General features: G+C 46.5%; 53 protein-coding genes (2 of these 53 cut by a window edge). 17 read left to right on the top strand and 36 right to left on the bottom strand.

Annotation, left to right across the window (positions count from 1 at the left end):
• Window positions 1-2627: the 3' portion of a GH36-type glycosyl hydrolase domain-containing protein gene (locus ACQQ6X_RS23850; protein WP_305167371.1), read on the top strand. The gene continues 814 nt to the left of window position 1, outside the view; only the last 2627 of its 3441 coding nucleotides appear in the window; the start codon falls outside the window, past its left edge; its stop codon occupies window positions 2625-2627.
• A gap of 166 nt (window positions 2628-2793) precedes the next feature.
• Window positions 2794-3798 carry a LacI family DNA-binding transcriptional regulator gene (locus tag ACQQ6X_RS23845; RefSeq protein WP_305167338.1) on the top strand — a complete coding sequence of 335 codons (1005 nt, stop codon included), beginning with the start codon at window positions 2794-2796 and terminating at the stop codon, window positions 3796-3798.
• 92 nt (window positions 3799-3890) lie between these two features.
• On the opposite strand, the gene ACQQ6X_RS23840 is transcribed toward ACQQ6X_RS23845, so the two are convergent.
• The 6 genes from ACQQ6X_RS23840 to ACQQ6X_RS23815 all read right to left on the bottom strand — a co-directional run bounded on the left by ACQQ6X_RS23840 (window position 3891) and on the right by ACQQ6X_RS23815 (window position 8644).
• Window positions 3891-4568 (bottom strand): hypothetical protein, encoded by a 678-nt coding sequence (locus tag ACQQ6X_RS23840; RefSeq protein ID WP_305167337.1) that lies wholly within the window; start codon window positions 4566-4568, stop codon window positions 3891-3893.
• Window positions 4569-4655: 87 nt separating this feature from the next.
• The gene (locus ACQQ6X_RS23835) at window positions 4656-5873 is read right to left on the bottom strand and encodes a stalk domain-containing protein (RefSeq protein ID WP_305167336.1); all 1218 of its coding nucleotides are present in this window, start codon (window positions 5871-5873) and stop codon (window positions 4656-4658) included.
• 350 nt (window positions 5874-6223) lie between these two features.
• Window positions 6224-6718 carry a CcdC protein domain-containing protein gene (locus ACQQ6X_RS23830; RefSeq protein ID WP_305167335.1) on the bottom strand — a complete coding sequence of 165 codons (495 nt, stop codon included), beginning with the start codon at window positions 6716-6718 and terminating at the stop codon, window positions 6224-6226.
• Between the two features lie 38 nt (window positions 6719-6756).
• A complete protein-coding gene (locus ACQQ6X_RS23825; protein WP_305167334.1) occupies window positions 6757-7524 on the bottom strand; it encodes an ABC transporter permease subunit in 768 nt (255 codons plus the stop codon).
• Window positions 7521-8234: an ABC transporter ATP-binding protein gene (locus tag ACQQ6X_RS23820; RefSeq protein ID WP_305167333.1), complete on the bottom strand. Its 714-nt coding sequence runs from the start codon at window positions 8232-8234 to the stop codon at window positions 7521-7523. Before ACQQ6X_RS23820 ends, ACQQ6X_RS23825 begins: the two co-directional genes overlap by 4 nt.
• Entirely contained in the window at window positions 8231-8644 is a 414-nt protein-coding gene (locus ACQQ6X_RS23815; RefSeq protein WP_305167332.1) for a GntR family transcriptional regulator, read from the bottom strand. The genes ACQQ6X_RS23820 and ACQQ6X_RS23815 overlap by 4 nt, the downstream gene beginning before the upstream one ends.
• Window positions 8645-8855: 211 nt before the next feature.
• Here ACQQ6X_RS23815 and ACQQ6X_RS23810 point away from each other — a divergent pair, with 211 nt between their 5' ends.
• Window positions 8856-9434, top strand: coding sequence for a hypothetical protein (locus ACQQ6X_RS23810; protein ID WP_305167331.1), 579 nt, complete (start codon window positions 8856-8858; stop codon window positions 9432-9434).
• Window positions 9435-9695: 261 nt separating this feature from the next.
• Window positions 9696-10241, top strand: coding sequence for a GNAT family N-acetyltransferase (locus ACQQ6X_RS23805; protein WP_305167330.1), 546 nt, complete (start codon window positions 9696-9698; stop codon window positions 10239-10241).
• Window positions 10242-10290: 49 nt separating this feature from the next.
• Here the strand turns inward: ACQQ6X_RS23805 and ACQQ6X_RS23800 are convergent, their stop codons facing one another.
• Window positions 10291-10623: a hypothetical protein gene (locus tag ACQQ6X_RS23800; RefSeq protein WP_149035092.1), complete on the bottom strand. Its 333-nt coding sequence runs from the start codon at window positions 10621-10623 to the stop codon at window positions 10291-10293.
• Between the two features lie 184 nt (window positions 10624-10807).
• On the opposite strand from ACQQ6X_RS23800, the gene ACQQ6X_RS23795 reads away from it, so the two are divergent.
• Window positions 10808-11632, top strand: coding sequence for an alpha/beta fold hydrolase (locus tag ACQQ6X_RS23795; protein ID WP_305167329.1), 825 nt, complete (start codon window positions 10808-10810; stop codon window positions 11630-11632).
• An 82-nt stretch (window positions 11633-11714) separates the two neighbouring features.
• On the opposite strand, the gene ACQQ6X_RS23790 is transcribed toward ACQQ6X_RS23795, so the two are convergent.
• The 3 genes from ACQQ6X_RS23790 to ACQQ6X_RS23780 form a co-directional block, all read right to left on the bottom strand.
• Window positions 11715-11930 carry a cold-shock protein gene (locus ACQQ6X_RS23790; protein ID WP_063206886.1) on the bottom strand — a complete coding sequence of 72 codons (216 nt, stop codon included), beginning with the start codon at window positions 11928-11930 and terminating at the stop codon, window positions 11715-11717.
• Between the two features lie 131 nt (window positions 11931-12061).
• Complete coding sequence (locus ACQQ6X_RS23785; protein ID WP_007428290.1) at window positions 12062-12262, bottom strand: cold-shock protein; 201 nt, start codon at window positions 12260-12262, stop codon at window positions 12062-12064.
• Between the two features lie 382 nt (window positions 12263-12644).
• Window positions 12645-15080, bottom strand: coding sequence for a LamG-like jellyroll fold domain-containing protein (locus tag ACQQ6X_RS23780; protein WP_305167328.1), 2436 nt, complete (start codon window positions 15078-15080; stop codon window positions 12645-12647).
• A 430-nt stretch (window positions 15081-15510) separates the two neighbouring features.
• Here ACQQ6X_RS23780 and ACQQ6X_RS23775 point away from each other — a divergent pair, with 430 nt between their 5' ends.
• From ACQQ6X_RS23775 to ACQQ6X_RS23755, 5 genes are all read left to right on the top strand, one after another.
• Window positions 15511-15855, top strand: coding sequence for a DUF805 domain-containing protein (locus tag ACQQ6X_RS23775; protein WP_305167327.1), 345 nt, complete (start codon window positions 15511-15513; stop codon window positions 15853-15855).
• 150 nt (window positions 15856-16005) lie between these two features.
• A complete protein-coding gene (locus ACQQ6X_RS23770) occupies window positions 16006-17601 on the top strand; it encodes a spore germination protein (protein WP_305167326.1) in 1596 nt (531 codons plus the stop codon).
• 35 nt (window positions 17602-17636) lie between these two features.
• Window positions 17637-18842 (top strand): Ger(x)C family spore germination protein, encoded by a 1206-nt coding sequence (locus ACQQ6X_RS23765; protein ID WP_305167325.1) that lies wholly within the window; start codon window positions 17637-17639, stop codon window positions 18840-18842.
• A 340-nt stretch (window positions 18843-19182) separates the two neighbouring features.
• Window positions 19183-20304: a GerAB/ArcD/ProY family transporter gene (locus ACQQ6X_RS23760; RefSeq protein WP_305167324.1), complete on the top strand. Its 1122-nt coding sequence runs from the start codon at window positions 19183-19185 to the stop codon at window positions 20302-20304.
• 242 nt (window positions 20305-20546) lie between these two features.
• Window positions 20547-20948, top strand: a complete 402-nt coding sequence (locus ACQQ6X_RS23755; RefSeq protein WP_305167323.1) for a hypothetical protein — start codon at window positions 20547-20549, stop codon at window positions 20946-20948.
• Window positions 20949-21022: 74 nt separating this feature from the next.
• On the opposite strand, the gene pyk is transcribed toward ACQQ6X_RS23755, so the two are convergent.
• A complete protein-coding gene (pyk, locus tag ACQQ6X_RS23750) occupies window positions 21023-22438 on the bottom strand; it encodes a pyruvate kinase (RefSeq protein WP_305167322.1) in 1416 nt (471 codons plus the stop codon).
• Between the two features lie 178 nt (window positions 22439-22616).
• Here pyk and ACQQ6X_RS23745 point away from each other — a divergent pair, with 178 nt between their 5' ends.
• Window positions 22617-23405 (top strand): helix-turn-helix domain-containing protein, encoded by a 789-nt coding sequence (locus tag ACQQ6X_RS23745; RefSeq protein ID WP_305167321.1) that lies wholly within the window; start codon window positions 22617-22619, stop codon window positions 23403-23405.
• A gap of 128 nt (window positions 23406-23533) precedes the next feature.
• On the opposite strand, the gene ACQQ6X_RS23740 is transcribed toward ACQQ6X_RS23745, so the two are convergent.
• The 5 genes from ACQQ6X_RS23740 to ACQQ6X_RS23720 form a co-directional block, all read right to left on the bottom strand.
• Window positions 23534-24952 carry a sucrose-specific PTS transporter subunit IIBC gene (locus tag ACQQ6X_RS23740; RefSeq protein ID WP_082825185.1) on the bottom strand — a complete coding sequence of 473 codons (1419 nt, stop codon included), beginning with the start codon at window positions 24950-24952 and terminating at the stop codon, window positions 23534-23536.
• A gap of 67 nt (window positions 24953-25019) precedes the next feature.
• On the bottom strand, window positions 25020-26495 hold the full coding sequence (locus tag ACQQ6X_RS23735) for a glycoside hydrolase family 32 protein (RefSeq protein ID WP_305167320.1): 1476 nt from the start codon (window positions 26493-26495) through the stop codon (window positions 25020-25022).
• Between the two features lie 179 nt (window positions 26496-26674).
• Window positions 26675-27697: a LacI family DNA-binding transcriptional regulator gene (locus ACQQ6X_RS23730; RefSeq protein WP_305167319.1), complete on the bottom strand. Its 1023-nt coding sequence runs from the start codon at window positions 27695-27697 to the stop codon at window positions 26675-26677.
• 167 nt (window positions 27698-27864) lie between these two features.
• A complete protein-coding gene (locus ACQQ6X_RS23725) occupies window positions 27865-28707 on the bottom strand; it encodes an aldo/keto reductase (RefSeq protein WP_305167318.1) in 843 nt (280 codons plus the stop codon).
• A gap of 32 nt (window positions 28708-28739) precedes the next feature.
• Complete coding sequence (locus ACQQ6X_RS23720; protein WP_305167316.1) at window positions 28740-29936, bottom strand: MFS transporter; 1197 nt, start codon at window positions 29934-29936, stop codon at window positions 28740-28742.
• A 140-nt stretch (window positions 29937-30076) separates the two neighbouring features.
• Here ACQQ6X_RS23720 and ACQQ6X_RS23715 point away from each other — a divergent pair, with 140 nt between their 5' ends.
• Window positions 30077-30442 carry a winged helix-turn-helix transcriptional regulator gene (locus ACQQ6X_RS23715; RefSeq protein ID WP_013308345.1) on the top strand — a complete coding sequence of 122 codons (366 nt, stop codon included), beginning with the start codon at window positions 30077-30079 and terminating at the stop codon, window positions 30440-30442.
• 77 nt (window positions 30443-30519) lie between these two features.
• On the opposite strand, the gene adhP is transcribed toward ACQQ6X_RS23715, so the two are convergent.
• Window positions 30520-31536 (bottom strand): alcohol dehydrogenase AdhP, encoded by a 1017-nt coding sequence (adhP, locus tag ACQQ6X_RS23710; protein WP_016820203.1) that lies wholly within the window; start codon window positions 31534-31536, stop codon window positions 30520-30522.
• A 242-nt stretch (window positions 31537-31778) separates the two neighbouring features.
• Here adhP and ACQQ6X_RS23705 point away from each other — a divergent pair, with 242 nt between their 5' ends.
• Window positions 31779-32612 (top strand): carbonic anhydrase, encoded by an 834-nt coding sequence (locus ACQQ6X_RS23705; protein WP_305167314.1) that lies wholly within the window; start codon window positions 31779-31781, stop codon window positions 32610-32612.
• A 122-nt stretch (window positions 32613-32734) separates the two neighbouring features.
• Here the strand turns inward: ACQQ6X_RS23705 and ACQQ6X_RS23700 are convergent, their stop codons facing one another.
• Window positions 32735-34021 (bottom strand): Gfo/Idh/MocA family protein, encoded by a 1287-nt coding sequence (locus tag ACQQ6X_RS23700; RefSeq protein ID WP_305167313.1) that lies wholly within the window; start codon window positions 34019-34021, stop codon window positions 32735-32737.
• Between the two features lie 137 nt (window positions 34022-34158).
• On the opposite strand from ACQQ6X_RS23700, the gene ACQQ6X_RS23695 reads away from it, so the two are divergent.
• Complete coding sequence (locus tag ACQQ6X_RS23695; RefSeq protein WP_305167312.1) at window positions 34159-34995, top strand: helix-turn-helix transcriptional regulator; 837 nt, start codon at window positions 34159-34161, stop codon at window positions 34993-34995.
• Between the two features lie 11 nt (window positions 34996-35006).
• Here the strand turns inward: ACQQ6X_RS23695 and ACQQ6X_RS23690 are convergent, their stop codons facing one another.
• The 14 genes from ACQQ6X_RS23690 to ACQQ6X_RS23625 form a co-directional block, all read right to left on the bottom strand.
• On the bottom strand, window positions 35007-35837 hold the full coding sequence (locus tag ACQQ6X_RS23690) for a carbohydrate ABC transporter permease (RefSeq protein WP_305167311.1): 831 nt from the start codon (window positions 35835-35837) through the stop codon (window positions 35007-35009).
• Window positions 35827-36699, bottom strand: coding sequence for a carbohydrate ABC transporter permease (locus ACQQ6X_RS23685; protein ID WP_149035074.1), 873 nt, complete (start codon window positions 36697-36699; stop codon window positions 35827-35829). The genes ACQQ6X_RS23690 and ACQQ6X_RS23685 overlap by 11 nt, the downstream gene beginning before the upstream one ends.
• Before the next feature lie 38 nt (window positions 36700-36737).
• Window positions 36738-38036 carry an ABC transporter substrate-binding protein gene (locus tag ACQQ6X_RS23680; RefSeq protein WP_305167310.1) on the bottom strand — a complete coding sequence of 433 codons (1299 nt, stop codon included), beginning with the start codon at window positions 38034-38036 and terminating at the stop codon, window positions 36738-36740.
• A 211-nt stretch (window positions 38037-38247) separates the two neighbouring features.
• Complete coding sequence (locus ACQQ6X_RS23675) at window positions 38248-38805, bottom strand: GNAT family N-acetyltransferase (RefSeq protein ID WP_305167309.1); 558 nt, start codon at window positions 38803-38805, stop codon at window positions 38248-38250.
• Between the two features lie 127 nt (window positions 38806-38932).
• The gene (locus ACQQ6X_RS23670; protein ID WP_305167308.1) at window positions 38933-39967 is read right to left on the bottom strand and encodes an iron ABC transporter permease; all 1035 of its coding nucleotides are present in this window, start codon (window positions 39965-39967) and stop codon (window positions 38933-38935) included.
• Between the two features lie 280 nt (window positions 39968-40247).
• The gene (locus ACQQ6X_RS23665; RefSeq protein WP_305167307.1) at window positions 40248-40697 is read right to left on the bottom strand and encodes a hypothetical protein; all 450 of its coding nucleotides are present in this window, start codon (window positions 40695-40697) and stop codon (window positions 40248-40250) included.
• Between the two features lie 48 nt (window positions 40698-40745).
• Complete coding sequence (locus tag ACQQ6X_RS23660) at window positions 40746-41717, bottom strand: ABC transporter ATP-binding protein (RefSeq protein ID WP_305167306.1); 972 nt, start codon at window positions 41715-41717, stop codon at window positions 40746-40748.
• On the bottom strand, window positions 41704-42741 hold the full coding sequence (locus tag ACQQ6X_RS23655; RefSeq protein ID WP_305167305.1) for an ABC transporter ATP-binding protein: 1038 nt from the start codon (window positions 42739-42741) through the stop codon (window positions 41704-41706). The genes ACQQ6X_RS23660 and ACQQ6X_RS23655 overlap by 14 nt, the downstream gene beginning before the upstream one ends.
• A gap of 58 nt (window positions 42742-42799) precedes the next feature.
• Entirely contained in the window at window positions 42800-43645 is an 846-nt protein-coding gene (locus ACQQ6X_RS23650; protein WP_305167304.1) for an ABC transporter permease, read from the bottom strand.
• A 4-nt stretch (window positions 43646-43649) separates the two neighbouring features.
• Window positions 43650-44600, bottom strand: coding sequence for an ABC transporter permease (locus tag ACQQ6X_RS23645; RefSeq protein WP_305167303.1), 951 nt, complete (start codon window positions 44598-44600; stop codon window positions 43650-43652).
• A gap of 71 nt (window positions 44601-44671) precedes the next feature.
• The gene (locus ACQQ6X_RS23640) at window positions 44672-46291 is read right to left on the bottom strand and encodes an ABC transporter substrate-binding protein (protein ID WP_305167302.1); all 1620 of its coding nucleotides are present in this window, start codon (window positions 46289-46291) and stop codon (window positions 44672-44674) included.
• Window positions 46292-46450: 159 nt separating this feature from the next.
• Entirely contained in the window at window positions 46451-46813 is a 363-nt protein-coding gene (locus ACQQ6X_RS23635; RefSeq protein WP_305167301.1) for a DUF1304 domain-containing protein, read from the bottom strand.
• Between the two features lie 131 nt (window positions 46814-46944).
• Window positions 46945-48456 (bottom strand): methyl-accepting chemotaxis protein, encoded by a 1512-nt coding sequence (locus ACQQ6X_RS23630; protein WP_305167300.1) that lies wholly within the window; start codon window positions 48454-48456, stop codon window positions 46945-46947.
• A gap of 258 nt (window positions 48457-48714) precedes the next feature.
• Complete coding sequence (locus tag ACQQ6X_RS23625) at window positions 48715-49968, bottom strand: cation:dicarboxylate symporter family transporter (RefSeq protein WP_305167299.1); 1254 nt, start codon at window positions 49966-49968, stop codon at window positions 48715-48717.
• A gap of 212 nt (window positions 49969-50180) precedes the next feature.
• Here ACQQ6X_RS23625 and ACQQ6X_RS23620 point away from each other — a divergent pair, with 212 nt between their 5' ends.
• Both ACQQ6X_RS23620 and ACQQ6X_RS23615 read left to right on the top strand, forming a co-directional pair.
• Window positions 50181-51485: a sensor histidine kinase gene (locus tag ACQQ6X_RS23620; protein WP_305167298.1), complete on the top strand. Its 1305-nt coding sequence runs from the start codon at window positions 50181-50183 to the stop codon at window positions 51483-51485.
• A 5-nt stretch (window positions 51486-51490) separates the two neighbouring features.
• Window positions 51491-52420 (top strand): response regulator, encoded by a 930-nt coding sequence (locus ACQQ6X_RS23615; protein WP_063206799.1) that lies wholly within the window; start codon window positions 51491-51493, stop codon window positions 52418-52420.
• A gap of 108 nt (window positions 52421-52528) precedes the next feature.
• Here ACQQ6X_RS23615 and ACQQ6X_RS23610 read toward each other — a convergent pair whose 3' ends face one another.
• Complete coding sequence (locus tag ACQQ6X_RS23610; protein ID WP_305167297.1) at window positions 52529-53011, bottom strand: MarR family transcriptional regulator; 483 nt, start codon at window positions 53009-53011, stop codon at window positions 52529-52531.
• A 103-nt stretch (window positions 53012-53114) separates the two neighbouring features.
• The gene (locus ACQQ6X_RS23605; protein ID WP_305167296.1) at window positions 53115-54614 is read right to left on the bottom strand and encodes a monooxygenase; all 1500 of its coding nucleotides are present in this window, start codon (window positions 54612-54614) and stop codon (window positions 53115-53117) included.
• 307 nt (window positions 54615-54921) lie between these two features.
• Between ACQQ6X_RS23605 and ACQQ6X_RS23600 the strand changes: the two genes are divergently transcribed.
• A complete protein-coding gene (locus tag ACQQ6X_RS23600; protein ID WP_305167295.1) occupies window positions 54922-55419 on the top strand; it encodes a DinB family protein in 498 nt (165 codons plus the stop codon).
• Between the two features lie 113 nt (window positions 55420-55532).
• Here ACQQ6X_RS23600 and ACQQ6X_RS23595 read toward each other — a convergent pair whose 3' ends face one another.
• Together ACQQ6X_RS23595 and ACQQ6X_RS23590 are read right to left on the bottom strand one after the other, a co-directional pair.
• Complete coding sequence (locus ACQQ6X_RS23595) at window positions 55533-56354, bottom strand: endonuclease/exonuclease/phosphatase family protein (protein WP_305167294.1); 822 nt, start codon at window positions 56352-56354, stop codon at window positions 55533-55535.
• Window positions 56355-56359: 5 nt separating this feature from the next.
• A protein-coding gene (locus ACQQ6X_RS23590) for a PTS transporter subunit IIBC (RefSeq protein WP_305167293.1) crosses the window boundary here: on the bottom strand, window positions 56360-57671 show its 3' portion. 353 nt of this gene lie beyond the right edge of the window; only the last 1312 of its 1665 coding nucleotides appear in the window; the start codon falls outside the window, past its right edge — the gene reads right to left on this strand; its stop codon occupies window positions 56360-56362.

The raw sequence follows: 57671 nt of genomic DNA, 5'->3' as shown, positions 1-57671 counted from the left end.
TAGCGGACGCTTCCGCGAACATCATCCCAGCGCACATCGCAAGTGACTTCCAGGCAGAGCGCGTAGCTCCAGCGCAAACCATCGGTGAGCCACTGCGCACACTGGATTTGACCGCTGCCGAAGTGGAGCAGCTTTTCCCAAAACGCCATGAAGAAGAACGGGATGGCGATGAACTCCTTTCCTTTTTTACGGATAGCTATGAGCATATCGTACTCAAATCCAAAGAGCTTCGTGTAGAGCGTCCTCACGGGCATATTTTAATGGGCGGGCATTACTCTGGAGGTAAGGAAGAAACCATTACAACAACCTCCTATATGTACGGGGTATTCAATTCCCAGCTCGTGATCGGCAATACGAATTTCAACAAAATGATCACCAACGTACGTAATGCGCTCAATATTCCCAAGACATCCGGTCAACGTATCTACGTCGGCATTCAAGGAAAATACCACCTACTCACCATGCCTTCCCTGTTTGAGATTGGCTTTAATTATGTGCGCTGGTATTACAAAACGGCTGACGATACATTCATTATTACAAACCATACGAATGCCGATCGCCCGGAAGTGCGGCTTCACATGCGTTCGGCAAGCGGCAAAGCTTACCCATTCCTGATCACTCAGCAAATGTCTATGCATGTGAACGAATATGAGCTTCCATTTCATATGGAACGCGAAGGTGACGACCTGCTCTTTAGAGCTGATTCCGCTTCCCTAAGCGCCGAGGCTTATCCGGATCTTTTGTACCGGATGCATGTAGCAGGCGCTCCATTACAGCAGGTGAGCGACGCTCACGCACTGCTGCAGGCCAAGGCTTCACCTGATGCATCCTTGGTCGTGCTGGAACTGGGTGAGAGCAGCGAATGGACCTGCACGGTACAGGCTTGGCTGCATGGCCGTTCGTCCGGCAAGGACCAAGCGCGCAAGGAGCCTCACGCCTCCTTTGAGGAGGAGCGCGAGCGCTACCGGGAATATTTTGCCGAGCTTATGAATGGCTTCCATCTGACACTTGGTCAAGAGGAAACGAGCGAGCTATTCCGTGTGAACGCCGTGGCCTGGTGGTACACCCACAATATGCTCGTCCACTACTCTGTACCTCACGGTCTGGAGCAATACGGCGGAGCAGCTTGGGGAACACGCGATGTATGTCAGGGACCTGTAGAATATTTTTCGGCGGTGCAAAAGTTTGATGAGGTTCGTTCCATTTTGCTAACTGTATTCAGCCATCAGTATGAAGACAGCGGAAACTGGCCGCAATGGTTTATGTTTGACAACTATACTCACGTGCAGCAAGAAGAAAGCCATGGGGATATTATCGTTTGGCCGCTCAAAGTATTGGGCGATTATTTGACCGCGACCCGTGATTACAGTATTCTGGAAGAAAATGTGCCTTACACCCATCGGCATACTTTCGATTATACCAAGCAGACTGCTACCCTCATGGAACATGCCCTGAAGGAAATCGAATATATTCGGGAGAATTTCCTGCATGACACGTACCTTTCGGCATACGGTGACGGCGATTGGGACGACACCCTCCAGCCAGCCAATGCGCAGCTGAAGCAATACATGGCGAGCAGTTGGACAGTCGCACTCACCTACCAAGTGGTTCGTAACTTTGCTGCTGCGTTGGAGCAAGCTCCAGCCGACGTAGTAAGCGGAGCTGATAAGATCGCACAAGATCTACATCAGATGGCGAACGGCATCCGTAAAGACTTCAATCGCTACATGCTAGAGAGCGGAATTATCCCAGGCTTCGTATATATGGAAGAGCCTGGTCAACCTAAGCTCATGCTCCATCCGTCCGACGCCGAGACGGGAATTCACTACCGCTTGCTACCGATGACACGCAGCATGATTAGCCAGTTGCTCACGCCTGAGCAAGCATTGGCTCATGAGCAGCTCATCCGCGAGCAGTTTCTCTGCCCGGATGGTGTGCGTCTGATGAACCGTCCTGCACAATATGACGGTGGTGTGAGTTCGCACTTCAAGCGCGCAGAACAAGCGGCCAACTTCGGACGTGAAGTCGGATTGCAATATGTACATGCCCATATCCGCTTTGTGGAAGCGATGGCCAAGTTAGGACGCAAGGATGACGCTTGGCACAGCCTGAAGCTCATCAATCCGGTCGGCATTCGTGCGACTGTACCGAATGCCGATTGGCGCCAAAGCAATGCCTATTTCAGCAGCTCGGATGGTAAATTTAAAACCCGCTATGAAGCACAGGAGCGGTTTGGTGAACTACGGGAAGGAGCCGTACCCGTCAAGGGTGGCTGGAGAATTTATTCCAGCGGTCCGGGAATCTACATGAATCAGCTCATTTCTAATGTTCTCGGTATTCGTCAGTCAGGCGAGGACCTGATTCTGGACCCTGTGTTGCCGGACGATCTCGACGGATTGGAATTTAGATTTTCCTTTGCAGGAAAACCCGTCATTTTTGTTTACCGCATGCTGCAAGAGCATACGATCGGTGAACAAGGCCGTACAGTGTTGAACGGAGTCCCTCTGGAAAGCGAGCCAGCTGATGATAATCGCTACCGCTCCGGTGCCTTGCGTATCAAACGTGAGACCTTCGAGCAGGCATTAGCAAACCATGACGGTCTGCACCGTCTGGAGATTATTTTATAAAACTGAATGATATCGTAAGCAAAATCAGGTATAGCAACAAAGGAATGGCGATCTTACGGGATCGCCCTTTGCTGCTTGCATGTAGAACTACGACATTTGGAATAGATATGTGGTTAATAATGCATATACAATAGCACATATAAGACGGACACAAGGAGGTGACGCTGTGGTCAGCATTAAAGATATCGCCAAACAGGCGGGCGTTTCCATATCTACTGTTTCATACGCTTTGAACGGTAGCGATAAGGTAACAGAGGAGACTTGCGCACGTATTTTGGCCATTGCCAAGGAGCTTAATTATGTGCCAAATGCCGCCGCACGCAATCTCAAGAAAAGGCAAACCAAAATTATTGGCGTTTTTCTCACAGATTTCCGCGGAGACGTTTATGGAGACTTACTGTTCGGTATCAAGGAAATTTTAAACCGCAAGGGCTATGACCTCATTGTATGCAGCGGCAAGCAATCACATCGAATGCTGCCAGAACGTATGATTGATGGAGCTATCGTACTGGATCAGACGTTTGATAGTCAGGAGCTGCTGAACTACGCCGAGCGCGGACATAAAATTGTCGTATTGGATCGCGAATTGAATCATCCTAATATTAACCAGGTGCTACTGGATAACAAAGCAGGTGCCGCGCTCGCAGTAGAGCATCTCTTGGAATTGGGACACCGCAAGCTATATGTTGTGACCGGACCGGAAGGCTCTTATGATTCATGGCAGCGGATGCAAGCGGTCAAGCAGACCATTGAGCGCAGCGGTGTCGCCGAGATGGTCGAAATTGGTGGCAATTTTGAAAAATCCGGCGGTGAGCAGGCGGCTGAGATCATTTTACAGCAGCAGGCTGACCCGGATTCGGAGCCTGTAGCCGTATTTTGCCTCAATGATGAAATGGCTGTAGGCTTTTACAATCGAATGGCTCAGTCAGAGCTTACCATTGGCAAGGATGTTCATATCGTCGGCTTTGATAATATTGAGCTGGCGCAATATATTCAGCCACGGCTGACAACGATTGACTATTCCAAGCGCAAATGGGGCGCTGTAGCCGCCGAACAAGTTCTCAAAATCATTGCCGGGGAAGACGTGGAGCATGAACGGTTGTACGTTACGCTTGTTCAAAGAGATTCGGCAGGCGCAGCATCCATCTTCCAAGACCAACAGAATCCCTGATGAACAGCACAAAGGTACCCCACCCACCAACTCATAAAAAAGAACTTCCACTGTCCCAAAAATGGGTTGGAAGTTCTTTTGGCTGTACTTATTTAACCTAACAAAACCTCAATTAAATTCACCAACGACTTTAAAGGATTTGCAATCGTTCGCCCTGTCTCCAGCTCCACCTGTAACGCAGCGTCGACCATAGATAACTGGGCTACAGCCAGCCCTCTGCTTGGATCAGCTTTCCTCAGTTCATGCAATGAACGAACGAGCACTTCCTCATACTCATCTTTGCGTCCCTGCATAATCAGTTCAAAGGCGTTCTCCACCACCTTGACCTCTATCAAAGAAGAGAGGTTCGGCTTGCCTAACAGAGTGGCCGTATGATAAAGACGCTTCATCGTCCCCTCTACGGTAGCTGGATTCGTGAAGACCAAGGTGCGTGGCAGCAAATCATCGCACATCTCATGAAAAAAGGGCTCATCCAGTGCAACTATTGGTATAGACATGGTCCCTTGAACCTTCTCCGCCAAAGCGATATAATTCGTGCACGTTATCAAAATAACGTCTAGATCGCTTTGAGACATCCAGCTCAGTTGCTCCTCTACCTTGCGTCTGGCATCATCTGCAGAAAAATGCGGGTCCGACGAGACCCGGCGCATAAGTCCCGGTTCCACAAAATGTACCAGCTCCACCTCATAAGAAGCAAAAGCTCGTTCCACATAAGCTATATTCGAGTGATGCGCATGCAGGCAGCCCACGCGTTGCTTCAAGTCTTCCACCGTCCAACCCCCTGATGTGTTTGCACCATTTTAACAGGAAGCGGACGGTCTGGACAGTGCCAATCAGATCGCACCATAAGCCTATCTCTAAAATTTACCGTTCGTATTTTTCCACTCTGTTTTAGCTGGAATCTCCTGAACCACATCCCAATGCTCGGCGACTTTGCCGTTCTCCACACGGAACAAATCATAGACAGCGGCTGAGGTTCCCTTAGGAGATTTCAATTCACTAACTACCAGCACGAAGTTGCCTTCTCCAAGAACCATATGCACCTGATCATATCCAAAAGACGCTCCCTGACCCGCTGCGGTTAATGCCTGCTTCAGACTGGATACACCGTCACCAAAAAGAGGATTATGCTGAATATACTGATCCCCATGATAATAGCTTTCCAAAGCTGCACGATTTTTGCCAACCAGCACGTCATCCACAAACTTGCGGATCAGCGTTTTGTTCGTCTCCGTTTGGTTAAGATCTGTGATTTGTGTTGTTCCGTCAATCATGGTGTGTCCGCTTGGATTGTTTGGAGCCGAGTCCTGCATGTTGTCCCAATGCTCAACAATTTTACCATTGCTATCGAAGCGGAAGATATCAAAACCAATGCTCGTTTTCCCTGCAATGGACTTTTTATAATGCACAGCTACATTATTGCCGTCCTGAATAACCCGCTGGATTTCAACCAGCACGTTGGCTCCCTTCGATTGGCTAATCGCTTGCAACAAGGCATCTCTCCCGCTAGCCATGCTCGGATTATGCTGAATGTACTGATCTTTGCTAATCCAAGCCTCGGCTGCTTTTGTATCACCCGTTTCAAAGCTCTTCAGAATCTCTACAACCTTATCCTTATTACTCACCCCGATTTGCAGGGTTTGGCTCGCCGGGTCCCACATCACTTGCTTGCCCCATGCTTCTTTGACAACATCGACTGGCACATAGGTTACCCCTTGCTTGGTCAAGATGGGAGAGGTGGACAGCGGTACCTTAATCCCGTTGATCTGCGCTTCCGGATTGCCTGACACCAGAACAACGGTCGCCTGGTCATATCGAATGGTGGTACTTTGGCGCGCTGTATTGAACGTAACGTGCTTGGCGTCCAGCGGAATTCCTAAACTGGAGGCCAACTGTCTCAAAGGAATTAAAACCTGCTTATTTCTCACGATAGGCGCTATGTTGTAAGCCTCCTTCTTGCCGTCTACCCAAACTTGAATACCCGTAGCAGGTTTTACATCGGCTGCTAAAGCCGGTACAGCAGAAGTCAGAACAAGCAAGCCAGCAAGTGCAGCAGTAACCGTATGTTTTTTCATGAATGTAAACCCCTCTCAACCTGTAAAATAATGTGGAACATAGTCTCTTTTTATGTAACTAATATAGTTGCAGTTAACCGCGGAAGTATGAACTCTTCCCCACCTACCTAACTTTAAACCCCATTTCAATCATTTGAAACCCTAATAAACCCTTCTTTGAATTTTTATACTTATGACCGTTGCCACGCAAGCACAAACCTTCGAATAAAGGATATGGAAAGCCATAACAATGTATGATCATCTTCACCATTTTATTTAAATAGCATGTACTTTTAAAGTTAGTCCTGCAAAAAAGCGGCTCCTATCGCAAGCGAATGAGCGCTTGGGAATAGTAAGCCGCTGTAACCTCATTAATATTGTGATACAGATAACGTCCTCCGAAACTTGATGAAGCTCCCAATCCGCCAGATCGAGATATATACGAGCGCCATCGTAATGGCTAGCATGCTAATTTCGCTTGTACCCAAACTACTGAGATACTGGGTCAAAACGACGCGAATCAAAATAATGGCGATAATAATGTATTTGAAATATTGGTTCGGCTTGGGATAAATAAGACCGTCATCCCGTCTTTCATACGCCGTATGCAGTAGAATAACGTAGCCAAACAGAACCCCTAGCAGCCCGGCGACCAGCAGCTCCCAAAAGGCAGGAAGCGCATGCGTCTGACCAGGAATATGCATCAATTGATATATGGATACCATCATAACCGGAAATGCGATAAACAAAGGGAGCAGAATCCGTATTCCATTTCCTTTTACCGGGCCCCTTCGTCTCTTGGTTCTCAACCAGATCATCAGCCCCACCAGAACCGCCATCAAGGCATATATGAATATCGTCGTCATGGTCAAATTCCTTTCTGTTATATAATCACTTATCTAAACTAAAGCGACAGCTTTTTCTCCAGTAAATAAGCATTCAGTCGAACTAAAACATATGCAACAATCCAACTGATCAACACTGCGACCGGGAAATGCCAAGTAAAGGGAAACCAATGTCCGTTTTGGACACGATCAAACTGCTCATAAATCCGCCAATCGCCTGACCAATAGAAAATACTCCCTCCACCCATCAAAAGAATCCACAGGATCGGGCTAAGCGGCCGCAAAGTGCTGTATTTAGTGCTGGCCGTTAGCAGACCCACCGCAATAACCAACGGAGTAAAGCCGATAATCATCACAAACCAGTTCAAGCCGGCTAGCATAAAAGACGCTGCATCCGCAAACGTATAAGCCTGTATGGTCGATGAGATAAACAGCGCGTATAGAGAACCTACCACAAACAGGATCAATATCACGACAATGGTTTGTAAAATAGCAGCAATCCATTTGGCGCTAATCAACCACATACGCGGATAAGGAAGGGTCAGCCACCAGCCGTAGGTATCATTTTCCCATTCTCTTCTGAGTGTTCCTACACCCATAAAAACGATCATGTACGGCAGGCCCAGGGTGACATACCACAGCCTTGTCAATTCGAGTTGGTTGTGAAGCGCAAAATACAAGGAAATCGTGAACGCCGCAATTAGAAAAAATGAGAAATATACAAGCCTCCACGATCTGGGCAGTCGATTGCTACTTTGCTTTCTCCAGCTTCCTTTATTTCGAAATTCATGGCGTATCAAATCTTTGAACAACCCGGATGAGTTCACGCCTTCCACTCCTTTTTGTACAAATTGCGGAACACCTGATTCAGCGAGCCATGTTCTGCACGCAGATCATCTGAATCACCGGACCATATCACTCGCCCGCGGTCCATCATAACCGTGTAATCAAACAAGCCTTCCACTTCCTGAATATCATGTGTGCTAATGAGTATAGATTGTTGCCGATCCTCCAAATAATCAATAATCCCTGCTATGATCGCTTCTCTAGAGAGAACATCAATGCCTACAAAAGGTTCATCCAGGATCATAAGCGGTACTTCTCGTGCCAGACACAGAATCAACAGCACACGTGCCTCCTGTCCGCGGCTCAATCCGGCCATCTTCAGCCCCAATTCCACGTCCATATGTTCAGCTAGTTTATAGGCATCCTTAATATTGAAGCCAGGCAAAAAGGATTTCCCCCATTCCAGCGTCTGCTGAACTGTATGGTTGGGATACCAGCGCGCCCGGTCAGGAAGATAGGATATGCTCCGGTTGGTTTCCCAGCCAGGCTGCTGGCCCAGTACTTGGAGCTCGCCCCCGTCCAGCTGAATTAACCCCGTAATGGCTCGGAAGAAGCTGGACTTCCCGCAGCCATTGGGCCCTAACACGCCCACAATACGTCCTGCCGGAATGACGACATCCAGTTGGTCCAATGCTTTTTTACTGCCATATTGCTTCGTTAGCTGCTTTGCAGTTACCACAGACTCTGTCATACCTTTTTGCCTCCTTTCTCGTGATCTTCGTCCTGTCGGCTTTCTATATAATGCTGTACATCTTCCCAGGATAATCCCAGGCTGCTCATCTGTCCGAGAAACTGGTCGATATACGTCATAGCCAATTGTTCGCGAAAGCTGGCAATCCGTTCACTGGACGAAGTTACATAAGTGCCCAAGCCGCGTCGCTTCTCAGTGAGTCCGTCCCGTTCCAGTTCCTGATATGCCCGCATCACAGTATTCGGATTCATACGCAATTCCTGCGCCAGATCACGTACAGATGGCATTTTGCTTCCCATTTCGATCTCTCCTTTAGCAATGGAGCTTCTTACTTGATTTAGTATTTGTTCATATAATGGCTGGCTAAAGTCAATTAAAAATCGGAACGAGCCAACCTGTTGTTCTTCCATGGGTGCTTCCCCCTAATCGGCTGTTTCTATCGTGCCTGTAGTGTATTATATCACTTAATACACATAATACAAGTGCAATTCGTTAACATGCTAGTCCTGCCAGCCAAATTTCATTCAGTAAATGCTCAGCTTGCGCTCAGATAGCATTCAAGTTCATCCCTTATGATGTATCACGTACCAAACAAACCAAAATGAAAGGTGGAAAATGAAGATGAAAAGCACCAGGAAAGCAATTTTAGCTGGAACGATGGCGTTGGCATTTTTAGGAGGCGGAGCGCTATACTCCACAGACGCAGCCCATGCTGCTTCAACTACACCTGAGAAGGCTCCCGCAGCAAACAAAGAACAGGCACCTAAGGGTAACCCCGGCGATGCTAATGGTCCACAAATGGCAGGAGGAAATTATGCTGAGAATAAAGCTCTCCTGAAGCTATTGAAATTGTCCTCCAGTCAGTTGAATACACAGTTGAAAGCTGGTAAGTCTCTTGCTACGATCGCCAAAGCACAAGGTGTGAGTGTAAACTCCGTGATTGATGTGATGGTTTCGGATATGAAATCGAAGCTCGCTACGGAAAAACAAAACGGCAAGATTACCGCAAGCGAATATAACCAACGTATTTCCAACCTGGAGCAAATGATTACCGATATGGTGAATGGCGTTAAGCCTTCCAAGCCACCAGTAGACGGAGGGAAAGCAGATCCAGGTAAAGCTCCTGCTAATGCTAAAGCAGATACGGCCAAGGCTCCTGCCAAAACCAATGCCACGAAAACCTCTGCTAAGCAGAAATAGCTACAGCCTCTGTGTCTTCCAAAAGCTGTAGCCTGATAAGTCACACTCATAAGAACCATTTGTTCATCTGTACAGCCACTCCATCATAATAAATCTCCATCCGGCTTCCCTGTACGGATTGAGAAATCAATAAGCTTGTCCTCTGCTGCGATACACAGCAGAGGACAAGCTTATTTTTCATGCTCTTTATACAACATGTGGTAAACTGGCATAGTCAGAGGACCCATTTTTTCATCCTGATTCAGGTAAAAGGAGTATGTAATGAAAATAAATAAACAGGAATTTGATGTACAAGGAGTACGCTATACCATCAGATCGGCTATGGTTCAAGATGCAATGAATATGTCTGAAATCCGCTTACGGATTGATGGAGAGACTGAAAATTTAGACAGAGAGAAGGGGGAAGCATTCATAAGTACAACCGGTTTTGAACAGCTTATTCAAGCCGATACAGAGAATGACAAAAATCTATTTTTAGTTGCGGTCGTTCATGATAAGGTCGTTGCATTCTCAAGATGCGAGGGCCATGTGCTGCGCAGATTTGCTCATAAAGTCGAATTCGGTGTTTGTGTACAAAAGGACTATTGGGGTTATGGGATTGGGACGAACCTTTTAAAAGAATCTATTTCCTGGGCAGACTCCAACGGCATCCGTAAAATGACACTACAAGTTTTAGAAACCAACAATAAAGCTATTGCGCTTTATCAAAAGCATGGATTCGAAATCGAAGGGGTGTTAAAAAACGACAAGATTCTCTCAGATGGCCAATACTATAACACCGTAATCATGGGAAGAATTCATAACTAAAAAAGATCCTGTCCACAGGATCTTTCATCATTTCAGTGCGATATTTACCCTAGTAGCGATAATCATCGTAGGGGTTGCGATTGCGATACTGGTCCCGCGGCTGTTGGGCTGCGGTAATCATCAAAAATATGCCTGAAATCAAGTGCATTAACCAGCCCACAAATGGAATCCACCCAATAACTGAGGTTACAATCCCTAAAATGGATCCATAATACGCCTCTTTATTAGTCACCGATAGCACCAACGTTACAATGTGAAAAATCAACATAAAGAACAATACAGTATACGCAGAATTTACGACGAGCAGCCCGCCCAAAATGGGAATAGCAAAAAATAGCTCCAATCCGCCTGTAATCCATTTTAATGTTTTTGATGGTGTCATTGTTCCACTCTCCCAATGCTGTTTCATTCCATAAGTATATCCTATCCCTATGCAGGAGGAAATACATATTTTACCAGTTATATGCTTCCATAGCGACGATTTCCCCCTCTTTCGAATGAGCTAAGCCCTGGCTACATATATGTGAGAGAGAACGAATTTCGTAATTTTTAAAGGGAGGAGCATTATGGGATATTATATTGAAGTGGAACGTGGCGTTAAGCTGTATGTAGAAGATATAGGAGCAGGCATCCCTGTTCTGATGGTGCATGGTTGGCCGCTGGATCATCGAATGTACGAATACCAGGTTGCCTTGTTGCCCGCTTACGGATACCGCTGCATTCAGGTTGATCTCCGAGGATTCGGGAAATCTGATCGACCCTGGCATGGATACAATTATGATCGACTGGCAGACGATCTCCTGGCAGTTATACAGACTCTTCAATTATGCCATGTACGGCTGATCGGATTTTCCATGGGAGGAGCTATTGTCACGCGCTACATGAGCAGACACCGGGGATGGGGTGTTGATCAGCTGATTTTGATCGGAGCCGCCACGCCTCGATTCACCCCAACCAACAACTTTCCTTACGGTACTCCTGTTGCTGAGGTAGATCAACTCATCAAACAAGCCTATACAGATCGCCCCCAACTGGTAACATCCTTTGGCGAAATGTTGTTTGCCAATCCTGTCAGCCAGAGTTTACGTGACTGGCTGCGTGATCAGGGCTTTGCGTCTTCAGTTCGTAGTATGGCATGTACTTTGTATTCACTGCGCGACTCTGATTTACGATCTGATTTGCCATGTATACACGTGCCTACATGGATTCTACACGGTAAGCTGGATCGGGTCTGTCCTTTCCCCCTAGCGATCCAAACTCAACAAGGAATCGCCGGTTCCAGGCTTATTCCTTTCGAACGAAGTGGTCACGGTGTATTCTATGAGGCGCTACCTGAATTTAATTCCATCTTACTGAGCATATTATCCCCATCCTCTATACAACACAATTGAAAGCCTATTCTTATAAAAACAAAAAAGACGCCTCAGCGCCGTTAGGGCTATGGGGCATCTTTCACTACAAACATGTATCCGCTTAGGATTGTTTGGTATGATTAAAGCTCGTATTATTTAAAACAGCCAGTTTTTTCTCGCCCTTCACCATGGCAGAACCGCAAATGGGGCATGTCGGCTCGACAGAAAAAGCGAAGTTATCCCGCATCCAGCCGTTGCATGTATCACTGGCGCAATTCCAGACAGTTGTCATTTCCTCAGGAATTTCATCCATTGGCTTTTTCCGTGAATTGTACATAAACATCCCTCTTTCTTCATGATTTATAAAGCGATAAGATGTAATCAGTTCAAAAACGGTCTTGTGAACAGATAAAAACAAATGCCCCAAACGCTATGTTCGGGGCATCTGAAGTAGGCTGTAATTTATAATTACAGTTTTACAACGTTCTCAGCTTGTGGTCCACGGTTTCCTTCAACTACGTTGAATTCTACGCGTTGGCCTTCGTCCAAAGATTTGAAACCTTCGCCTTGGATTGCGGAGAAGTGTACGAATACATCGCTTCCACCTTCAACTTCGATGAAACCGAAACCTTTTTCTGCGTTAAACCATTTAACTGTACCTGTTTGCATGGAATTACCTCCAAAATATATTTATATGACCTTTATTTTTTACAAATAAAAATTCACATATTGCACAAGGTTATTTCAACCTAAAACAATAACCCTCTACAATATGTGAATCTCAGGTCACAATTTCAATATACTCATATTACCATAAGTGTATTGAAAACGCAAGCACTGTTGAATTTAATTTATGTAGAGTGCTTAAGTCATCTATTGCTGTTTCAAACTTTTTTCATTAGAGAAGAGCGAGTCATTAACTCCTACTTAAAACATTATATCCGCAATTACTTCTTATTATACCAGTAATCAAAAAATAAATATACACAACTTGCGCAGGAGATGAACTTGTGTTGAAGAGTCCATCCCCTGCCTTTAATGCTCATTTTAATTACAAATCCGCCAGTGCTTTAATTTCCTCAGCTGTCAGCGCTTTGTTATATAACTGTACCTCATCCAGGCTGCCGTTAAAGTAGGCGTCAGCGACAAAGCGACTTTTACCGAGATAAGCCTCGCTCGTCAGCAGCTCATTTGGGTTAAAGGTGATACTGTCATTTACTGCTACTTCTTCACCATTCACATACAGCTTCCCTGTATTCCCCTCTAGTGTAACTGCTACATGCGTCCACTGGTTTAGAGGCAATGATGATTTGGCAAGCAAGCTTTGATCCGTACCTTCATGGATTGTAAACTGGAGCACACCACTTCCTTGGGAAGGGGTGAGGAACATATGGCGAGCCTGACCGTTGCCGAAGTCAAAAATCCGCTGCCAAGCTGCTCCGCCCTTCCAGTTTACCCAAGCAGAAAAGGTAAAGTCCTTTGCATCCGTTACCATATTGGGGAGCTGCACGTAGCCATCCTTGCCGTTTAGGACAAGAGCACCGCCAAGCTTCCCGTCTTTGTCCCATGTGGCACCCCCATAGGCCTTACCATCGAATTGATTGTATGTGCTGTCGACAACCGAAGTTCCTTGATCCTCACTCCACGAATAGCGTGCGAGCTCAGGACCCTGAGCCTGCTCGGGAACAATGGCTGTAAAGCTTTTCTTTGCTGTAGCTTTGTCTTTTTTAATAGTCGCTGTCAATGTAACTGCTGCAGGCTGGGAACCGACTTCTGGACGGTATACTTCACCTGTGACCGAAATAATCTCTGGACGGGAGGATTCCCACGAAATAGTAGTATCTTGCGCAGCCTGAGTAGGCAACGTGAGATTATACAAGACGTTGCTCGTGTCGCCGAGACTCAGGTCCTTCTGCACCGCAGTTACAATCTTGCTGGCCTTCAGGTCAGGCTTTAGCGATCCCCATACCGCAACACCCTTGGAAGACAATGCGGTAAAAGCAAGCGTTTTGGTTCCTGTGTCTGGATCACGGTGCCGGAGGAATACCCCTTTGAACTTCGTTCCATCTGCTGTAATCTCTAGCTGATTGTCTGCCCCTAGCTTCCATGTGCCGTTCACATCGCCAGACAATGTTCCACCGCGATCCAGGCTAACGGTCACGGCTTGCTTAATATTGGCCGATATTTCCTTCCCGTGATTTACATACGAGTATTGACCGATAACATCCTTCTCCGACAGTTTTTTCAGCGAATCCTCATCTCCTGAATAGCGATAAGGAGCAACTACAGGCCAACCGTCAGCGTTCATAAACATTTCATGTACCCGCACTTCAAACTGCTCACCTCTTCCCGGAAAACGGGAGTGGAAAATGACAAAATGCTTTTTCGTCTTAGGATCATAATAAGCCGAGTTGTGTCCGGGCGATACATAGCCTGTACCCACCCCTGTTCCTGGATCACCAATTTCTCTTGGAATCAAGTAATTACCTATTAACTTGACACCATATGGCTCAATGGAAGCGTCATCAAAAAGAGGTTTGTTAGGATCTGCCTTGACCTTGATCATGTCGTTGCCCTCAGCATCGTAGAACGGACCATCCGGTGTTTTGGACCGAGCCACACGCAAGTTGTATCCGCCATCCGCTGACAATCCGCCATAGGACAGGAACAGGTAATAATAGTCGGTTTGTGGACTGTATTGTATGTATGGCCCCTCCATACGAGCATGGTTACCGCCCGTCAGCTTCTTCCCGTAGCTCTGCCCAGGTAGAGGCTTCCCTGTTTTTTCATCCATCTGCATAATAAAAATGCCTCCGGAGTAGGAGCCGTATACCATCCACAGCTTGCCATTCTTATCATAGAAAGTGTCAGGGTCTACTGCATTGGGATGCTTGGTTGCATCATAGATCGTCCCATCTTCACTCGGTTGCCCCCACATGCCCGATTTCAGAAAAATCCCTTTATTCTTATAAGGGCCTTCAATTTTATCAGCAACCGCTAGGCCCATCGCTGAACGCGGGGAGTCGCCTTTACAAGCGTTATAGTACATATAGAACTTGCCATCCGCCAATTGAATGACATCCGCTGCCCACAGCGTGTCTGTCTGCGCCCAATCGAGCGCTTCCTTTAATTCCTCTTTGACGTTGGGAATCAATGCATTACCATTCGCCACGCCTGTCGCAATCGTATCCCAATTCATAAGGTCCTTGGACTTGGCAGCCGCCAGATGTGAGCCAAAAATATAAAACGCGTCCCCCACTTTGAGGATAGATGGATCATGTACAGAAGTCTCCTTGAAGGAAACGGCCTTTTTACTTTGAATTGAAAGGTTCCCCAGATCTTGAGCTTGAAGGGAAGTTTGCCCCACACTCTGAATTTCAGCTGTATCTAAATCGAGTGTTGGCTCGGCGCCTGCCAAAGAGGCAGGCAACAACAGCGCACCTGCAAGAGAAGCAGCCGTTACTTTACGAACAAATAAATGCTTCATAATTCAATCTCCTCTCGTATTAAACATTCCTGATAACATAAAACAACATGAAATAAGGCGGTCAGGATTGTGTTTATATTCACTTCTTCACACTTAAAATTTAATGCTGATCATCCTCCCTTTAAATTAAAGCGCTTTCAATTGATTGAAAAAATAAAACCTTCTTCTGTTAAGAAGGCCGATTTAAACCCGACGGTTCATCGTATCTTTATATTATTCAATGGGAATGGAAAATTCAATACGTAATTTTATATTTTTGTGAATTATTTATTTAATTATTAATCTTAACAAATGTATTGCTTTAATTCCTAGTTTAAAGTTATAATTTTACAAGTTAAATTCTATATGTTACCTGCCGATATATCTAAAAATAACTGTTTTGTGATTAACGGAATACAAATATTTACACTTTAAGAGGAGGTGAAAATATATGCAATGGTATTTAAATGGATTAAAAAACTATGTAGGATTCCAAGGTAGAGCAAGACGTACAGAATACTGGATGTTTGTTCTATTTAGTGTAATTGCCAGTTTTATAATCGGTCTGATTGATGGTCTTTTGGGCTTGACTCCGATCTTGACGTACATTTATTCCTTGGCTGTCCTGCTGCCGTCTCTGGCTGTCATGGCCCGTAGACTGCATGACACAGGTAGAAGCGGATGGTGGATTCTAATCGGTCTTATTCCACTGGTAGGGACCATTATTTTGATTGTATTCTTCTGCCAAGACAGTCAGCCTAGCGACAATAAGTATGGGAAAAATCCTAAATTGTAATGGATGTAGTTGTCTAAAACCTCTTTCACTTTTTGTGAAGGAGGTTTTTTTCATATCCTCTTCGTCTCGAAATTCCAGCGATAAGTTTATCAGGAGACCCCGGCGTCCATACTGGATTAAAAAGTAGCCTCAAAGAGAGGGAGAACGTTCATGCGTTTTCGAAAAAGAACCCCCCTTAACAAATTTAGAAGGACACCCGTCCAGCAAAGCGAAGGGAAGTCCGAACATCATGGAGAACAGCTCGGTACAAATATCGGAGCCAATCTTCAGCAGATTAGACAAGCACTCGGCAACAGCACCGACATCGTTATCAGAGAAATTCGTATTGGCAAGGATGGTGATCAAGTCATCGCCATCATCTATACCGACGGTTTGGTGGACAAAAATATAGTCTCCGACTTCATTATGGAGTCGATGATGCTGGACAGCAGTTCGTCCAGACACGTGGAGGGAAGGATCCAAGCCTCCTCTAGTGTCATGCAAACTCTAAAAGATTACGCCCTGACGATCGGCAGCATCGAGGATATTACCGACTTTGAAGCCTTATATAAAGCGTTGTTGTCCGGGGATGCCATCATTTTGATTGATGGTGAAGCGCAGGGAATATCGGCTAGCGCACGAGGATGGAAGGATCGCGGGGTCACCGAGCCTGCCTCAGAAAATGTCGTTCGTGGACCCCGGGAAGGGTTTTCCGAGACACTGCGTACGAACACAGCCTTGATTCGACGTAAGATTAAAGACCCCAACCTATGGCTGGAGACCAAACAAATCGGTCGTGTAACCCAAACCGATGTTGCTGTCATGTATATAAAGGGGATTGTGAACCCTAAATTGGTCGAGGAAGTACATGAACGATTGAATCGCATTGATGTAGACGGCATTCTCGAAAGCGGGTATATCGAGGAATTAATCCAAGACAAAACGTTCACCCCCTTTCCGACAGTGTACAACTCGGAACGCCCAGACGTCATCGCCGCCGAGCTGTTGGAGGGGAAAATCGCGATTCTGGTGGATGGAACTCCTTTTGTGCTTGTCGTGCCTGCATTATTCGTATCCTTCCTGCATGCGGCGGAGGACTATTATCAGCGTGCAGACATTAGCAGCTTCATCCGGGTTCTTCGTTATGCCGGAGTATTCATCTCCCTGCTTGGTCCGTCCTTATATGTTGCCATCACTACGTTTCATCAGGAAATGCTGCCGACTTCACTACTAATCGGCTTAGCGGCACAGCGGGAAGCTGTCCCCTTCCCCGCCTTTATCGAAGCACTCATGATGGAACTGACCTTTGAAATCTTGCGGGAAGCTGGCGTTCGCATGCCCAAATACATCGGGGCAGCCGTCTCGATCGTAGGCACACTCGTCATTGGACAAGCTGCTGTCGAGGCGGGCATCATCTCTGCGGCAATGGTTATTGTCGTATCGATTACCGCCATTTCCAGCTTTGTTCTGCCTGCCTATAATATGTCCATCGCTTTTCGTATGCTGCGGTTCCCTTTGATGGGACTTGCCGCTTCCTTTGGGCTGTTCGGAATTATCGTCGGAGGCATTGCCCTGATCCTGCATATGTGCAGCCTTCGTTCGTTCGGCGTTCCCTATATGACTCCTTTTGCACCTCTGATCCCGTCAGACACCAAAGATACCATCTTTCGGGTCCCTCACTGGATGATGATTTCACGTCCCCGGTTAGTGGAGCAGAAGAATGTCAATCGACGAAACAGCACCCCGCCCCGTAAATCTCGGGAATAGAAGAAAAGTAAAGCGTCGGAAAGGAGTGGATCATCATGAAACGGAAAGGGGCGTTTCTGTTCTTGATTCTTACACTCGTTTTGCTTTTGACAGGCTGCTGGAATCGCAGGGAGTTGAATGAGCTTGCCATCGCCGTGGGTATGGGAATTGATAAACAAGGGGATCAATTCCGGGTTTCTATCCAAGTGGTTGACCCTGGAAATGCATCCTCCAAAAAGGGAACCAGCGGTGGAGCTCCAGCCACCTTGTATACAGAGGAAGCGGATACCATATTTGAAGCGATTCGAAAAATAACAACCATTAGCCCCCGGAGAATGTATTTTTCGCACCTGCGCATATGTGTGATCGGGGAGTCGTTAGCTGAAGAAGGCATGGCAAAATCTTTAGATTTACTCTCCAGGTACCATCAGTTCCGCACTGATTTTTATATTGTCGTGTCCAAGGGCACTAGTGCAGAGGATACATTGAAAATTATGACACCTTTAAATCCGATTCCTGCCATTGATCTGTTCTCCTCCCTGGAAACCTCACAAAAAAACTGGTCACCCAGTACGACGGTAACCCTGGATGAATTGATTGAAGCTGTCACCAGTGAAGGCAAACAGCCTGTGTTGACTGGACTCCGGATTATTGGCGATAAAGAAATGGGAGAAACCAGCAGCAATGTGAAAAAAATTGCCCCGTTCAGTCGTTTACAGTATTCAGGACTTGCCGTATTTAAAAAAGATCGACTAATCGGATGGTTAGATGAAACTGAAAGTAGGGGGTATAATTTCATCCTTGGCAAAGTGCACAGCTCTGTCGGCTACGTCGCTTGCCCCAGAGGCGGCAAAATCGTCTCAGAAATCATTCGCACCCAAACCACTGTAAAAGGAAGCGCTTATAGGGGAGAGCCTCAGATCCATATTAAAATGCTGGTTGAGGCCAACGTGGGGGAGGTCGAATGTCCTGATCTGGATCTGACCAAGGTAGGAACGATTTATGACATCGAAAAGCAGGAAGAAGAAAAAATAGAAAATATCATGAAGTCAGCCGTGAGAAAAGCTCAAAAATCGTACAAAACGGATATATTCGGATTCGGTGAAGCCATTCACCGCGCTGCCCCAAAGACTTGGAACACACTGAAAAAAAACTGGGATGAGCAACATTTCACAGAATTACCCGTAACGATCAAGGTCGTTTTCAAAATTCGGCGCTTGGGCACCATCGGTAGCTCCTTTATGAATGATATGAAAGAGTAAGTTCCTAGTCAGATGCCCGGGGGCCTGGCTTCTTATCGCTTTTCACCCCACAAAAGAAGGTGTTTTCCAAAATGCTATCTCAAATTGTAAAAATCATCAGCATATTCCTCGTCGCTGCTGTAATTAGCTTGATTGAGGTCCCCGACATGTGGAAGAAGGGATATAAAAAGGAGCTTTGGTTATTTTTTACCCTTCTCTTGTTCGCTGTCGGAATGAGTTGTGTCAAGATATTACACTGGCTTATTCCTACCCCCTTGGATTGGATAGCAGCCATATATAGACCATTCAGCAATTTCCTGATTCATATGGGCTTAATAAAATAAGAGGAGGTGACAAACAAGTGCCCGCACAAATCAAAATATCAGCACGGCAAATCATGATAATGACTGCTTTATTTACGATCGGAAGTGCAATCCTCATCGTCCCTTCAGGCATGGCACTTGTAGCCAAACAAGATGCTTGGATTGCCGCGCTCGTCGGGGTCGGGGCAGGGCTTCTTATCTTGTATTTGTACAGCAAGCTTGCGGCACTTTATCCAGAGATGACCCTGGTTGAGATGATGGAAACCCTACTCGGAAAATGGTTAGGCAAAGCCGCAGGTATTCTGTTTTTCACCACGCTATTCATTAATGCCCCGGTACCGGTGTTATTTTATTTAGGGAATTTTATGACTACTCAAATGATACCAGAAACGCCAATTCTAGCGGTGAATATTCTTTTTGCGCTTATTATAGTATTCGCTACTCGATTGGGTCTCGAAGTCCTGGCTCGTTCAGCCGAACTGATGTTTCCTTTATTCACTCTGCTGTATATTTCTTTTGTGGGTTTAGTAGTATCCAACATTAAGCTGGAAAATGTCCAACCTGTATTGGAGGCAGGAGTAGGACCGATCTGGCCTGCTGCCCTGTCCTTTGTTAGCACAGTATTTATACCTCATATTGTCATGCTCATGATCTTCCCGTCTTCTATAAATCGCTCCAATCAAACCCGTAAAGCTTTTTTTATAGGAAGCCTCCTTGGCGGGTTGATATTGGTCGTAGTGGTTGCATTGGCAATTTTGGTATTTGGTCCTGACTTAACGGCAAGAAATATATATCCTAGCTATGCATTAGCCAAAAAAATTAGCATTGGCAACTTTCTACAGCGTATCGAAGCCATCATGGCTACGATGTGGTTTATTTCACTTTTTTTTAGAATCACACTGTATATGCACACTACAGTGACAGCAATAGCCCAAATCTTTTGTTTGAAAAGCGATCGGCAACTGGTGCTTCCTCTTGGGATGTTATTAGTCATCATGTCCATCATCGTGTATCCTAATGTCCCTTACCAACAAACCTATGATACAAAGACATGGATTCCCTATTCTCTATCCATCGGCTTGTTCTTTCCCTTATTGCTAATCTGTATTCATAAGATACGAACCATTTGGTCAAAGAAAAAAACAGAATCCCAAAGCTAAATCCCATCGTCTTTTTGTCATCTGTGAATTATTTTTGGCGTAACCTGTTTATAATCCTCTCTTTTAGTTTATTTTAAACGAGTATTAAGCTGGCGCTAAGATTGGGCGTGTATGATGTAATTAAGAATCTGGTTACTACATAAGCCGGATGGGCTAAAGGCGTAAACATTACTCCCGTTGGATATCCATATACCGCTCCACCTTGTCAGAATTTTAATGAAACACAAAGGAGACTTACAACTATGAATCGAAAACGAATGTTGGTCATCTGTACACTGTTGCTGGCATTATCTATTGGGCAGTCTTCCACTTGGGGAAGTCGGGCTAATGCTGCTGCACTGGCTCCAGAGAGAGCCCTTCAGGTACAGGACAATGAAGCTTCCAAGGATGATGATGATCTGTTACGAACACTGGGTATATCCTCGGATGAGCAACTATATGACGCGTTATATAACGGTCAAACCTTGGCTGATATTGCACAAGCTCATAATCAGGATGCTCAGGCTATCGTTGATTTGCAGGTAGCTCAGTTAACGGAGCAGTTGGATCAACGACTGGCCAATAACAGCATTACACCTGAGCAATACCAAGCCCATAAGGCAGAATTGACTCAGGTCGTAGCCAAAAGTGTATTCGGACTATAATCCTAAGGCACGACTGAATGTGAAAAAGGCGCTGAATCCATAGAGGATCAGCGCCTTTTCTGTATTGATTTGGCTTACACTTGATATACCCGGATCAGGTTAGTGGTGCCTGCCTCAGCGACAGGAACACCTGCCGACAGGACCACAGTATCGCCTTTATGGATATAGCCTGCATTGAGGGCGTTGCGGATAGAAGATTCAAACATTTCATCCGTTGTTGCTACTTTATCCCCTTTGATCGGAATTACACCGGACAACAGACAAATTTTAGCGAACACCGTATTATTCGGGGTAACCGCAATGATCGGTGCCTTCGGACGATATTTGGACACCATCCGTGCCGTGAATCCACTGGCCGTCGAGGTAATAATCGCTTTGGCATCCAGCTCCAGAGACGAGCTCACCGCACCCTGACTAATAACTTCGGTAATGTTGGTGCTTTGGCGTGCTCTGCGCTTATCGAACTGCTCCTGATAATCCAATTGCGATTCCGCTCTGGCAGCTACTGCAGCCATGGTCCGTACGGATTCAACAGGATATTTGCCTGCAGCAGATTCGCCGGACAGCATCACGACGTCAGCTCCTTGCATAACAGCATTGAACACGTCACTGACTTCGGCTCTCGTCGGACGCGGGTTCACTTGCATGGATTCGAGCATGTGAGTAGCGACGATAACGGGCTTGCCGACCAGATTACATTTGTCGATCATTTCTTTTTGCATCACCGGCACGTCTTGAATCGGCACTTCTACGCCCAGGTCGCCACGGGCTACCATAATACCGTCTGAAGCTTCGATGATGTCATCCAGGTTTTCCATACCTTCAGCATTTTCAATTTTGGAATAAATCTGTACATGCTCAGCCTGGTGTCCCTTCAAAATTTCACGGATTTCGCGGATGTCGTCGCCTTTACGCACAAAAGAAGCCGCAATCAGCTCAATGCGCTGCTCCACCCCAAATTGGATGTGCTTCACATCACGCTCCGTTACGCCTGGAAGAGTCGTATGAATCCCTGGCAGGTTCACACCTTTTCTTGGTTTCAAAATACCGCCACTTACGATATTACAAATCATTTCCGTTCCTTCGACGGAGGTTACAGTCAGGTCAACCAGACCGTCATCAATGAGAATACGATCACCTGGTTTGATGTCCTTCGGCATATCCGGATAATTCACCGAAATACGATGCTCGTCCCCTAAAATCTCTTCCGTGGTCAGAATGAGCTGGCTGCCTGGCTTCAGCAGCACAGATGCCTCTTTCAGCTTGCCAATCCGTATTTCCGGTCCTTTAATATCCATCATGACAGGGATACAGGTATTCATTTCCTTCGCAGCCTGCCTCACATTTTCAATACGTTTAACGTGATCCTCTAGCTCCCCGTGAGCCATGTTTAGGCGGGCTACCGTCATACCAGCCTGGATCATTTCTTTTAACAATTCAACGGAATCGCAGGCAGGTCCCATAGTACAAATAATTTTCGTTTTAAGCATAGTAATGTCATCCTCCTGAATGTCTTTACTGTATGGCTTCTTCTCCACTTTGCTTCTCTATCTACATTAAACTTATATAGTTCTATTCTACCTGTACCCGTTCACCAAGACTATGAACTATAGTATGATGGATGTACTACAGTATGATGAATGTTGAAGACATTGGAGAGTGAGTTTCGTGATTACATTGACGAGTATACGGCAGGACAATGGCGTAGACTGGTATGAAAAGGCTGGTGCAAATACCGACAACGATGACTTGCTGTTCATTTTGGTCACCTTTGGCAAATGTGTATATTGGGTGAACGATAGCAAGATCATTCTGGGCAAGGGTGAAGCCCTGCTTTTACCCCGTCATCTGAATTACTATGGCAAGAGCATTCCTACGCTTTTCCATACCAAGTATGTGATACATTGCCGCAAAACATGTACGAACAGCACACTCCCCATACTGAATACAGACCAGCCGTTATGGATCAAACCAGGATGTTACGATATGCTGCATGAACGGATCAAATCGATGTATTATCAATGGACAGAACACCCAAGCTACTACGCCCTGATGGCTGACTGTCTATTGACCGAAGCCATGATTTATATGAACCAGGAATGGGACAAAGGTACCGCTCCTTGCGATAAAGAACGGCATGTAGAACATATGAAACAGTACATTCAGAATCACTACAGGGAAAAGGTAACCAAAGAAGAGCTTGGCGATGCCATCCGCAAAACCCCCAATTATGCCGCGACACTGCTGCGGGAGGTTACAGGCCAAACGATCAGCGAGCATGTACATACGCAACGTATTAAAACCGCCATCTACATGTTAACGGAGTCTCGGCTAACGGTTCGTGAGATTTCAGAGTACGTGGGATATAGTGATGTGTCTTATTTTCATCGAATCTTCAAACGCTTAACAGGCTGTTCCCCGTCGGAGTTTCTACATGAGCGTTCCTCCATTGTCTGATCTGATAGCCTGAAGCTAAACTCCGTAGTTAGAAAAAATGGTCGCCCCACATGGAGTTCATGTAGAAGCGACCATTATATTTATACTACGCGCATGAATCTGCGTGTATTTGTGCTGACGGGATGATATTAATTGGAGGAACCTGCTGTTTTGACTTTCTCCAGCATTTTATCGTTAAACCCAAACATCCAAGTCAAGACAAAAGATACAGCCATCGCAGCCAAGTTCGCCAAAATATAAAACGGAAGCTGATGGTTCATGTAAAGCAACGTACCTGGAATCACTGTAACTGCCATCCCTGTAGCCGCCAAATGCAAGACTGAAGCAATAAAACCACCAACCGCCCCGCCGATGAGACCCATGACAAAAGGCTTCATATATCTCAGGTTGACCCCGAAGATAGCTGGCTCTGTAATCCCCAGGAAAGCGGAGAACGAAGAAGGAAGGGCCAACGCTTTCAGCTTGCTGTCCTTCGTTTTCAGACCAACTGCCAGACAAGCAGCACCCTGGGCAGCCATAGCGCAGGTAATAATAGCATTGAAGGCATTTACGCCGTTCTTTTCAAGCAGTTGGATCTCCAGAAAGTTAAAAATATGATGCACACCTGTAACGACGATAATCTGATGCAAAAAGCCGATGATAATCCCTGCAATACCGAAAGGCAAATCCAGTACAAATGTTGTTCCATGCAGCACCCATTCTTCAAGTGAATGGAACACTGGACCGATAGCAAACAGTCCTAAGGTGATCATAATCAACAGTGTTAAAAATGGTGTAAGAATCAGGTCCAGCGCTTCAGGCACCCGTTTGCGCAGCGCCCGTTCCAGCTTGGCTCCGATCAAGCCGACGAAGAAGGCTGGCAATACCGAGCCTTGATAACCGACGACAGGAATGAAACCGAACATCGTCAACGGGTGGGCCGAGCCGTCCGCAACACTATATGCGTTGGGTAGGGCCGGGTTTACCAGCATCAGACCGAGAACGATACCTAGTACCGGACTGCCGCCGAATACTCTAAAGGCTGACCATGCAACTAGTGCCGGTAGAAAAGCAAAAGCCGTATCCGTTAAAACTTGTGTATATAATAAAAAGTTAGGTGAAATATCCTGCGGCGTCATGCCGAGCAGAGCAAGAATTTGCGGCTGAGTGAGCAAACCGCGCAGCCCCATGAACAGCCCCGTAGCGACCAGCACAGGAATAATCGGTACAAATACATCGCCAAAGGTACGGATCGAGCGCTGGAAGACGTTGCCCTCCTTTTTCGCCTGACTCTTGACCTCTTCTTTAGAGGTACCTGTCACACCGAGCTTCTCAACCTCTTCAAAAATCCGGTTTACCGTACCTGTACCAAAAATAATCTGATATTGACCTGAATTGAAGAAAGCACCTTTGACCTTGTCGATCTCCTCTACTTTAGACTGATCAATCTTTTCTTTGTCATGCACCATAATCCGCAAGCGTGTCGCACAGTGAGCAAAGGAGGCGATATTTTCTTTTCCACCGATCGCTTCGATCACTTCTTTAGCTATTTCTCTGTTTTCCGCCATGATGTTCATCCTCTCGTTCATTTCCGTTATGTTTGCTGATTAACGATCCACTTGTTGAATTAGCCGCTCATGTAAAATCCCATTTTACCGCTTGGAAGAGAGCCTCTCCCTTGTCGGCAAAAAAGCGTATTTCGTCACTCTCTGGGTGCGGAAATATACGACTGGTGAACACTTCTTCCCCATCATTTACGAAAATCTCCACCGAAGATGTATCTACAAACAAATGAAGTTTGAGATGATCTTTATCCCATGCACACTGCCGTACTTCACCATATTCATTGGCTACAGACTCGCCCGATTGCGAACGGTCCAATACAAGTTTACGGCTGACGGCGTTATACTTTATCACCGTTTTCTGAGTCTCACTCGCACGGAATTCGATACCAAATGCATTCGCATCCAAAAGATCTACTTCACAGATCAGCTCATACGCTGTACCTTTAAATCCTTCATAGGTTTTGCTTTCTGAGGACAACGTATCAGCTACCCGATCCTCTCTATTTCTACGCAATGTGGTTAGTTCCGGAATTGGCCGTTGCAAGAGTTTTCCCTCATGAAGCGTAAGTTCTCTCGGTAACGTCAGACAATGGGCCCATCCATTTGGATCTGTCGGATATTCGATATCCGGCAGCCCCATCCAAGCCACCATAATCCGCCGTCCCTGCGGGTCAATCATCGTCTGCGGTGCATAGAAGTCAAAGCCCCGGTCAAGTTCATGGAATGCGCCGTGCTCCAGTGTTCTTGTCTCTGCATCCAGCAGTTTCCCGATGACGTAGCCTGATTGATAAATATTGTGGTTTTCATCCCCGGAAGGCTCCAAGCCCTGTGGAGAAAAGACCAAGACACCCGCTCCGTTCAGTTCAAAATAATCTGGACATTCCCACATATATCCGAACGATTCCAACCCTGTTCTCAGTTCCCCTTCGAACTGCCAAGTATGAAGATCGGTTGAACGGTAAAGGACAACGCAGCCCGTTGAGTTCGTTCGCTGGGCACCAATCACACAATAGAAACTATCGCCGTCCTTCCATAGCTTGGGATCACGAAAATGGTCTGTATAGCCTTCTGGCACATGGTCTATAACAGGATGCTCCCACTTGGTAATATGACCGCTCTCATCCATGACAGCCATGCATTGATAAGGATGTCTGATCCAGTTTTCGTCTCGTGTATTTCCTGTATACATCATGTATAACTTGCCCTCATGCTCCAGCGCACTGCCGGAATATGCCCCATGCGAGTCGAAATGGTCTCCAGGTGTGATACCAATGCCTGCACTAATCCATGTGGCCAAATCTTTGGATTTCAAATGATACCAATATTTCATCCCGTGATCTGTTCCGAGCGGGAACCACTGATAAAATAAATGGTATTCACCTTGATAATATGAAAATCCATTCGGATCATTAAGCAAACCTGTCGGTGGCTGGATATGAAACGACTGTCGCCACGGACATTGCTCCACCTGTTTCTGCAAGCTCGCTATTTCACCGGGCTCTGCCTGCTCAATTAGTCGATACTTTTGTTCTCTTGTCATTTTCATAGGTGTACCTCATTTTTTAAAAACTTTGATTTAAGGAACCGGTTCCAAGACAAAGAAAATATTGGACCGGAACCGGTTCCCATATGATTAAAAAAAATACTCATCCATGGATTTGCAACCGATTCCAATTGTACAAGAGTGCAATGGAACCGGTTTCGAAGAAATTATAATCCACCTGTTCAGCGTTTGTCAACGCTTTCTCTTTCAATAAGGGAATAATCCATGACCGTCACTGGCTCTACCGTTTTATGTTCTACCAGCCGTACAATATTTTGTGCTGCTACACGTCCAGCCTCCATATACGGATATTGAACAGTTGTTAGCGCAGGGTGAATGACCTCCGTGATATCGTATCCTCCAAAGCCAGTTACCGACAAGTCTGACGGGATGGTAATTCCTTTGGAATAAGCCGCGTTGATTACCCCAAGCGCGATATTATCTGTAGCACACACCATTAACGATGGCTTGAATTGGTCCAAGATGGTGGATGCGGCAATCCGTGCATCGGACATTTTAAACCCGGTTTCATAGTACCGTATATCATACCCGGCGGCTCGCATTTCCTCGTCCGTATAACATGCAGCAGGCAATGCATCGCGTACAGCCTGCCTAAAACCCTCTTTGCGCTGCACACCGACAGCAACATCTCTTTCAGTAACCCCGACATAGGCAATTTCACGGTGGCCCTGCGACAGGACATATGCACCGATATCGTATCCGGCACGATAATCATCATGGATAAGGCTATGGATCTGCTCATGCTGTTGACCTACCAGCAATACCGGAATACTGATGTCTCGAATCGCGGTCAGATGGTCGTCTGTAATTTGAGCAGCCAGCAGGATGATGCCTGAAATTTTTTGCCGTGCGAATTCATAGATCGCTTCGATTTCACGTTTTACATCCTGACTCGTATTCGAGATCAGCATCTGGTAATGCTGGGAACGCAGCTCCTCATCAATCCCCATTAACGTATGGGATGTTGCAAAAGAATCCAGCCGTGGCACAACGGTTCCGATAATGTTGGTTCGTTTTGCCTTTAGACTCTGGGCAAAGGTATTGGGCACATACCCCGTGGCTTTGACCACCTTTTCAATTTTACGCTTCGTATCCAGGCTGACAGACCCGCCGTTCAAAAAACGGGATACCGTGCTCTTGGATACACCAGCCATTTGGGCTATATCTGCAATCGTCTTATTCATGAGGTCCCCCGGAGATTTTCATTTTCACAAGCGTCCAAAACTTCTCATTTCATATTATTCTATAATACCATATGGCGGGATTGGATTGCTGTAGCCCCAGATTCCTCATACACAAAAAGCCGCCCCTTCAGTGAAGAAGGAAACGGCGTTTCATAAAGAACTGGAATTTAAAAATCGAAGTTATCCGGATCTGGACCTACCCGAAGATTGGCATTTAACGCCTGAATTCGATCCATATCCTCACGCGTCAATTCAAAGTCAAAAATATCAGCATTTTCGACGATTCGATGCGCCTTGGTGGACTTGGGAATCGTCACGACTCCCTGCTGTATATCCCAGCGTAAAATCACTTGAGCTACCGTTTTTCCGTGCTTGTGTGCGATCTCTTGCAGTACCGGATGATCCAGCAGCTGGCCTTGCATAAGCGGGGACCAGGCTTCCATCTGGATGTTGTTCTTTTGACAAAATTGTAGCAGCTCGCTTTGGGTTAATTGCGGGTGAAATTCCACCTGATTGACCATTGGCTTGATTTCTGCATCCTTCATGAGGTCTTCCAAATGATGAATTTGGAAGTTGCTGACTCCGATGGCCTTAATCCGTCCTTCTTTGTACAAGGACTCCAAGGCTCTCCAGGCTTCTTTGTACTTCCCTTGAACCGGCCAATGAATCAGGTAAAGATCGAGATAGTCCAGTCCCAGTTTGTTCAGGCTTGCTTCATAAGCCGCTCGGGTCTCTTCATAGCCTAAATCTGCATTCCACACTTTGGACGTGACGAACAGGTCTTCTCTGGACAGATTATTCTCCGACAGGGCCTCCTGAATAGCTTGTCCCACGCTGTTTTCATTTGCATAGATTGCCGCTGTATCTATACTACGGTAGCCATGCTTTACAGCAGCCTTTACAGCATTGACCAGCTCTGAGCCTTCTTCTACTTTAAATACCCCGATGCCAAACCAAGGCATGTGGACTCCGTTGTGCAATGTTGTAGTGCTCTGTAGGTTTTGTGTCATTTTGTATCTTCCTCTCTGTTTTTTTAAAAGTTTTAGCCTACCAAGGCGGTTGTATCCCTTTTTTCAAGCATACGACTCCAGGCTGTCAGTAGAACCGCCACCAAAACCATTACCCCACCGACCCAAGTTGTATGCATAAGACCTAGTGAATCCGTCACAATGCCTCCCACATATGCTCCGATTGCGATCCCTGCGTTGAAGGCCGCAATATTAACAGCCGAGGCGACATCGACCGCTTTGGGTGCAAAACGTTCGGCTAGCATAACTACATATACCTGTAGACCCGGCACATTCATAAACGCAAGCAAGCCCATAAAGAAAATTGTCATTAGCCCTGCCGTTTTGAATGGTACGGTAAACCACAGCAGGAACAGGATCACAGCTTGAACCAGAAACATATAAAATAAAGCTGAAAGCGGCCTGCGATTTGCAGCTTTTCCACCGATAACATTCCCGATAGCAATGGCTATTCCATACAACAGGAGAATGAACGTTACTGTATTTTGCCCAAAACCGGTTATGTCGTGAAGTAATGGAGATAAATAAGTAAACACGACGAACGTGCCTCCGTATCCCAAGGCAGTAATGATAAATGCAAGTAGCAAGCGACCATTCCTAATCAGTTTGACCTGCTCACCCCATGGGGTCTTATTTCCCTTTCGCAGCGTAGAGGGCAGCAGGATCAGGTTAGCGATGAGTGCCACAACACCGACGACCACAATCGCCATAAATGCAACCCGCCAACCCCATTGCTGCCCAACGTAGGTGCCCAACGGCACTCCTGTGACGGTGGCTACGGTCAAGCCGGAGAACATAATCGAAATTGCACTCGCCCGCCGATCATCGGGAACAAGGTCGGCTGCGATGGTGGACCCGATGGACATGAACACTCCATGGGAGAACGCCGAGATGATACGTGCAATCAGCAGCAGGGTAATTCCGCTAGAGACTGCGGCAAGGCTGTTGCCTGCTATAAACACAATCATGATCCACAGCAGCAGCGTTTTACGAGGAACGCTCGATGTTAATGAGGTCAACACAGGCGCCCCGATAGTAACCCCTAATGCATACAGCGTTACAGTTAGTGCGGACATCGTTACGGATATGTGCAAGTCTTCAGCGATCAGGGGAAGCAGTCCTACGCTGATGAACTCAGTTGTCCCAATAGCAAAGGCGCTTACGGCTAAAGCCAGTAAAGGCCAGATACTTCGTTTGGATTCTGGCGACATGTTTTTCACTCCTATCTATAGTAATCTTGGACCAGCAGATGTTATTATGAGGTATTCAATTCATTATGAACAGTACGTACTTTTTAGTGATATAGGTACCAAAAAGTACCCTAGAGGCGACATACACGGAGGGATCGGCAGTGGGAAAGAAAAAATACAATATCTCTGTTGAAGCAACATTAGAGGTGATCGGGGGAAAATGGAAATGTGTGATTCTGTGTCACTTGACCCACGGAAAAATGCGGACAAGTGAATTAAAGCGAATGATGCCTTCTATAACACAAAAAATGCTGACTCAGCAGCTGCGTGAATTAGAAGAGGACGGCATTGTCAATCGGATTAGCTATAACCAGGTTCCACCTAAAGTAGAGTACGAGCTTAGTGAATATGGATGTAGTCTGAAAGGCATTCTGGATTCTCTGTGTGCCTGGGGAGAAAGACATATCATTAAAGAATACGGGGATAAATCGGCGGTTTTGGAGGATAATATTCTGAATAAGCTGTAATGCAAAGAAAGCGTCTGCAGTGGATCAGCAGGCGCTTTCTCTCTTGGACTTCCCAAAGTCACGAATGGGACATCATTTTATTTAGTGAAATCGATGACCATACGTCCTTGGATTTTGCCATGCTCCATCTCTTCGAAGATTTCATTGATGTCTTCAAGTGGACGCTTTTGCACAAGAGGAACAACTTTACCTTCGGCAGCGAACTGGAACGCTTCTTTAAGGTCTTCACGAGTACCAACCAAGGAGCCGATTACTTGAATGCCGTCCAGAACCAGACGCGGAATGTCCAGATCCATCTTATCGGTTGGAAGACCTACAGCTACGACACGTGCGCCAGCTTTCACAACGTCAATGGCTTGATTGAAAGGCGTTTTGGCAACAGCAGTAACTACGGTTGCATCCAGACCAGCACCGTTCGTTAATTCCTTAGCTCGGGCGACTGGATCTTCCTTCATGCTGTTAACAATATAGTCAGCACCAATTTTCTTGGCCAGTTCGAGTTTTTCATCACTGATATCAAAGGCTACAACTTTAGCATTAAATACATTTTTGGCGTATTGTACAGCCAGGTTACCCAAGCCGCCAATACCGAAGATACCGATCCATTGACCTGGTCTGATATCACTTACTTTAACAGCTTTATATGTTGTAACCCCTGCGCAAGTTACGCTGCTTGCAGCGGCAGGATCAAGATTGTCTGGTACTTTGACCGCATAGTCAGCTGTGACAATACATTGTTCTGCCATTGCACCGTCTACCGTATATCCGGCATTTTTAACTTCACGACACAAAGTTTCCCGTCCAGTTAAACAATATTCGCAGTGACCGCAGCTTTCGAACATCCAGGCAATGCTTACGCGATCGCCAATTTTAAGACTGGTTACTCCTTCACCTAATTCAATGACTTTACCAATACCTTCATGTCCCAGTACTCTGCCTGTAACATCACCGAAATCTGCATTTTTCACGTGTAAATCTGTGTGGCAAACCCCACAATATTCAACTTGGACTAACGCTTCTCCATGTTTCAGGGAGCGCAAAGGTTTCTCTTCTACACTAACTTTCTTGTCTTTTGTAACAATGGCTGCTTTCATGTAGATCTCTCCTTTGAGTAGATATGGAATTATTTTGTAATGAACACCCCACTATTATAGTTACTTCCCCCAAAGAGGACAAACAAATATTTCACTTCTCCATTACTTTCTCTACACCCCGGTAATCATAAGCAACCATTTCTAGCTTTTTCCTAAGTCTTTGTACCCTTGCAGGAACTTTGTACAGTAATTTACAATGTAAAAAGTTTCACATACTCTATTTGGAAGAAGGATATAGAAACATGAAAAAACACTGGAGAGGTTGCTTATTCAGCATATTTTCCATCATCTTGGGGTTGTCAGTAACAGGATGTACACCATCCGCTACTTCTAGTGTTCCTAGCGCAACCTCGTCATCCGCTAATAATGCTCATGCAGTTGTCCAGAAAAGCGCGCACTGGTCTTACGAAGGAGATGAAGGACCCGAGCATTGGGGGGAGCTGGAAAAGGATTTTGTCGCTTGTGGTAATGGTCAGGAACAGTCTCCCATCAACATAGAGCATTCCCATCTGAAAGATTCGCATACGCAGCAACCGCTGCAAGTTCATTATTCTACCACCAAATTATCCATATTGAATAATGGACATACCATCCAAGTCAATGCCACTAGTCCCAGCAACGATATTGTCGTAGACGGCACTAAATTCACACTAAAGCAGTTTCATTTTCATCATCCAAGCGAACACCAAATAGATGGCAAAAATGCTGAAATGGAGCTTCATTTTGTTCATCAAAGCGATAGCGGAAGCACAGCTGTCTTAGGCGTCCTTATTCAAAAGGGCAAAGAAAATCAAGCTTTCAGCCGCATTTGGTCCAAACTTCCAAAGGATACCTCTCAAGAAGCAAACTTGGAGGGAGAAATAAATCTTGCCACCCTGCTGCCAAAAGACCTGCACTCCGTTCGCTACAACGGGTCGCTGACTACCCCGCCATGCACAGAGCATGTGAATTGGACGGTGTTAGAGCAGCCTATTGAAATGTCGGCAGACCAAATTAATCAGTTTGCTGCCATTTTTCCCGATAACCATCGTCCTGTACAACAACTGGGAACCCGTGAGCTGAAGGCCGATAAATAATAAAATATAGTATCCTAAGATATAAGGTTCTTACTATCTTTAAATACAAACAAGAAGCCCCCTCGTCCCTCTGGTTAGAGATGGGGCTTCCTGTTATTAAAGCTACTGCCTACCTACAACCGTTATAATCGCACCAGTTGCTCTACCTTCACTGGCTGGCCTGTGCGCATAGAGCGGTTGGCGGCGATGCCTGTTAAAATGGACCATGCGCCGTCAATATGGGAAGCCGCACGATGAAACCGATCCTCTGCCGGCTTATTGAAAATATCCCGCAGCATGACCGGATCTCCTCCGCCATGTCCCCCCACGCCTTCCTCTACTTCAACCTCGTAAGGCGCTGCAAAGTGAGGATAAATCGTGATGGTTTTCTCCTTTAACGCTCCCTCCTCTGCCTTGCTGCCACCGGAGTTAACATAGGATTGCTCGGATACCCGAACTTCCATCCTTCCCTTGGTGCCGTTAAATACGATGATAAAGCCCTCCCAAGGCATATAAGCGTTCAGTGAGTAGTTCATTACCGTTTTATTCTGGTACTTCACCATGACACTCAGTGTATCCTCGATGCTGATATTGTCGCCAAAAACGCTTTGATCGCGTATATACCCATCCTCATGCTCCGCATCCAAATACATGCTTTTTAGATGCTCGTTACGATCCAGGTGTAAGGCAAAAGGGTCATTTTCCGCAGCCTTGCTGCCGTAAGCCCGTTGATAGAACTCCGTCACGCCTCGCTGCTCCGCATTCTCCCGGCCGTAAAATCTTAAATCCCCCATTGCATACACCGTCTCCGGCTTCGAGCCAAGCCAGAAGTTCATCAGATCAAAATGATGCGTCGATTTGTGCACCAGCAGACCGCCGCTATTGCGCTTGTCCCGGTGCCAGCGGCGGAAATAATCCGCGCCATGCTGGGTATTCAGCAGCCATTCAAAATTGACTGACAAGATGTCACCCAGCGTCCCGTTCATGATAACTTCACGAATTTTCGTATTATGCGGGGCGTAACGATAGTTAAAGGTGACGCGCAGCTTCCGTCCCGTGCGATCTATGGCATCCAGAATATCCTGGCATTTGTCCTCGTCGACCGTCATCGGCTTCTCGGAAATGACATCACAGCCCAGTTCCATCGCCCGGATAATATACCGATGATGCACCCGGTCAATGGTAGTGACGATGACGATATCCGGCCTCGTCTCCGCGATCATCCGTTCAAATTCGTGAGCTTTATAAGTCGGAATCGGTTGGTGCTCGTATTTCTCCTGCAACAGCCGATTGGCATAATCCATTCTCGTCTGATTGACGTCACAGAACGCAACCAGCTCCGATGTATCTTTGAAAACGGTAACAACTTCACCGTAAAAAAATTCAGCTCTTCCACCAGTGCCTACAAGTGCATATTTGATTTTAGCCAATTGGTTCACACCCTTTACATGAATTACTTACATTTTATAGTATAAGAAAGAGCGAAATCTTCACCTTTATTGTGAATTCATCCAAAAAGTATGCATATATTATCCTCATGAACGCCTTCATAAAGGAGAACGCTGCTATGATTGCTACACCCTTTTTTGCCATCGAGCAAGCGCTTCGGACGGTGCCGTTTAGCATGTCTGCCGACCATGTCCATCAAGCGCATGAAATCTATTATCTGCTGGCAGGAGAGCGCTACTACTACATTAATCAGCGTGTATACGCGTTACAAAAGGGCGATCTAATCTGGATCAGCAAACATGATTTTCACCGTACGAGTAACAAGGGGAGCGACAGCCATGAGCGAATTTTGATCAACTTTGATGAGGCGTTTGTAGCCTCGTCCACGCCTGTCACTCCATCCGGCGATCAGAGCCACCTGCTTTTGCCTGAAAAAAGCTTTTTGCTTCGCCCCTCCGCGCAGGAACAACGCGAGCTGGAGCATTTGTTCCAGCAAATGCTGGATGAATACCATCAAGAGCATGCCTACCGTCATATGTATCTTCAAAGCCTATTGATCCAGCTGCTGATCCGAATCCGCCGTATACAATCAACGGCTCCTGACGCCATAGCACCGGAACGTAGCGAGCAGCAGCAACGTGTGTACTCGGTGATTGAGTACCTGCATGACCACTATGCCGAGAAGCTGTCGTTGGAGCAACTGGCAGGACATTTTTATATTAGCAGCACGTATCTGTGCCGCATTTTCAAGCAGACCACTGGCTTTACTCTGGTCGAGTATCTTCAGGATGTGCGGGTCCAGCAGGCTCGGACATATTTGAAGGAAACAGACTGGAAAGTGACCACCATTGCTGAAAAAACGGGCTTTGACAGCATCGCTCACTTTGGGCGTGTATTCAAGCATTTCACCGGACATACTCCGTTACAGTACCGAAAGGCACACAAAAAGGAGTAGGGAAAACGCCCCTACCCCTTGATGCCTGTTAAGGTAATGCCTTCAATAATTTGCTTTTGAGCGATGATGTAAACGATGAGCACCGGGACGACAGAGATGGTGGTACCTGCCATCATCAGTGACCAATCGGCGGTATATAGTCCTTTGAAATTGTTGAGCAGAAGCGGAACCGTAAATTTCTCTGGTGTATTGAGATAGATCAGCGGATCAAGAAAGCTGTTCCAGGCACCCAAAAAGGTGAAAATTCCAATCGCCGCCAAAGCTGGACGAATGAGTGGCAGAATGACACTCCAGTAAATGCGAATGTATCCCGCCCCGTCCATGACTGCTGCTTCCTCCAGATCGCGCGGAATACCCATGACGAATTGACGGAGCAAAAATACCGCGAATGCATTAAACAAGGCCCCAGGCACGATTAGCGACCAATGCGTATCCAGCCAACCAATACGATCCATCACCAGGTATAACGGAATCATTGTCACCTGCTTAGGCACCATCATCGTAGCGAGGAACAATATAAACAATATATCCGAACCCGGAAAACGGATTTTAGCAAAAGCATACGCCGCCATAGACGCGCTAATCAACGTTGCTGTCACAATGATAAACGTAATGTAAAAGCTGTTCATGTACGCCTGCACAAAAGGCATCGCCTCCAGCGAAGCTGGATAGTTACTCCATACGAACGGATCGGGAATCCATTGCGGCGGAACGACAAAAATTTGAGAGATATCCTTTAGCGAACTGAGGATGGTCCATAGAAATGGAAAAAACATGATTAAAGAGCCGACAGCGAGCAGCACATGGCGCAGGAACACCCTGCCTCTGCAACTAATCTCCATAGTGCACCCACCTCTTTTGCATTTTGAATTGCAGCAGTGTAAATATGAGAATGATTACGAATAAAATCATCGCCGCTGCCGCACTTTCTCCCATCGTGAAATCAATGAACGCCTGATCGTAAATGTGATACACAAGCGTATAGCTGGCTTTGGCCGGTCCGCCGTTCGTCATGACGAACGCCTGATCGAACACCTGAAAAGAGCTGATGACCATCATGATGGTCACAAAAAAGGTCGTTGGCGACAATAGCGGCAATGTAATATACCTTAACTGTTGGAACTTGCTCGCCCCGTCAATCTCGGCTGCCTCGTAATAGGTTTTGGAGATGCCCTGAAGCCCTGCCAAAAAAATAACCATATTGTACCCCAATCCCAGCCATATGCTAAGTAGAGCAATCGACGGGATCACCCAATGCGTATCGGTCAGCCACATCGGGCCTGCAATCCCAATCGCTCGCAGCAGGTGGTTGAAAATACCGAATTCACCGTTCAGTATCCACATCCAGATGACCCCAACCGATACCGAACTGGTTACAACAGGCATGAAAAAAAATAAACGATAGATTTCCCGGCCCTTCACTTTATTGAGCACGATGGCTACGAGCAGAGCCAGCACAATCCCCACCGGGATGACCAGCACCATATAATACATCGTATTGATGAGTGCCTTCCAAAAATCAGGATCAGATAATTGACCTTTAAAATTGTCCAAGCCGACAAACAAAGGTACGCCAAAACCATCCCAATTGACAAAGCTTAAGTAAAATGCATATAGCAAGGGCAGCAGCGAAAAACATAACAAACCAAGAAACTGGGGGCCAATGAATAGATAGCCCCACAGCGCTTGATGCTTTTTGTGCATCTTGTCACCTTCCTCCCCGGCCACGGTCCATCCCGTGTTTACTTGATCGCCTTGGATATGATCTGATTCAACTTTTCAATGGTTGTCGCAGCATCCTGCTTGCCCAAGAACATCAAGTCAATGGTTTCCGTGATATCCGAGTTCAACCCCGGCACCTGTGCGTCATAAGCCAATGCAGAACCATAAGCGTGACCTTTATCACGTCCCTCGGTCAAATAGCTTGAATGCTCAATTTTTGCCTTTTTCATAATGCTCTCATCTGCGGCGGCAAGTGTACCCATGGCATTTCCACCTTCGACCAGCCGTGCCTCCTGCCCTTTCACAGAGACATAGAAGGCTGCCAGCTTCATCGCTTCTTGCACATGCGGGCTATTTTTGTTGACAGCTACATATGCAACCGGAATGGCAACAGGTTCATTTTTGCCAGTGTTGGAGGGCCAATAGATATAATCAAAGTCGAGGCTTTTGTTTTGGCTAAACAAAGGCTCCAGCCATCTTCCCGCCGCCAGCATGCCGACCTGATTGGACATGAACATCGCATCTGCCCCCTGCCCTTTCGGAAGCGAACCGAGGTATACCGCGTTTCCCTTTTTCACCATATCGTGCATGAAAGCGAAGGCTTCCTTGCCCTTTTCATTGTGGTCCAGCACATATTTGCCTTGTTCATCAAAAATCCGGCCACCATTCGACCACACCCATGAATACCAGTGTGCCCACCAGTTTTCCGCAATATAGCCCTGCTTTCCAGCCGCCTTCAGCTTGGAGGTAACCTCCTCAAAGGCGTCCCAGTTCCACTTGCCCTCGTCATAGTATTCCTGCGGTGTCTTCACGCCTGCTTCCTTAAATACCTTTTTGTTGTAGTACATAACCATCGGGTTGGAGTCAGGAGTAACCCCATAGATTTCCCCATCACGCTTGGCCGGGCCCCATAATCCTTCCGGGAAATCCTCAGCCTTCACGTCACTTGCCTCACTTTTTAGAAATTCGCCCAAAGGCTGCACCTGTTTTGCTCCGATCAAACGTGCCATCGTCGATTCATAGGAATAAAAGACATCCGGCCCGCGGCTTCCCTGTAGCTGTGTCAACAGCTTTTGCTCATATTGGTCTCCCGGTACAGGTACCAGCTTAACCTCGATATTCGGATTTTCCTTTTCAAATGCATCCAGGGCCCGCTGATACACCTTCACCTCCGCCGGATTCCCCCAAGCCTGCATCGTAAGCCGTACTTTTTGCCCATCTGTGTTTTCTATTTTGGGAGAAGTGCTGCATGCCGCTGCAAGTAATAACAGAACGCTGAGGAAAAATCCAACTTTTATCCAGCTCATGTAATTGTCCATCTTAACCGCCTCCTGTAGCTTCGCATGGTTGTATACCCATTTATATTGAAGCGCTTACAAAACTTTCCCTATCATCATATGTAGAAGGGGGAATTGCGATATCCCCATTTTCATTTTTAAATAATTTTTTTTCTTTTGGGTGCAACAAAAAAAGAAGAATGCAGATTACCTGCCTCCTTCTTTTGTATTCCTACAGCTATAATTCCGTTTTCTATGAATTGATTAGCATCTTTTCAAAAGTGTTATAGCCATTCGTTTCGCCCATATAAGTATAGCCGCATTGTTTGTAAAACCCGCTAAGCTTGTCATTGCCCGCAATACAGTCTAGACGGATTCGATCCTTGCCTGCAAAACGGATGCCTTGCTCAATCCACTGCATAAGCTCACGACCCAGTCCCTTCCCACTATTATCTCGATCTACAACCAAACGATGCAGATATACGGAAGTTCCTTCCTCGGAATCTGTCTCCTCTAACCCCCACAGCCTACTATCCCAAGCACTGGGCTGCTGCTGCAAGATCACTGCACCCGCCAAGCGATGATCCTCTGACGCTCGGAAAATAACCACTTCTCCGCGTGCAATAGCGCCGCCCAGATTGTGGTCATCTTCTCCTCTTAGTAATTTGCCCCATTGCGTGGAACCCTTGCTGTGCAGCCATCTAGCCGTCTTTAAAATTAATTCGTGAACTTCAGCCTGATCTTCAGCACTTGCCTGAAAAGCTGTTAATCCTGGTTTGACGGATGATTCGACAATAGTCATTGATGTCATGCTGCACCTCAACCCTCTGATTAATTTATTTACGTATAAAATATAGCATAAAAAAGAGAGTATGATGAGTTGGTAGAGCAGTATGATAACAGCCCAGCCGTGTGGTAAATATTACATCATTTGATATCTAGTACTTCTCAAGCAGAGAGCTCCTTTTCCATTCTCTCCACACCATAAAGATCAAGAAGGGAATGCCGATACAGGCCAGCACCGGGGTTAAGGGAATCCCAACCGGCTCGTTGATTCTAGCGGAAATGACCTTGACCAGCATCAATAGGCCTCCCCCCCAAAGGATGGAGCCCAACATGAGAAGCCGCGAACGGTTTCCTATCATGAAACGCATGAAATTCGGGACAATAAGCCCTATATATCCGATAGTGCCACATGCCCACACTGTAGCAGCGGTCAACACAATTGCAAAGGGAATGTACAGGGGTCTAAGCTGCTTGGGGAATGCGAAGACAGATCCTGCAACGAGAAGTGTAACCAAGGCAAGCCAAAACGTGAACGATCCTTCCCTTATTCCCCAGCCTCCCACAGAAATTGCCCACTCTTGCTGATTTTCTCCAAGTAGCACAATAAACCCAGAGATTGAACGAAGGGCAACATCAATAATGAAACCAATCATAAATAAATGGACCCCCTCAGACCGTCCACGAATGAAATGCATTTTATTCAATGTAAATACAATGAATCCCCCAAACACCGCCCCTGCAATACAAAGGGCCATACTACCAAAGGAATCTATATTCATTCCAAGTAAAAGGACAATACATAGCCCCACCATTGCCCCAGGCATAAGTCCGGTTAAGGTGGGTGATGCAAACCGATTAGCTGTTCGTAATTGTAAGAGAGTTCCTGAAAAGGCCAAACATCCTCCAAGCAATAACATATCCAAGGCAAACGGCAGACGAGTTTGGTATACAACTTCCTTCAATATAGGATCAGGATTGGAGGAAAACAACACTTCCCATAATTCTGCATAGCTGATAGGGAATATACCTGTGGTTAGCGACAGGGAGAAACTAAAGATCAATAAAACCAAGCCTGCAACCAAGGTCAAAATAATTCTTTGTGGGCGCGGTGGAGCTGCGTTCGGTTCAGCGACGATCGTCCCACCTCCACCTTCACATTCACTCCTATGTATTTCTTGTTCACTCATCCGATTTAAAATATCTCCTTTCCTCATTTCCCATAAAATATAAATGCCATTATACTCTTATCGGTCATATATGGTGAAAAATGTAACCTTTCTAATAATCATTTCAACCAATGATATCCGTGTGGGAAAGGATAGAATGGTTGTGAACGGGGTGCCAAGTCGTAAACCGTATCCTCTCAAGTATGAAAATGTTGAAAAAGAATCGCATGAAAAAACGAGCTGGCCTCTTCGGTCAGCTCGTTTCAATTCCTGATAAAGTGTATGACTCCATCTGCACGATTTAATTCGTCTGTGCAACAGGTACAATTAGGTACAATCCTGCGGCATCGCCACTCGCGGGCCGTACCTCCTGAATGACCCAGCCTAACGACAGCACCTGCTGTAGTCGGTCATACTCAGCGTGCGTCAGTTCGGATATGACAGCTTCGCTTCCTTCCTCCAGAGACAGCTCAGGCTCACGTCCGAGCGCCACGGCAATCCACGTACGAATGCCCCGGATCGTATTGTATTTGATCTGATACCCGTCTGTTACGGCGCTGACAAACACCTCTGGCTCTTTGGACGCCAGTCCGGTGGCCAGTTCGGTATAATCAAACTGTCCATCTGTTGGCAGCTCATTTTGCTGCACCTGACGGATGAGTTCCTCATGGGACCAGCCTAATGAACGCAAAGATTCCAGCATGAGCGCGTCCCACTGGGAAATGCGTACTCTTTTCGTCGATTCAGTCATCGTTTTTTACCTCCTCTAGGTTATGTACACCGTACAATCGATTTTAACCTAACGGCCAACCGGGTACGCCACATAATGACCGGGGCTAATTTCCTTCAGCTCGGCGGCAGCGTTGCTGTCCTTGTCCCATACCCGCGAACCGTCGGGTTGCGCCCAGCTATTCTGTCGCTCTCCGGCGGCTCGCGGATCAGGCACAGGGATGGAGGAGAGCAACGCCTGCGTGTAAGGGTGAGCGGGCTGCTCATACAGTTCATCTGCGTCGGCCACTTCCACCAACTGTCCGTGATACATCACGCCGATTCGGTCCGAAATATGCCGCACCATCGATAAGTCGTGAGCGATGAACAGGTACGTCAGCCCGAATTCCTGCTGGAGATCTTCCAGCGTGTTAATGACTTGCGCCTGGATGGACACATCCAGCGCCGAGATCGGTTCGTCACAGACGATGAACTCGGGATTCACAGATAAGGCACGAGCGATGGAAATCCGCTGACGTTGTCCGCCGCTAAATTCGTGCGAATAGCGGTACAGGTGCTCCCGCTTCAGCCCTACCTTCTCCAGTAAAGCCACTACAGCATCCTTGCGCTCACTGCCCTGATGCAGCCTGTGAATATCCATCGGCTCACCAATCAGATCAAGCACGTTCATCCCCGGATTAAGCGAGGAATACGGGTCCTGAAAAATGCTCTGAATACGCCGACGCAGCGGCTTGAGCTGTTTGTCGTTCAGCTTGGAAATATCCTGACCGTCAAAGCGTACCGTACCTTCCGTATAATCGTATAACCGTGTCAGACAGCGTCCAATCGTTGATTTGCCACTACCGGACTCGCCGACCAGTCCGAACGTCTCGCCGCGCTTGATTTGGAAGCTTACGCCGTCAACCGCCTTGAGCACCTCGGAGCTACGCCCTAACAAATCTTTTGCGGTCACAAAATGCTTCTTAAGCTGGTGAACCTCCACCAAGGGCTGACCCTCACCCGCCACATGGTTGGCCTCTCTCAACGCTTCATTCACCTTCATTCCCTCCTTCCGCGTGACCCGCTTCGGGCGTCTCGCAGACTCCGGCAGGCACAGCGTCCGGCTCGTTTAGCCAGCAGGCTGCTCGCTGGTCAGGACGCAGCTCTACCATCGGCGGCCGCTCCTCACAGCGAGCAAACGCATGCGGGCACCGTTCCATGAACGGACAGCCTGACGGCGGGTTCAGCAGATCCGGGGGCGTGCCCTCAATCGGCACCAGCCGCTCACGGAAGCCGTTCGTACGCTGGGGTACAGAGCGCAGCAGCCCCTGCGTATACGGGTGGCCCGGATGATAGAAGATATCGTCCACGCGCCCCTCTTCCATCACCATGCCGCCATACATCACGATGACACGGCTGCATACCTGGGCCACAACGCCCAGATCATGAGTGATCAGGGCAATTGCCATATCGGATTGCTGCTTAAGCGTCTTGAGCAGCTCCAGAATTTGCGCCTGAATCGTCACGTCCAGCGCTGTAGTCGGCTCATCTGCAATCAGCAGCTCCGGGCTGCACGAGAGCGCCATCGCGATCATCACCCGCTGGCGCATCCCTCCGCTGAATTGATGCGGGTATTGATTCATCCGGCGCTCCGGCTCGGTAATGCCTACTTGCCGTAACAATTCTACCGCTGCTTGCGTAGCCGCTTCCTTGCTCAGTCCTCGGTGCCTGCGAATCACCTCGATCAGGTGATAGCCTACTTTTTTGACCGGATTCAGTGAAGTCATCGGGTCCTGAAACACCATTGTAATTTGGTTACCGCGTATTTTACGCCATTGCTTTTCCGTCAGCGCAGTCAGACTTTCACCACGGTAACGGATATCGCCGTTCAGCCGCTTGCCGGGCGGGGCAATCATCGACATGATCGCTTTCGCTGTAACGCTTTTGCCACTCCCGGATTCTCCTACAATTCCTACCGTTTCCCCGGCATCAATATGAAAGCTAACCCCTCGAACAGCCTGATTCTCCCCCTCACGGGTGAAGAATGAAACCTCCAGCTGTTCGACGGATAGCAGATGTTCTGTCATTGTGTTTTCGCCCCTTTCTGTCGCCTTGGAGCCATTGGTAATGGATCTGTGCGGTGAATCATCGTTTTACTAATTTGGGTTCAAAGCCTACACGCAGTACATCCCCCAGTACATTAAAGCTCAACACGGTCAGCAAAATAAGCAGTCCCGGAAACAATGCCATATACGGCGCTTGTGCAATATAACCTTGGGCATTATTCAGCATACTGCCCCACGTAGCGTTCGGCAGCTGGACACCAAAGCCGAGAAAGCTTAGTGACGATTCCATCATAATGGCTGAAGCGATATTGTTCGTCGCCCCTACGATAATCACCGGAATCAGGTTGGGTACGATGTGCTTTAAAATAATGCCCAACGTACTTTGTCCCGAAGCTTTGGCGTACAGCACATACTCCCGTTCGCGCAGCGTCATCGTCTCTGCCCGAACCACCCGGGCAATATTCATCCACATAAGCAGGGCAATAATGACAATGATATTGCCAACACCCGGCTTCAAAAATACACTAAGCAGCAATATAACCAGAAAAGACGGAATCGACATGATCAGCTCCAAAATCCGCATAAGCAGGTTGTCAATCCACCCGCCAAAATAGCCGCTCACAATGCCTACCACTACACCAATACTGGTCGCAATCATCATGGACGCAAAGCCCACCAGCAATGATACACGGCCGCCATACAGTGCTCTTGTGAAATAATCCCGACCGTAATCATCTGTTCCGAACCAGTGTGCGCCTCCTGGTGGCTGGAGGCGCTCCAGTACGTTCAGCTTATTCGGGTCCTGTGGCGATAAAAATGCGAAAATCGCTCCCAGCGAGAATACGATCAATAGTATGAGGGCGACGGCGCCCATTTTGCTCGTCATCAGCTCGATCCCGATGTTGCGCCATTTGCTCCGATTCATGTTTTCACCTCGTTGATTTAATTCTCGGGTCCGCCATGCTGTACAAGATATCTGCAAGCAGATTACCCAGGATCAGCAGCAGAGCGGAAAATAAAGTAATCCCCATAATGACGGGATAATCCATTCCTTTTACAGCCGTCATGCCCAGCGAGCCAATGCCCGGCCAGGAAAATACCGTCTCCGTCACAATGGCCCCCGCCACTAAGTCGGCCACCGACATACCAAGCAGCGTAATGATGGGCAGCAGCACATGCTTGAGCACATGTCGAAACAAAACCAATCGTTGTCCAGACCCAAACGCGTACTGGATCTGCACATACTCTTCCTTAAGCTGCGTAATCGTGCTGGAACGGATGTACCTCACATAGACAGACAGAAAGCCAAAGGCCAGCACAAAACATGGCAAAATGCCATGCTTGATCACATCCAGCACTGAGTCCGTTCCGATCGTACGCATTCCTGTACTTGGAAGCCAATGCAAATAAATCGCAAACAGATAAATAAGCAAAATACCGAGCCAGAACAGTGGAACAGAAATGCCGATGTACGAAATTAGATTAATGAGCTTGTCGATCCAGCGATTCCGATTGGCTGCAGCCATCAAACCAAGTGGAATTGCAATCAATACAGCGAGTATGATGGAGGCACCCATTAACCCCGCTGTCGCCGGGAGACGGTCGAGAATCTGATCCAGTACAGGCTGATGATTAATTAGCGAGTAACCGAGATCACCTGTCAGGCTTTTTTTAAGCCATAATATGTACTGTACATAAGCAGGCTGGTCCAGCCCCAAGCTATGTCTCATGCGTTCAATATCTTCCAGATGCATATTCGGTGTAACAAAAGAGAGAACCGGATCACCTGGAGCCAGCTTGATCAAGCCGAAGCAGACGATGGACACAAAAAATAGCATCGGTATAACTTGCAGCAGCCTTCTGGCGATGAGTTGTCTCATACGTTTTCCTTCCCCTTTGTTTTCGAAAAAAATAAGCTGGTTACCCCAGCTTATTTTTTGAAAACCCTGTCTTATTTGTGATAAATTTTGGACAAATCCTCGAAAATCACGACTGGCTTCAACACAGCCTGATCTATACCGCCATACTGTTTGTCGAAGGCCACAATCGTTTTAGTGTATGCAATCGGGTAGATGACTGCATCATCAGCCAAAATTTCTTGTACTTTTTTATAAATTTCTCCACGCTTTGTCGTATCCGACTCACCCGCACCCTCTTCTAGCAACTTATCCACTTCTTTGTTTGAATAATGCGAATAGTTAGAGGATGATCCAGTGCTATACAAAATACGATACGCGTCAGGGTCATACCCCATGATATAGCCGCTGATCGCCAGGTCGAAGTCCTTGGCATTCGTATCGATAAATTTTTGCGACCACGCCGAGGAATCCATGCTGTTCACATCCAGCTGAACGCCAATATCCTTGAACTTCTGCTGGATATACAACGCTTGTGCTTCCTGTACCTTGTTGCCGCCCGGAATGATAATGCGCAGCTTCAGCCCTTCAGCGCCAGCTGATTTCAGCAGCTCCTTCGCCTTGTTCACATCATTATTGAAGAATGCAACATCATTCGTGTGATACAGCACATCCTGTGTCAAAGCAGATTTTGCAGTATCTGCATAATCCTTGGAGCCATACGATACCTGGATCAATTCATCCTGATTCAGTGCATAAGAGAGCGCCTGACGTACTTCTTTTTTGTTCAATTGCTTTGTATCACTGTTCTCATTAAACATCAGGTAAGCCAAACGACCTTCGCTGTACGGAAAAATGTCAAACTTATCCGTCGCTTTGATGGTGTCCACATTTTGCGGGTCGAGATAGTTTACATTGATTTCACCATTTTGCAGGGCCAAATTGGCAGCATTCGAATCTTTAACAATTCGATATGTTACAGAATCCAGATGCGGCTTGCCGCCAAAATAGTTATCGAACCGTTCAAGTGTAACGTACTCGCCGGTTTTGTACTCCTTAAATTTGAAAGGACCTGATCCAACCGGAGTGTTGTTTTTTGTACTTTTCTCAATATCCGCTTCGTTCTCAAAAATGTGCTTTGGAATCGGGGATACCTGTACCAGTGCCGCCTCAAAAGCCGGGGCTGGCTGAGGTAGCTTGAAGTCCACCGTCGTATCATCAACCTTGCTCACCTGTACCGGCTTGCCGTTGACCATAAAATTACTTCTCAAGAAGCTGTGCTGCTTCTCATCCAAAATTTTGTTTATGGTGAAAACGACATCGTCAGCTGTCAGCTTCTCGCCATCATGCCAAGTCAGATCCTTTTTCAGTTTAAGTGTATAAGTCAGCTTGTCTGCCGAAGGAGTCAGGCTATCTGCCAAATAAAATGTCTTCTTGCCGTTGTTGACCTGAAACAAAGGTGCGAATATCGCCTGATCTATCGTCAAACTTACCCGGTCACCCGCATAGTTTGGATTCAGCACCACAGGATCGGCTTGCACGCCGATAATGAGGCTACCACCATCTTTGGGCTGTCCGTTACCCGCTGTCGTAGCATCTGTGCCGGACGCACCACCATTCGTCGCAGACGAAGATCCCGAATTTCCGCCGGAGCATGCACTTACTACCAACATGAATACGATGAATACGAATATACCTGTCAAATTACGACGCATCGCTCTAGCCTCCAAATTCTTTAAGTATGTATTGAAAAACATTATAAATCGGAATAGTCGGATTTACAATCGTTTAAAAACTGTTTATTCCCCTTGTCATTAGCATTGCAGACATTATGTGATCGAATTAGCAAAAAAGACACTCGTTAAGAGTGTCCTTTAGAAGATCAGCAAACTGATTAATGCCAGAATGGCAGGCAGGCCTTGCTTTAATAAAATAGACTTATTGGCAGTTAAAGCACCATACACCGCAGCCACTACCACGCAAATGACAAAGAATAATTGAATTTGCCGTCCGATCACAGGATCGGGATAGAACAAGCCCCACACCAATCCAGCAGCCAGAAATCCGTTATACAGCCCCTGATTGGCTGCCAGAGATTGGGTCACTCCTGCCAGTTCCTTGGAGGTACCGAACGTACGCATCGCTCGCGGGGTCGTCCATAAAAACATTTCTAATATTAAAATGTACATGTGCTCCACAGCTACAATTCCCACCAATATTGAACTAAGTAGGCTCAAATCATTCCCTCTTTTCTACGTAAAGTTACTATGAGGTCATTTTCAGATTAATTCTCAAAAAGTATAGTTCATCTGCCAAAAACAGTAAAGAGACCGAGCCTATGGCTCGGCCTAGTTATTAGCACGAGGTCTTACATCGTTCTCGCAAAATCCAGCAAAGCTTTGGACATACTGTTGATCTCGTCCGTAGAAGCATTCACTTGCTGCGTTAGTGCAGCCTGTGTTTGTGTCAGCGTGGACATATTCCCAATGTTGTGCAGAATGCGCTCGATAAGTGTTTTCATTTCATCCAGACTAGTCTCGATATTCCCGGTCGCATCAGCACTGTGGATAGCAAGCTTTCTCACTTCATCTGCAACGACTGCAAAGCCACGCCCCTGCTCGCCTGCACGCGATGCCTCAATGGCAGCATTCAGACCCAGCAGATTCGTTTGATTCGCAATCTCTTTAATGAAGTTCGAAATGTTTTGCGTCTCTTCTGCGCTGACTTTGGCTTGATTGGCTGCCTCAGTCGATTGCTCTTGAGCCGTAGCCAGCTCCTGTGCCTGGTTACTAACCGAGTTAACGCCGTTCACCATTTCTGTAATGGAATCAGAAAGATGCTGAATTTTGAGCGTAAGCTCATCCGCAACAGCCTGCTTTTCCTTTTCTACAGTGATATCACGGATTGTCCCGGCAATACGAATAGGTACTCCCTTACTATCGCGTATGCTTCTTCCACTGTTTTGATACCAGCGGTATTCTCCATTTTTACTTTGTAAGCGGCATACCATATCATACGGCGTACGATCTGAATAGTCATTTAAATGATCGACTACAGCCTTAACTGCATGTTCGGCATCGTCAGGATGTATACGTGAACTCCAGCTGCTTAATACACTCGGAAAGTCCTTCTCGTCTGTAAAGCCCAAGGTATTGCGGAATTGCTGGGACCACCAAAATACATTATCCGGGTGTTCAATGTCTCCATCCACCAGAATGACGTCATAGGGTGCCTCCACCAAAACACGATTGATGAGATCAAATCTTGTAGCTAGAGCCTGAAGCTCCTCGGACTTAATCTTCTGATCATGCACATCCAGCAGAGCGCCTGCAATCCGGAGCGGCACTCCCTGCTCGTTGCGGATCGTTGTTCCGGTAGCCCGGAACCAGCGGTATTCTCCATGCTTCAGCTTCAAACGATACTGTACGTCATATGGTGTCTTTCCCGTAAAATCCAGCAAATGATCCGACAATTCTGTCAAAGACCTGTCATAATCTTCGGGGTGCAGTCGAGATGACCAGCTGTCCAACACATTAGGGAAGTCCTTTTCGTTCTGGTAGCCCAGCATAGCACGAAATTCTTCTGACCATGTGAATGTATTATTGGGATTGACGGGATCACCTGCAACGACCTCCATGTCCCATAAACCAATCTCTATAGCCTTGGTCACAAGTTTCAGGCGGATGTCGACATGCTCAGCATCATTTTTCATGGACTCGATCGCCTGGTTGACATTGTTTGCGATTTCCTGAATCTCAGGAGATGTTGAGGAAACCTGTATTGCAGCAGCATAATCCTTTTGCTGTATTCTTTTTGAGAGTTTGCGGCTTTCTTCTACTAAAGGAGCAAGTGATTGAGACTCATTTTTCTTGAGAAACATATATGATCTTCCCTTCTAAGCCAATATATAAAACGGTATAATTTAATATCGGAATTTTATTAAGAATAATTATAAATAAATCTATAATCGTATAGGTATTAAGACTTATTTTTCATGCCCATATACCTATATTTTCATACAAAAAACATCGAAAAATGTCGAAAAAGGAATGTGATTTACAAGTCTGGAAACAAAAAGAACACCTCTGCATGACTTCGCAAAGGTGTTCTTTTAATCTGATAATCAGTTCAATGAACTTTATTTAAGTGAGGCAACGTATTCCTCGCCTTTTTCTTTATCATATTGTCCTTCCCATTTGGACATGACGACAGCCGCAAGTGAGTTTCCTAAAACATTGACTACCGTACGCGCCATATCCAGAATACGATCAATACCAGCGATAAAGGCCAAACCTTCCAGCGGAAGATTCACAGCGCCCAACGTAGCAAGCAACACGACAAAGGAAGCCCCTGGCACACCTGCAATCCCTTTGGAGGAAATAATCAGCACGAGTACGAGCGTGATTTGGGTGGTGATCGGCAAATTAATGCCATACATTTGGGCAATAAAAATGGCAGCTAGTGCCTGATAGAGTGTAGAGCCGTCCAGATTGAAAGAATATCCGATCGGAATGACAAAGGATGTAATTCCTTTTGGACATCCGAATTTCTCCATCTTCTCCATGATCTTAGGCAGGACACTTTCCGAACTGGCCGTCGAATATGCAAGCAACAGCTCACTTTTCAAAATTTTGACCATAGTCCAGAGATGGGTGCCGCAAAGCTTGGCGATAATTCCAAAAACAATCACAATGAACAGTAACATGGAGCCGTACACTGACAGTACAAGCTTCAACAACGGCCATAATGAGGCCAATCCAAACTTGGCCACTGTCGTTCCAATCAGTGCAAATACACCGAACGGAGCCAGGCGCATAACCTGATTGGTTACCCAGAACATGGCATCAGCTACACCTTCAAAGAAATTAAGCACAGGCTTGCCCTTGTTGCCAATTGCCGCTACTCCTAGCCCAAACAATACGGAGAAGAATATAATAGCCAGCATATCTCCTTCGCCCAGGGCTTGAACAACATTGGTCGGTACAATGTGCACAATCGTATCTATAAAGCTATGGCCTGACTTTTCCGCAGTCTCCACATAGGAATGGATATCGCTCTTAGCCAGGTGGGACATGTCCACGCCATCACCGGGTCGAACCAGATTGGCAACAAGCAGTCCAAACAGGATTGCAATAGTCGTTACAATTTCAAAGTACAAAATCGACTTCCCGCCGAGCTTCCCTAACTTTTTCATATCTCCGACGCCGGCTACACCGATAATGAGCGTTGAGATCACAATAGGTACGACTATCATCTTGATCAAGCGGATGAAAATATCACCGATCGGCTTTAAGTAGACTTCCACCCCTGAATTGCCGTAAAATAAGGCACCAACAATAATACCTAAAGCCAGACCAATAAAGATTTGCATTGTTAAATTAATCTTTTTCACTTCATGTCCCCCCTCCGGCTGGTTTGTATATTTTGCAGTATGCAGCTCTTAATATTCAAATGATGTTATTTATACTACAATCCGAACTATAAAAACCGACAGTTATCTACACATGTATTTGTTTTTTTCTATAAATTCACAAACATTAATGCTGAGCCTGTGAATTTATCTTACATTGCCTTTCTGAAACAAATACCCGGAGGTGAATATGGATGAAACTGAATACCCTTCTCTTCCTGCTGATGCTTATCTTTGTACCACTGGCAGGTGAGTTGAATATTCACCCGTTCAATAATACATTCCGTCTCAGCTTTGGTACGCCCGTATTTTTTTTCTTTCTGTTATCCATACGCCATATTCCGCCTGCACTATCAGGAGTACTTGCCGGGATCGCAGTAGTCGCCTTTCGCATTTCACTCAATTATTACCTCCATCCCGGGTTTTCCTTTGAAGAGTTGGTGACCTTGCATGGACCTACCTTTTTTTATTACATGGTTTACGGCCTGCTCTTTCAGGCTCTTAATATTAATGCTGAGCCTTACCGCGCACTGCGCGTGGGCATCCTCTCGGTGGGGATTGAGGTTGCTGCAAGTGTGGCGGAACTTAGCGTCCGGCGAAGCATTGACGGAGATTTCTGGGACATCGTTAAGATCAGCCAAGTGGCTTTTATGGCCATGATCCGCAGCTTCTTCGTGCTTGGGTTCTATAATATGATTCGATTAAATCAATCGGTTCAGCACGAAGAGGCGCAAAGACAGCAGACAGAGCGAATATTACTTCTGGTGTCGGACCTGTACGAGGAGTCAGTCCAGTTAGGCAAAACCCTGTCGCACGCAGAGCAAATTACCCGTGAAAGCTATGAGCTGTACCGTGAGTTGCAGCAGGATGAATCTCTGAAAGATAGAGAACATTACGCCAGACAGGCACTTCGTATTTCCGGACAGGTTCATGAGATTAAAAAAGACAGCCAGCGGATTTTTGCCGGTTTGTCCAAGCTCATTGATTCCGAAAGCGACGTGCATTATATGACTTCACAGGAACTTGGCGAGCTGATCGTCCGAACGAACAGCAAATACGCCCAATCGCTGGGCAAATCCATCCGTTTCACGCTGAATTTCGATCCTGTGTTACCCAAACTGCATGTTTATACCGTTCTCACTCTGATTAACAACCTGACATCCAATTCAGTGGAGGCGATGAAAGACAGCGGAAGGATTGACGTTTCCATTCAATTTCTACCAGGACAAGAGGATATAATATCGCTTAGTGTCACCGATAACGGTCCAGGTATTCCTCAGCGCAAGCGGGAAATGATCTTCACACCGGGATACACGACCAAGTATGATGAGGGAGGACAGCCTTCGACTGGCATGGGTTTGTTCTATGTGCGTGAAGTCGCGGAGAGCCTTGATGGAACGCTTGAACTGCTACAAAATGAAGATGAGCATACAGATAGATTACAGACTACTTTTAGAGTTATATTGCCTTTACGGAAACTGACGGAGAAAGGAAGATAGCCCGGATGCGTTTTTATATTGTAGATGACGATCAAGGGATTCGTTCTATGCTGGCAGACATTATTGAAGACGAGGGTTTAGGAGAGGTCGTTGGGGAAGCGGAGGATGGTTCCTACGTGAATAGCGGCCTGCTGGAGCTGAACCGGATTGATGTATTGCTGATTGACCTGCTAATGCCGCTTCGCGACGGCATTCAGACCGTACGTGCACTTGGTGATCAATTTAGCGGGAAAATTATTATGATTTCGCGAATTGAATCCAAAAACATGATCGGTGAGGCATACTCGCTCGGTATTGAATATTACATTGCCAAGCCCTTGAATCGACTGGAAATTATTGCGGTTATTCAAAAGGTGACCGAACGCCTGCGCATGCAGCAGTCCATTACAGATATCCAGCGCACACTGCAAGGACTGTCGATGTTCACATCGAACGGTCCATCAGCGACAATGGAACCGACCCGAAACATTGTCAGTTCGGGGCAGTTTCTGCTCTCCGAAATGGGAATGATCGGCGAAGCCGGAAGTGTAGATTTACTGGACATGCTGGAGTACCTGGACCAATATGAGGAGGAAACAGGTAACCTTTCCCCCTACCTATTCCCCTCGCTAAAAGATATTTTTGCTAATATTGCGTCCAAACGGTTAGGAGAGTCAGCCTCAGCAATAGAGCTGAGCAAGGAAATCAAGGCATCGGAGCAACGTGTCCGCCGCGCCATTTTCCAGACATTAAGCCATATTGTATCGCTCGGGTTGACCGATTATACCCATCCTAAGTTCGAAAATTATGCATCCAAGTTTTTTGATTTTACAGAAATCCGTAAAAAAATGCTGGAACTGCAAAACAATGTGGAACCTTCCCTGTCCCAAGCCCGCATTAATACGAAAAAGTTTGTGCAAGTACTCTATATGGAAGCCAAACGACTATTGCATTAAAAGAAAAAGCACGCACCTGCATCTCCACATGTGGCTATCATCACACGGAGATTAACAGGTGCACATTTTGATGATTTAAATGTCCCTTGATTCGAGACTCTTGTTCTGCTACTCCATAGCTTCCAAGAAACCTACACCGTCGGACAACAGACGTTTCAGGACATTTAGCTCCTCCGGGCTGTAGCGATTTAAAAATTGAAGTAACCGATGCTGTACCTCAGCATGCAGCCGCTCATGTACAAGAAAGAGCTTTTTTCCCAACGGGGTTAGCCGAAAATAAATTTCTTTCTTGTTGTCGTTCAGCTGGGTTCTGCGAATCCAGCCTTCCTTGAGCAGCTTGGTGCTCACTTTTGAAACAGTGCCTTTGCTCAGCTCCATACGTTCCGCTAAGGTTGTAACATTGATCGGCTCATGCTTCCCGATACAATCCATAACGTGCACATCCGTCATATTGAGCGAAGTCATTCCATTAAATTGCTCCTGAATCTCTTCGAGAAAGGTCATACTCTCTCTCTGCTGATGCTGCTCCCACTGGTGATTCATCTTAATAAGCAAATCATAGACATGCTGAACCGTTGTCGCCTTCTCCATACGAACAAGTAGTCACTCCTTTGGCATACTCCTCCTTTCATTATAGCCCACATTTGTTTCACAGGAAACAATATGGTCATGTCATAATTAAACCCTTTCCCCTTTATATCAATGTGACAATGCCATCCTTAATTACACTTGATATATCCGTTTGTTTCACCGAAATGGCCCAAGCGATATACCCATCCGGACGGATGAGAACCGTATGCACATCCCTCCATCCAACAGGCAATTCATCGGATACGGCTTCGACGTAAGAAATATGTGAAAGTGAGATATGGTGCAACTCATTCGATATCTTAGTATCCTGTGCAAGATGGAGCAGTACAAACCGTCCTTCATGTAAAAGATCGTAAGCATACGATGTCATTCCGTCAGGCAACCGCAATTCAAAATCAGCAAACCGTTTGCCGTTCAGTGGATGCTGCGGTACATTGCCAGCCGCTGGATAACATACATCTAGTGCACTAATTTGCTCTGCCATAGAGCGATTAATTTCTGGATGGCGAAACCATTCCTCATGTAATTGGCGGTGTGCCAATACAGCAGGCGTAAAATCCAATAAGCGGGTCTGAACCTCGGTATTCCGCAAAAACTGCGTATTAACCGGATAACGTTCGTCATGATAGCTATTCAGCAGTGTGTCTGGAGCCCAGCCACGAATCACTCCGGCCAACTTCCATCCCAGATTTGCCGCCTCTTGCAAGCCAACATTCATTCCCTGTCCACCTGCCGGGAAGTGAATATGCGCCGCATCACCTGCTAGCAGGATTCTCCCTTTACGATAGGTCTGCGCCTGCCGCGTTGCATTCCCGAATCGCGATAACCAGCGAGGATTGGATACGCCAAGATCTGTACCGAGCAGATCATACAGTCCTGTCTGCACTTCTTCCAGCGTCACAGGTACGTCCTTCGGAATCTCCATCATTCGTGGTGTAGTCAAAATAACACGATAAATATCTGGATACACAGGGGCAATCATCACCCCACCTCGTTCACTATATTCGGAATGCACGCCACTTTCAGGCGGATTGGCTAGCTCTACATCCGCCAATATGGCGGTCAGAGTCGTATCCGTGCCCGGAAAAGCAATCCCGGCTTGTTTCCGCACGATACTCCCAGCCCCATCCGCTCCTACGACATAAGCAGCCGTCATCACCGATACATTGGCTTGTGGTCCAGATGTGCATACACTCACTACCTCTACGCCCTGCTCCTGCTCCCGCACAGATACCACTTCCATGCCACGATGGACGACAACTCCCAACTTGAGCGCATGCTCCTCGATCACCTGCTCTGTAATCACCTGTGGAATAAACAACGTATAATTAGAAGAACTATCAAGCACAGAAAAATCCAAGCGGGTATTCAGCATGGAAAAGTGACCCGTACGTATAGGTCTGCCGCGCTTCATAAACTGCTCCTTCAATCCACGCATATCAAACATTTCAAGCGTCCGTGGATGTAGCGTAAGCGCACGCGACTGGTCATTAGGCTCCTCTAAACGTTCAATTACACATACGCTTACTCTTGCTAATGCCAACTCCGCAGCGAGCCACATTCCAACAGGGCCGCCGCCCACTACAATCACTTCGTAATTCATGTTCACACCCCTATCTAACATCTTTACTTCCACCACCTTATCGTTTCGTCGGAAACAATATATACATGCAGAAAGCTCCCCTTAACATTTCCGCATATATTAAACAATCCATTAAACCTTTGTTTATTGTTTCACGAGAAACAATATCATTGTAATTTAATTGAGAACAATTATCAACTACTTTATTCAAACGATTTCTGTTCCTTATTTTAAAGCATGCAATCATTTACATTTTATAAAATATAATTGTATAATCGTCAAATGAGACTAAGCTAGAACAAACTCTCCATAGAAAGGATGATTATACATGTCGGATGCCAACCAATTATTCGGTCAAGCGCTGGTTAAATCACTGGTCGGGGAACGTGGACATATTCGAGTCGCTCGTGCCTTGCCGGACATTGACGTCGAGCTGGCAGGGAAGAAAAATGCCGAAATGCCCTACAGCATTTATCAACTGCTGAAGCATATGATTTACTGGCAGCAATTTATGCTGGAGCATCTGGAAGGGCGGAAGCCCCAGCTTCCGGGCGATGTCATGGAAAGCTGGCCCCAAGAAACTGGACCGCAAAGCGAAGAGGCATGGCAGGCTGTCATTAACGAATTTCTAGAGGGTGTAGATCGGGCTGTGCAAATTGCCGAAACTGCGCAACTGGATGAATCACTGGCTCATTTCCCAGGGGAAACAAAAGCGGGACTGTTGCGGAATATCGCCTCCCATAATTCATATCATCTGGGTGAAATTGTACTGCTGCGCCGCATTTATGGAACTTGGCCACCACCAGGAGGCGGCCTTCCTGCATAAAGCGCGCTCATGGACCGTTTTAGCATTAATACTCCCTTTTATTACAATATGGTGTTGGTCTTGATTGTAAGAAAAAGGCCACTTGCATAAACAAGTGGCCTCCTTTTGGTTCATCACAGTTCCAACTCGACTGCAACACCAAAATGATCGGATACAACGGGTCCTGTTTTTCCATTCAGTACAACCGTTGAGGATTGAACCTGTGCTGCCTTACTGGAGAAAACATAGTCAATACGGAGCGGTTCCGCATTACTTTCCCAGCCAGCAATAGCTTTGATAACCGTGTGTCCTGCATCACGTACAGTAGCGTTCGAATAGGTGTCTGACCAACCGGATTGCATTACATAGTCATATCCCTCTCCGCGCACTTCAGCCGCGTTGTTGAAATCCCCCATCACAAACACAGGAGCCGTAGCTAAAGGATCGAGCACTTCGATTGTACGATCCCATAGTCCGCGGAAGGATTCCTCATCATTCCACCAGTTATAATGTCCGCTGACAAACCAGGACTGCACTCCGTCCACCACAGTCTGAATACCCACAATTTTACGCGAGCGGTAGTTGTCATAATCCTGTATTGAGGAAACATATTCGTTTACCGTAGCTGTAATCGGTGTTTTGGACAGAATCGCCAAACCCTCGTCATATTTGGCAAAACCAACATGCGCGGGAGCCCACGTCCAGTGATAAGCATCGGATAACAGACCGTTCAGCACATAAGCATAGTTATCGCGTTTAATGACAACTTCAGGGTCTGCGCTATAGTAAGCGGCCAAATCTTCCGTTGTCAACGGAGTCTCTTCTATGGACTGATTGACTTCCTGCAAAGCAATGACATCAAACTGCTGTTCATCAATAAAAGCAGCCAATTGCTTCAGCTTATCGTGTTGGTTTTCTTCCATCCAAGCATGTGCATTTAAGGTTAACAATTTCAAGCTAATCACCTATTGAGTATGTCTTGTATATCTGATTTAAGCACATCGGCCTTTGGTCCGTAAACCGCCTGTACCCCATTATCTACTTTAATTAAGCCCAAGGCGCCTAACGCTTTCCACGTCTTTTCATCTCCAACGGCTTCTGTATCCTTCACCGTCACACGCAGACGGGTCATGCAAGCATCCACCTCGACAATGTTCTGCTCACCCCCAAGTGTCTTGATGATATCCGTAGCCAGTTGATTTTGAGTTGAAACCGCTGCCAAACCATCTGCTTTTGTACTCTCTGCCTCGGAAGTCGCTTGAGGCTCCTCATCTGTATAATTCCCCAGTCTTCCCGGCGTAGCCATTTTGAATTTGCCGATCATAAAATAAGCGATAAAGTAGGTTGCTACCGCAAACACTACACAGGTCAGCACAAAGTTAATGATATCCTGCACCAACCCCGCATTTATAGACAATGGTAATCGAGTCAGCAGTTCAATCATACCAAACGAATGTAAACGCAAATGTATAATATCAGCCATTCCGAAAGCAATACCGGTAAGAATAGCATAAACCACATACAATACAGGCGCCACGAACATAAACATGAATTCCAGCGGCTCCGTCACCCCTGTTAAAAAGACGGCTGCTGCTGCAGAGAAAATCATCGACTTGTACTTGCTGCGTTTATCTTTGTCTACACGACGATACATAGCTACTGCCAGCCCCATAAGGATGCCCGCTCCGCCGATCATTTGTCCTACCTTGAAACGGGCAGGCGTCACGCCTCCCAGCAAGTTGTTGTAGGCTGCCGGATCCGTACCACGAAGCGCACTGAGATCACTAGCCCAAGCCAGCCACAGCGGATCTTGCCCAGCAACAACGCTTCCTGCTCCAGAACCCGTGAGCACCGTGTAAACGCCACCAAGTTGAGTATAGTTAATAGGAACGGTCAGCATATGATGAAGACCAAAAGGAATCAACAGTCTCTCCAGTGTACCATAGACAAATGGCGCTATAAAAGGAGCCGATTCCCCCGAAGTCGCCAACCAGACGCCAAATTGGTTAATCCCTCCTTGGACAAATGGCCAGACAGCAGACATGATCAAACTAACGATTACGGACCATAAAATCACAACAAACGGAACAAAACGCTTACCGTTAAAAAACGCCAGAGCATCAGGAAGCTTACGGTAATTATAATATTTATTAAACACTACGGCCCCGACGAAGCCGGAGATGATACCGACAAACACACCCATGTTGAGTGCAGGCGCCCCCAAAATAGAGGTGAAATAACCACTAACCGGAATCGTTGCACCGAAGAGGGTA

It is taken from the genome of Paenibacillus ottowii (assembly GCF_050516475.1).
GTDB classification, from domain to species: Bacteria; Bacillota; Bacilli; order Paenibacillales; family Paenibacillaceae; genus Paenibacillus; species Paenibacillus ottowii.
This window is presented reverse-complemented; position numbering and strand designations above follow the sequence as displayed.

What these genes read in the sequence shown, in the direction of transcription:
- ACQQ6X_RS23835 (WP_305167336.1), bottom strand. Translation starts at nt 5,873, where the DNA reads ATGAAAAAACATACGGTTACTGCTGCACTTGCTGGCTTGCTTGTTCTG.
- ACQQ6X_RS23830 (WP_305167335.1), bottom strand. Translation starts at nt 6,718, where the DNA reads ATGACGACGATATTCATATATGCCTTGATGGCGGTTCTGGTGGGGCTG.
- ACQQ6X_RS23820 (WP_305167333.1), bottom strand. Translation starts at nt 8,234, where the DNA reads ATGACAGAGTCTGTGGTAACTGCAAAGCAGCTAACGAAGCAATATGGC.
- ACQQ6X_RS23815 (WP_305167332.1), bottom strand. Translation starts at nt 8,644, where the DNA reads ATGGAAGAACAACAGGTTGGCTCGTTCCGATTTTTAATTGACTTTAGC.
- ACQQ6X_RS23810 (WP_305167331.1), top strand. Translation starts at nt 8,856, where the DNA reads ATGAAAAGCACCAGGAAAGCAATTTTAGCTGGAACGATGGCGTTGGCA.
- ACQQ6X_RS23805 (WP_305167330.1), top strand. Translation starts at nt 9,696, where the DNA reads ATGAAAATAAATAAACAGGAATTTGATGTACAAGGAGTACGCTATACC.
- ACQQ6X_RS23800 (WP_149035092.1), bottom strand. Translation starts at nt 10,623, where the DNA reads ATGACACCATCAAAAACATTAAAATGGATTACAGGCGGATTGGAGCTA.
- ACQQ6X_RS23795 (WP_305167329.1), top strand. Translation starts at nt 10,808, where the DNA reads ATGGGATATTATATTGAAGTGGAACGTGGCGTTAAGCTGTATGTAGAA.
- ACQQ6X_RS23790 (WP_063206886.1), bottom strand. Translation starts at nt 11,930, where the DNA reads ATGTACAATTCACGGAAAAAGCCAATGGATGAAATTCCTGAGGAAATG.
- ACQQ6X_RS23785 (WP_007428290.1), bottom strand. Translation starts at nt 12,262, where the DNA reads ATGCAAACAGGTACAGTTAAATGGTTTAACGCAGAAAAAGGTTTCGGT.
- ACQQ6X_RS23780 (WP_305167328.1), bottom strand. Translation starts at nt 15,080, where the DNA reads ATGAAGCATTTATTTGTTCGTAAAGTAACGGCTGCTTCTCTTGCAGGT.
- ACQQ6X_RS23775 (WP_305167327.1), top strand. Translation starts at nt 15,511, where the DNA reads ATGCAATGGTATTTAAATGGATTAAAAAACTATGTAGGATTCCAAGGT.
- ACQQ6X_RS23770 (WP_305167326.1), top strand. Translation starts at nt 16,006, where the DNA reads ATGCGTTTTCGAAAAAGAACCCCCCTTAACAAATTTAGAAGGACACCC.
- ACQQ6X_RS23765 (WP_305167325.1), top strand. Translation starts at nt 17,637, where the DNA reads ATGAAACGGAAAGGGGCGTTTCTGTTCTTGATTCTTACACTCGTTTTG.
- ACQQ6X_RS23755 (WP_305167323.1), top strand. Translation starts at nt 20,547, where the DNA reads ATGAATCGAAAACGAATGTTGGTCATCTGTACACTGTTGCTGGCATTA.
- pyk (WP_305167322.1), bottom strand. Translation starts at nt 22,438, where the DNA reads ATGCTTAAAACGAAAATTATTTGTACTATGGGACCTGCCTGCGATTCC.
- ACQQ6X_RS23740 (WP_082825185.1), bottom strand. Translation starts at nt 24,952, where the DNA reads ATGGCGGAAAACAGAGAAATAGCTAAAGAAGTGATCGAAGCGATCGGT.
- ACQQ6X_RS23735 (WP_305167320.1), bottom strand. Translation starts at nt 26,495, where the DNA reads ATGAAAATGACAAGAGAACAAAAGTATCGACTAATTGAGCAGGCAGAG.
- ACQQ6X_RS23730 (WP_305167319.1), bottom strand. Translation starts at nt 27,697, where the DNA reads ATGAATAAGACGATTGCAGATATAGCCCAAATGGCTGGTGTATCCAAG.
- ACQQ6X_RS23725 (WP_305167318.1), bottom strand. Translation starts at nt 28,707, where the DNA reads ATGACACAAAACCTACAGAGCACTACAACATTGCACAACGGAGTCCAC.
- ACQQ6X_RS23720 (WP_305167316.1), bottom strand. Translation starts at nt 29,936, where the DNA reads ATGTCGCCAGAATCCAAACGAAGTATCTGGCCTTTACTGGCTTTAGCC.
- adhP (WP_016820203.1), bottom strand. Translation starts at nt 31,536, where the DNA reads ATGAAAGCAGCCATTGTTACAAAAGACAAGAAAGTTAGTGTAGAAGAG.
- ACQQ6X_RS23705 (WP_305167314.1), top strand. Translation starts at nt 31,779, where the DNA reads ATGAAAAAACACTGGAGAGGTTGCTTATTCAGCATATTTTCCATCATC.
- ACQQ6X_RS23695 (WP_305167312.1), top strand. Translation starts at nt 34,159, where the DNA reads ATGATTGCTACACCCTTTTTTGCCATCGAGCAAGCGCTTCGGACGGTG.
- ACQQ6X_RS23690 (WP_305167311.1), bottom strand. Translation starts at nt 35,837, where the DNA reads ATGGAGATTAGTTGCAGAGGCAGGGTGTTCCTGCGCCATGTGCTGCTC.
- ACQQ6X_RS23685 (WP_149035074.1), bottom strand. Translation starts at nt 36,699, where the DNA reads ATGCACAAAAAGCATCAAGCGCTGTGGGGCTATCTATTCATTGGCCCC.
- ACQQ6X_RS23680 (WP_305167310.1), bottom strand. Translation starts at nt 38,036, where the DNA reads ATGGACAATTACATGAGCTGGATAAAAGTTGGATTTTTCCTCAGCGTT.
- ACQQ6X_RS23675 (WP_305167309.1), bottom strand. Translation starts at nt 38,805, where the DNA reads ATGACATCAATGACTATTGTCGAATCATCCGTCAAACCAGGATTAACA.
- ACQQ6X_RS23670 (WP_305167308.1), bottom strand. Translation starts at nt 39,967, where the DNA reads ATGAGTGAACAAGAAATACATAGGAGTGAATGTGAAGGTGGAGGTGGG.
- ACQQ6X_RS23665 (WP_305167307.1), bottom strand. Translation starts at nt 40,697, where the DNA reads ATGACTGAATCGACGAAAAGAGTACGCATTTCCCAGTGGGACGCGCTC.
- ACQQ6X_RS23660 (WP_305167306.1), bottom strand. Translation starts at nt 41,717, where the DNA reads ATGAAGGTGAATGAAGCGTTGAGAGAGGCCAACCATGTGGCGGGTGAG.
- ACQQ6X_RS23655 (WP_305167305.1), bottom strand. Translation starts at nt 42,741, where the DNA reads ATGACAGAACATCTGCTATCCGTCGAACAGCTGGAGGTTTCATTCTTC.
- ACQQ6X_RS23650 (WP_305167304.1), bottom strand. Translation starts at nt 43,645, where the DNA reads ATGAATCGGAGCAAATGGCGCAACATCGGGATCGAGCTGATGACGAGC.
- ACQQ6X_RS23645 (WP_305167303.1), bottom strand. Translation starts at nt 44,600, where the DNA reads ATGAGACAACTCATCGCCAGAAGGCTGCTGCAAGTTATACCGATGCTA.
- ACQQ6X_RS23640 (WP_305167302.1), bottom strand. Translation starts at nt 46,291, where the DNA reads ATGCGTCGTAATTTGACAGGTATATTCGTATTCATCGTATTCATGTTG.
- ACQQ6X_RS23630 (WP_305167300.1), bottom strand. Translation starts at nt 48,456, where the DNA reads ATGTTTCTCAAGAAAAATGAGTCTCAATCACTTGCTCCTTTAGTAGAA.
- ACQQ6X_RS23620 (WP_305167298.1), top strand. Translation starts at nt 50,181, where the DNA reads ATGAAACTGAATACCCTTCTCTTCCTGCTGATGCTTATCTTTGTACCA.
- ACQQ6X_RS23615 (WP_063206799.1), top strand. Translation starts at nt 51,491, where the DNA reads ATGCGTTTTTATATTGTAGATGACGATCAAGGGATTCGTTCTATGCTG.
- ACQQ6X_RS23610 (WP_305167297.1), bottom strand. Translation starts at nt 53,011, where the DNA reads ATGGAGAAGGCGACAACGGTTCAGCATGTCTATGATTTGCTTATTAAG.
- ACQQ6X_RS23605 (WP_305167296.1), bottom strand. Translation starts at nt 54,614, where the DNA reads ATGAATTACGAAGTGATTGTAGTGGGCGGCGGCCCTGTTGGAATGTGG.
- ACQQ6X_RS23600 (WP_305167295.1), top strand. Translation starts at nt 54,922, where the DNA reads ATGTCGGATGCCAACCAATTATTCGGTCAAGCGCTGGTTAAATCACTG.